55 protein-coding genes and 1 tRNA gene (2 of these 56 cut by a window edge) are annotated in these 55,442 nt (G+C 67.2%); 24 read left to right on the top strand and 32 right to left on the bottom strand.

Annotated features, from left to right (window positions below; all coding sequences use genetic code 11):
- From GO606_RS08445 to GO606_RS08430, 4 genes are all read left to right on the top strand, one after another.
- On the top strand, positions 1 to 961 hold the 3' portion of the coding sequence (locus GO606_RS08445; RefSeq protein WP_169119893.1) for a DUF3422 family protein. It extends 317 nt beyond the left edge of the window; 961 of the gene's 1,278 nt are visible here — the last part of the coding sequence; its start codon lies beyond the left edge, outside the window; it ends in the stop codon at positions 959 to 961.
- 78 nt (positions 962 to 1,039) lie between these two features.
- A complete protein-coding gene (locus GO606_RS08440) occupies positions 1,040 to 1,975 on the top strand; it encodes a phosphoribosylaminoimidazolesuccinocarboxamide synthase (RefSeq protein ID WP_169119894.1) in 936 nt (311 codons plus the stop codon).
- Between the two features lie 209 nt (positions 1,976 to 2,184).
- A complete protein-coding gene (locus GO606_RS08435; RefSeq protein ID WP_169119895.1) occupies positions 2,185 to 2,955 on the top strand; it encodes a DUF2189 domain-containing protein in 771 nt (256 codons plus the stop codon).
- Between the two features lie 130 nt (positions 2,956 to 3,085).
- Positions 3,086 to 5,143 carry a M3 family metallopeptidase gene (locus GO606_RS08430; protein WP_169119896.1) on the top strand — a complete coding sequence of 686 codons (2,058 nt, stop codon included), beginning with the start codon at positions 3,086 to 3,088 and terminating at the stop codon, positions 5,141 to 5,143.
- Between the two features lie 57 nt (positions 5,144 to 5,200).
- Here GO606_RS08430 and GO606_RS08425 read toward each other — a convergent pair whose 3' ends face one another.
- The gene (locus tag GO606_RS08425) at positions 5,201 to 5,359 is read right to left on the bottom strand and encodes a hypothetical protein (protein WP_211166781.1); all 159 of its coding nucleotides are present in this window, start codon (positions 5,357 to 5,359) and stop codon (positions 5,201 to 5,203) included.
- A 243-nt stretch (positions 5,360 to 5,602) separates the two neighbouring features.
- Between GO606_RS08425 and xth the strand changes: the two genes are divergently transcribed.
- From xth to GO606_RS08410, 3 genes are all read left to right on the top strand, one after another.
- The gene (gene xth, locus GO606_RS08420) at positions 5,603 to 6,364 is read left to right on the top strand and encodes an exodeoxyribonuclease III (protein WP_169119898.1); all 762 of its coding nucleotides are present in this window, start codon (positions 5,603 to 5,605) and stop codon (positions 6,362 to 6,364) included.
- Between the two features lie 31 nt (positions 6,365 to 6,395).
- Positions 6,396 to 7,076 (top strand): Crp/Fnr family transcriptional regulator, encoded by a 681-nt coding sequence (locus GO606_RS08415; protein WP_169119899.1) that lies wholly within the window; start codon positions 6,396 to 6,398, stop codon positions 7,074 to 7,076.
- Between the two features lie 101 nt (positions 7,077 to 7,177).
- Complete coding sequence (locus GO606_RS08410; RefSeq protein ID WP_169119900.1) at positions 7,178 to 7,372, top strand: YgaP family membrane protein; 195 nt, start codon at positions 7,178 to 7,180, stop codon at positions 7,370 to 7,372.
- Between the two features lie 76 nt (positions 7,373 to 7,448).
- Here GO606_RS08410 and rsmA read toward each other — a convergent pair whose 3' ends face one another.
- Genes rsmA through GO606_RS08390 form a run of 4 tightly spaced genes read right to left on the bottom strand, consistent with a single transcriptional unit; the run spans position 7,449 to position 12,836 of the window.
- Complete coding sequence (gene rsmA, locus GO606_RS08405; RefSeq protein ID WP_169119901.1) at positions 7,449 to 8,246, bottom strand: 16S rRNA (adenine(1518)-N(6)/adenine(1519)-N(6))-dimethyltransferase RsmA; 798 nt, start codon at positions 8,244 to 8,246, stop codon at positions 7,449 to 7,451.
- Complete coding sequence (pdxA, locus tag GO606_RS08400; RefSeq protein ID WP_169119902.1) at positions 8,243 to 9,223, bottom strand: 4-hydroxythreonine-4-phosphate dehydrogenase PdxA; 981 nt, start codon at positions 9,221 to 9,223, stop codon at positions 8,243 to 8,245. Before pdxA ends, rsmA begins: the two co-directional genes overlap by 4 nt.
- 15 nt (positions 9,224 to 9,238) lie before the next feature.
- Positions 9,239 to 10,588 carry a peptidylprolyl isomerase gene (locus GO606_RS08395; RefSeq protein WP_169119903.1) on the bottom strand — a complete coding sequence of 450 codons (1,350 nt, stop codon included), beginning with the start codon at positions 10,586 to 10,588 and terminating at the stop codon, positions 9,239 to 9,241.
- A gap of 55 nt (positions 10,589 to 10,643) precedes the next feature.
- Positions 10,644 to 12,836 carry an LPS-assembly protein LptD gene (locus tag GO606_RS08390; RefSeq protein ID WP_246979450.1) on the bottom strand — a complete coding sequence of 731 codons (2,193 nt, stop codon included), beginning with the start codon at positions 12,834 to 12,836 and terminating at the stop codon, positions 10,644 to 10,646.
- Positions 12,837 to 12,858: 22 nt separating this feature from the next.
- Here GO606_RS08390 and GO606_RS08385 point away from each other — a divergent pair, with 22 nt between their 5' ends.
- The 4 genes from GO606_RS08385 to GO606_RS08370 all read left to right on the top strand — a co-directional run bounded on the left by GO606_RS08385 (position 12,859) and on the right by GO606_RS08370 (position 16,248).
- Complete coding sequence (locus GO606_RS08385; RefSeq protein ID WP_246979449.1) at positions 12,859 to 13,137, top strand: hypothetical protein; 279 nt, start codon at positions 12,859 to 12,861, stop codon at positions 13,135 to 13,137.
- 40 nt (positions 13,138 to 13,177) lie between these two features.
- On the top strand, positions 13,178 to 14,182 hold the full coding sequence (locus GO606_RS08380; protein ID WP_169119904.1) for an aminoglycoside phosphotransferase family protein: 1,005 nt from the start codon (positions 13,178 to 13,180) through the stop codon (positions 14,180 to 14,182).
- A gap of 8 nt (positions 14,183 to 14,190) precedes the next feature.
- Complete coding sequence (gene murU / locus GO606_RS08375; RefSeq protein WP_169119907.1) at positions 14,191 to 14,871, top strand: N-acetylmuramate alpha-1-phosphate uridylyltransferase MurU; 681 nt, start codon at positions 14,191 to 14,193, stop codon at positions 14,869 to 14,871.
- Between the two features lie 78 nt (positions 14,872 to 14,949).
- Positions 14,950 to 16,248, top strand: a complete 1,299-nt coding sequence (locus GO606_RS08370; RefSeq protein ID WP_169120923.1) for an IS1182 family transposase — start codon at positions 14,950 to 14,952, stop codon at positions 16,246 to 16,248.
- A gap of 207 nt (positions 16,249 to 16,455) precedes the next feature.
- Here GO606_RS08370 and GO606_RS08365 read toward each other — a convergent pair whose 3' ends face one another.
- From GO606_RS08365 to GO606_RS08355, 3 genes are read right to left on the bottom strand one after another with little or no spacing between them, the layout of a single operon-like run.
- Positions 16,456 to 16,833: a type II toxin-antitoxin system RelE/ParE family toxin gene (locus tag GO606_RS08365; RefSeq protein WP_169120612.1), complete on the bottom strand. Its 378-nt coding sequence runs from the start codon at positions 16,831 to 16,833 to the stop codon at positions 16,456 to 16,458.
- A gap of 6 nt (positions 16,834 to 16,839) precedes the next feature.
- Positions 16,840 to 17,115: a type II toxin-antitoxin system Phd/YefM family antitoxin gene (locus tag GO606_RS08360; protein WP_211166835.1), complete on the bottom strand. Its 276-nt coding sequence runs from the start codon at positions 17,113 to 17,115 to the stop codon at positions 16,840 to 16,842.
- A gap of 22 nt (positions 17,116 to 17,137) precedes the next feature.
- Positions 17,138 to 17,449: a hypothetical protein gene (locus GO606_RS08355; protein WP_211166836.1), complete on the bottom strand. Its 312-nt coding sequence runs from the start codon at positions 17,447 to 17,449 to the stop codon at positions 17,138 to 17,140.
- Between the two features lie 104 nt (positions 17,450 to 17,553).
- Here GO606_RS08355 and GO606_RS08350 point away from each other — a divergent pair, with 104 nt between their 5' ends.
- From GO606_RS08350 to hemF, 9 genes are all read left to right on the top strand, one after another.
- On the top strand, positions 17,554 to 17,781 hold the full coding sequence (locus tag GO606_RS08350; protein WP_169120614.1) for a type II toxin-antitoxin system Phd/YefM family antitoxin: 228 nt from the start codon (positions 17,554 to 17,556) through the stop codon (positions 17,779 to 17,781).
- The gene (locus GO606_RS08345) at positions 17,778 to 18,203 is read left to right on the top strand and encodes a type II toxin-antitoxin system VapC family toxin (RefSeq protein ID WP_169120616.1); all 426 of its coding nucleotides are present in this window, start codon (positions 17,778 to 17,780) and stop codon (positions 18,201 to 18,203) included. Before GO606_RS08350 ends, GO606_RS08345 begins: the two co-directional genes overlap by 4 nt.
- A gap of 396 nt (positions 18,204 to 18,599) precedes the next feature.
- Complete coding sequence (locus tag GO606_RS08340) at positions 18,600 to 19,952, top strand: aminopeptidase P N-terminal domain-containing protein (protein WP_169120618.1); 1,353 nt, start codon at positions 18,600 to 18,602, stop codon at positions 19,950 to 19,952.
- Positions 19,939 to 21,096: an FAD-dependent monooxygenase gene (locus GO606_RS08335; protein ID WP_169120620.1), complete on the top strand. Its 1,158-nt coding sequence runs from the start codon at positions 19,939 to 19,941 to the stop codon at positions 21,094 to 21,096. The genes GO606_RS08340 and GO606_RS08335 overlap by 14 nt, the downstream gene beginning before the upstream one ends.
- 140 nt (positions 21,097 to 21,236) lie before the next feature.
- Complete coding sequence (gene dusB, locus GO606_RS08330) at positions 21,237 to 22,259, top strand: tRNA dihydrouridine synthase DusB (RefSeq protein WP_169120622.1); 1,023 nt, start codon at positions 21,237 to 21,239, stop codon at positions 22,257 to 22,259.
- A complete protein-coding gene (locus GO606_RS08325) occupies positions 22,256 to 22,492 on the top strand; it encodes a helix-turn-helix domain-containing protein (RefSeq protein ID WP_041645644.1) in 237 nt (78 codons plus the stop codon). Before dusB ends, GO606_RS08325 begins: the two co-directional genes overlap by 4 nt.
- Positions 22,493 to 22,565: 73 nt before the next feature.
- Positions 22,566 to 24,161, top strand: coding sequence for a bifunctional phosphoribosylaminoimidazolecarboxamide formyltransferase/IMP cyclohydrolase (gene purH / locus GO606_RS08320; RefSeq protein ID WP_169118201.1), 1,596 nt, complete (start codon positions 22,566 to 22,568; stop codon positions 24,159 to 24,161).
- A gap of 19 nt (positions 24,162 to 24,180) precedes the next feature.
- Positions 24,181 to 25,470 (top strand): phosphoribosylamine--glycine ligase, encoded by a 1,290-nt coding sequence (gene purD / locus GO606_RS08315; RefSeq protein WP_169118200.1) that lies wholly within the window; start codon positions 24,181 to 24,183, stop codon positions 25,468 to 25,470.
- A 3-nt stretch (positions 25,471 to 25,473) separates the two neighbouring features.
- A complete protein-coding gene (gene hemF, locus GO606_RS08310; protein WP_169118199.1) occupies positions 25,474 to 26,412 on the top strand; it encodes an oxygen-dependent coproporphyrinogen oxidase in 939 nt (312 codons plus the stop codon).
- A gap of 49 nt (positions 26,413 to 26,461) precedes the next feature.
- Here the strand turns inward: hemF and GO606_RS08305 are convergent, their stop codons facing one another.
- The 4 genes from GO606_RS08305 to hemC are packed head-to-tail and all read right to left on the bottom strand — an operon-like array spanning position 26,462 to position 30,692.
- Positions 26,462 to 27,637 (bottom strand): heme biosynthesis HemY N-terminal domain-containing protein, encoded by a 1,176-nt coding sequence (locus GO606_RS08305; protein WP_169118198.1) that lies wholly within the window; start codon positions 27,635 to 27,637, stop codon positions 26,462 to 26,464.
- An 11-nt stretch (positions 27,638 to 27,648) separates the two neighbouring features.
- Positions 27,649 to 28,920 carry a uroporphyrinogen-III C-methyltransferase gene (locus GO606_RS08300; protein WP_169118197.1) on the bottom strand — a complete coding sequence of 424 codons (1,272 nt, stop codon included), beginning with the start codon at positions 28,918 to 28,920 and terminating at the stop codon, positions 27,649 to 27,651.
- Positions 28,921 to 28,942: 22 nt separating this feature from the next.
- Positions 28,943 to 29,710 carry a uroporphyrinogen-III synthase gene (locus GO606_RS08295; RefSeq protein WP_169118207.1) on the bottom strand — a complete coding sequence of 256 codons (768 nt, stop codon included), beginning with the start codon at positions 29,708 to 29,710 and terminating at the stop codon, positions 28,943 to 28,945.
- A 37-nt stretch (positions 29,711 to 29,747) separates the two neighbouring features.
- A complete protein-coding gene (hemC, locus tag GO606_RS08290; RefSeq protein WP_169118196.1) occupies positions 29,748 to 30,692 on the bottom strand; it encodes a hydroxymethylbilane synthase in 945 nt (314 codons plus the stop codon).
- Positions 30,693 to 30,921: 229 nt separating this feature from the next.
- Between hemC and ppc the strand changes: the two genes are divergently transcribed.
- On the top strand, positions 30,922 to 33,678 hold the full coding sequence (gene ppc, locus GO606_RS08285) for a phosphoenolpyruvate carboxylase (RefSeq protein WP_169118195.1): 2,757 nt from the start codon (positions 30,922 to 30,924) through the stop codon (positions 33,676 to 33,678).
- Between the two features lie 25 nt (positions 33,679 to 33,703).
- On the opposite strand, the gene GO606_RS08280 is transcribed toward ppc, so the two are convergent.
- On the bottom strand, positions 33,704 to 34,465 hold the full coding sequence (locus GO606_RS08280) for a LytR/AlgR family response regulator transcription factor (protein WP_169118194.1): 762 nt from the start codon (positions 34,463 to 34,465) through the stop codon (positions 33,704 to 33,706).
- A 170-nt stretch (positions 34,466 to 34,635) separates the two neighbouring features.
- Between GO606_RS08280 and argH the strand changes: the two genes are divergently transcribed.
- Positions 34,636 to 36,033, top strand: a complete 1,398-nt coding sequence (gene argH, locus GO606_RS08275) for an argininosuccinate lyase (RefSeq protein WP_169118193.1) — start codon at positions 34,636 to 34,638, stop codon at positions 36,031 to 36,033.
- Positions 36,026 to 36,223, top strand: a complete 198-nt coding sequence (locus tag GO606_RS08270; protein WP_169118152.1) for a hypothetical protein — start codon at positions 36,026 to 36,028, stop codon at positions 36,221 to 36,223. Before argH ends, GO606_RS08270 begins: the two co-directional genes overlap by 8 nt.
- 61 nt (positions 36,224 to 36,284) lie before the next feature.
- On the opposite strand, the gene grxD is transcribed toward GO606_RS08270, so the two are convergent.
- From grxD to GO606_RS08215, 11 genes are all read right to left on the bottom strand, one after another.
- The gene (gene grxD, locus GO606_RS08265; protein WP_169118192.1) at positions 36,285 to 36,614 is read right to left on the bottom strand and encodes a Grx4 family monothiol glutaredoxin; all 330 of its coding nucleotides are present in this window, start codon (positions 36,612 to 36,614) and stop codon (positions 36,285 to 36,287) included.
- A 105-nt stretch (positions 36,615 to 36,719) separates the two neighbouring features.
- A complete protein-coding gene (prmC, locus tag GO606_RS08260) occupies positions 36,720 to 37,556 on the bottom strand; it encodes a peptide chain release factor N(5)-glutamine methyltransferase (RefSeq protein WP_169118206.1) in 837 nt (278 codons plus the stop codon).
- A 7-nt stretch (positions 37,557 to 37,563) separates the two neighbouring features.
- Positions 37,564 to 38,643, bottom strand: a complete 1,080-nt coding sequence (gene prfA, locus GO606_RS08255; RefSeq protein WP_169118191.1) for a peptide chain release factor 1 — start codon at positions 38,641 to 38,643, stop codon at positions 37,564 to 37,566.
- Positions 38,644 to 38,690: 47 nt separating this feature from the next.
- A complete protein-coding gene (gene hemA, locus GO606_RS08250; RefSeq protein ID WP_169118190.1) occupies positions 38,691 to 39,944 on the bottom strand; it encodes a glutamyl-tRNA reductase in 1,254 nt (417 codons plus the stop codon).
- 142 nt (positions 39,945 to 40,086) lie between these two features.
- Positions 40,087 to 40,162, bottom strand: a tRNA-Phe gene (locus tag GO606_RS08245).
- Positions 40,163 to 40,246: 84 nt separating this feature from the next.
- The gene (locus GO606_RS08240) at positions 40,247 to 41,734 is read right to left on the bottom strand and encodes a sensor histidine kinase (RefSeq protein WP_169118189.1); all 1,488 of its coding nucleotides are present in this window, start codon (positions 41,732 to 41,734) and stop codon (positions 40,247 to 40,249) included.
- Complete coding sequence (locus GO606_RS08235; RefSeq protein ID WP_169118188.1) at positions 41,709 to 42,395, bottom strand: response regulator transcription factor; 687 nt, start codon at positions 42,393 to 42,395, stop codon at positions 41,709 to 41,711. Before GO606_RS08235 ends, GO606_RS08240 begins: the two co-directional genes overlap by 26 nt.
- A 308-nt stretch (positions 42,396 to 42,703) precedes the next feature.
- Positions 42,704 to 44,356 carry a chaperonin GroEL gene (gene groL, locus GO606_RS08230; RefSeq protein ID WP_169118187.1) on the bottom strand — a complete coding sequence of 551 codons (1,653 nt, stop codon included), beginning with the start codon at positions 44,354 to 44,356 and terminating at the stop codon, positions 42,704 to 42,706.
- 45 nt (positions 44,357 to 44,401) lie between these two features.
- Positions 44,402 to 44,692 carry a co-chaperone GroES gene (gene groES, locus GO606_RS08225; protein ID WP_004311482.1) on the bottom strand — a complete coding sequence of 97 codons (291 nt, stop codon included), beginning with the start codon at positions 44,690 to 44,692 and terminating at the stop codon, positions 44,402 to 44,404.
- A gap of 324 nt (positions 44,693 to 45,016) precedes the next feature.
- Entirely contained in the window at positions 45,017 to 46,774 is a 1,758-nt protein-coding gene (locus GO606_RS08220; RefSeq protein ID WP_169118186.1) for an autotransporter assembly complex protein TamA, read from the bottom strand.
- Positions 46,775 to 46,897: 123 nt separating this feature from the next.
- A complete protein-coding gene (locus GO606_RS08215; protein WP_169118185.1) occupies positions 46,898 to 47,899 on the bottom strand; it encodes a class 1 fructose-bisphosphatase in 1,002 nt (333 codons plus the stop codon).
- A 228-nt stretch (positions 47,900 to 48,127) separates the two neighbouring features.
- Between GO606_RS08215 and GO606_RS08210 the strand changes: the two genes are divergently transcribed.
- The gene (locus GO606_RS08210; RefSeq protein ID WP_169118184.1) at positions 48,128 to 49,393 is read left to right on the top strand and encodes a D-amino acid dehydrogenase; all 1,266 of its coding nucleotides are present in this window, start codon (positions 48,128 to 48,130) and stop codon (positions 49,391 to 49,393) included.
- 57 nt (positions 49,394 to 49,450) lie between these two features.
- Here GO606_RS08210 and GO606_RS08205 read toward each other — a convergent pair whose 3' ends face one another.
- The 8 genes from GO606_RS08205 to dnaX form a co-directional block, all read right to left on the bottom strand.
- Positions 49,451 to 49,891 carry a ClpXP protease specificity-enhancing factor gene (locus GO606_RS08205; protein ID WP_169118183.1) on the bottom strand — a complete coding sequence of 147 codons (441 nt, stop codon included), beginning with the start codon at positions 49,889 to 49,891 and terminating at the stop codon, positions 49,451 to 49,453.
- 34 nt (positions 49,892 to 49,925) lie between these two features.
- On the bottom strand, positions 49,926 to 50,522 hold the full coding sequence (locus tag GO606_RS08200; RefSeq protein WP_169118182.1) for a glutathione S-transferase N-terminal domain-containing protein: 597 nt from the start codon (positions 50,520 to 50,522) through the stop codon (positions 49,926 to 49,928).
- 96 nt (positions 50,523 to 50,618) lie between these two features.
- Positions 50,619 to 51,374: a cytochrome c1 gene (locus GO606_RS08195; RefSeq protein ID WP_169118181.1), complete on the bottom strand. Its 756-nt coding sequence runs from the start codon at positions 51,372 to 51,374 to the stop codon at positions 50,619 to 50,621.
- Positions 51,371 to 52,639, bottom strand: coding sequence for a cytochrome b (locus tag GO606_RS08190; RefSeq protein WP_169118180.1), 1,269 nt, complete (start codon positions 52,637 to 52,639; stop codon positions 51,371 to 51,373). The genes GO606_RS08195 and GO606_RS08190 overlap by 4 nt, the downstream gene beginning before the upstream one ends.
- Before the next feature lie 3 nt (positions 52,640 to 52,642).
- Positions 52,643 to 53,236, bottom strand: a complete 594-nt coding sequence (gene petA, locus GO606_RS08185) for a ubiquinol-cytochrome c reductase iron-sulfur subunit (protein WP_169118179.1) — start codon at positions 53,234 to 53,236, stop codon at positions 52,643 to 52,645.
- A 188-nt stretch (positions 53,237 to 53,424) separates the two neighbouring features.
- A complete protein-coding gene (recR, locus tag GO606_RS08180) occupies positions 53,425 to 54,018 on the bottom strand; it encodes a recombination mediator RecR (RefSeq protein ID WP_169118178.1) in 594 nt (197 codons plus the stop codon).
- Entirely contained in the window at positions 54,019 to 54,342 is a 324-nt protein-coding gene (locus GO606_RS08175; RefSeq protein WP_011236490.1) for a YbaB/EbfC family nucleoid-associated protein, read from the bottom strand.
- Between the two features lie 24 nt (positions 54,343 to 54,366).
- Positions 54,367 to 55,442, bottom strand: the 3' portion of a protein-coding gene (gene dnaX / locus GO606_RS08170) for a DNA polymerase III subunit gamma/tau (RefSeq protein ID WP_169118177.1). The gene runs 922 nt beyond the window's last position; only the last 1,076 of its 1,998 coding nucleotides appear in the window; its start codon lies off the right edge, out of view; the stop codon is at positions 54,367 to 54,369.

Raw genomic sequence — 55,442 nt, 5'->3', positions numbered from 1 at the left:
GTGGCGCAAGGGCATCCCGGGTCAGCTGATCGTCGCCACTCAGGTCGAAGTGCGCGATGCGGACGATATTCCAGCGGAGACGGTCATTGCCCAGGATGGTCATGGCTTCACCCCGACCGTCGCGTCGCAGATCGCCGGCGGCGCAGGCTGGGTGCTGACCGACTTCCGCATCGTCGAGGGATTTTCGCGCTTCGTCGTCTTCAACCGCTCGCTGACTCCGCGGCAGGCCGGCCGCAGCGTCCAGCGGCTCGTCGAGATCGAAACCTACCGCGTCATGGCGCTGCTCGCGTTCCCCGTCGCGAAGGACGTCGGCCGGCTGCTCGCACGCGCCGAGGGAGAGCTCGCCGACCTGATGGACAACATGGGCAATTCGACTTCGACCGACGACGAACGCCGCGTCCTGAACCGGCTGACCCGGCTCGCCGCCGAAGTCGAACGCTCCGTCGCGCGCACGACGTTCCGTTTCGGCGCCGCCGCCGCGTACTACCAGCTGGTGCGCCAGCGCATCGAGGACCTGCGCGAAGTCCGCCTCGATGGCTACCCGCCGATCCGCGAGTTCATGGACCGCCGGCTCGCTCCGGCAATCGCGACATGCGCGACGATGGCCCGCCGGCAGGAAGACCTGTCGGGCCGCATCGCGCGCAATTCGCAGCTGCTGCGCACGCGCGTCGACATCGAGCTCGAGCGGCAGAACCAGGAACTGCTCGCGCAGATGAACCGGCGCGCGAAGCTGCAGCTGCGGCTGCAGGAAACCGTCGAAGGCCTGTCGGTCGTCGCGATCACGTATTACGCGTCGCAGCTCGTGCAATACCTCGCGAAAGGCGGCAAGGACTACCTCGCCCCGGCGACGCCGGAAGTCATCACCGCGGTGTCGATCCCGATCATCGCCGGCCTGGTCGCACTCGGCCTGCGCCGCATGCGCCGCCAGCTTGCCGCCGAGGAGGCGGTGCCGGGCCACTGACATTGAGCGGGCGCCGCGCGGCGAGCGGCGGTCCGACAAGCTGGCCTATAATCGCGTTTTGCCTGAATGAGTCCGATCGTGGCCCAACCCCTGTTCGAATCCACCCTCAAGAGCCTGCCGTTGCTCGGCCGCGGCAAGGTCCGCGACATCTACGCCGTCGATGCCGACCGCCTGCTGATCGTCACCAGCGACCGGCTGTCCGCGTTCGACGTGATCCTGCCGGACCCGATTCCCGACAAGGGGCGCGTGCTGACCGCGATGGCCGCGTTCTGGTTCGCGCGCCTCGGCCACATCGTGCCGAACCAGCTCACCGGCATCGACCCCGAATCGGTCGTCACCGCCGACGAGCGCGACCAGGTGCGCGGCCGCGCGCTCGTCGTCAAGCGGCTCAAGCCGCTGCCGATCGAGGCGGTGGTGCGCGGCTACGTGATCGGCTCGGGCTGGAAGGACTACCAGGACAGCGGCGCGATCTGCGGCATCAGGCTGCCCGCCGGCCTCGCGCAGGCGGCGAAGCTGCCGTCGCCGATCTTCACCCCGGCCTCCAAAGCCGACGTCGGCGATCACGATGAGAACATCTCGTTCGCCGAAGCCCAGACGCGCTGCGCCGCCGAGTTGACCGGTCTCCTGGCCGGCACCGGCACGAACGGCGCCCGCCTCGCCGCGCAGGCGCGCGACGCGGCAATCGCGCTGTATGCCGAAGCGGCAAACTATGCGGCCGGGCGCGGCATCATCATCGCGGACACGAAGTTCGAGTTCGGCGTCGATGCCGCCGGCACGCTGCACCTCATCGACGAGGCGCTGACGCCGGACTCGTCGCGCTTCTGGCCGGCCGACAGCTACCGCGAAGGCATCAGCCCGCCGAGCTATGACAAGCAGTACGTGCGCGACTACCTCGAGACGCTGACGTGGGGCAAGAAGGCACCGGGCCCGCACCTGCCGGCCGACGTCATCGCGAAGACCGCGGCGAAGTACCGCGAAGCGTTCGAGCGCCTGACCGGACAGTCGCTGGCCTGAGCAGCGCGGCTCGCGACGACACGCTGCCGCAACGTGTCGAAATCCTCCTGACCGGATCCGCATCGCGTCTGACCCGAAGGTGAGCCGGCCCGAGGACTGCCGCGAACTTGCCGTCGGCGCCTCTCTCTAATTTGCGTCGCGGGACCCGCACCGACGGCGAAAGGGCGCGGGCATAAACCCCCGCGCGTCCTGTTCCGGAGGAGGCCGTCATGGACAAACCGCATGGTGCGCGGGATCGACATTTCCCGCTGCCTCAGGTGCGCCGGGTCGACAGCGCGCGACCTTTCGCGTGGCTGCGCAGGGGCTGGGCCGACATGCGCGACAACCTGCCGGCAAGCCTGAGCTATGGTCTGCTGCTTGCGGCCGCCGGTTCGTTCATCCTCGGCTATGCAACCGGCCTGCCGCATCTGTTCACAGCGGCGATTTCCGGCTTCTTCCTCGTCGGCCCGGTCGCCGCGGCCGGCTTGTACGAGATCTCGCGGCGTCACGACCGCGGCGAACCGGCGAGCTTCATCGATTCGCTGCGCGGGTTGAGCACGCATACCGATCACCTGCTGTATTTCGGCGCCTTCCTCGCTTTCGTGCTGCTCGGCTGGGAACGGCTGTCGGCGATCCTGTTCGCGTCGTTCTACCCCGAGGACGCGAGCGGTCCGGGCAGCTTTTTCCTGGAAGTATTCCTGACGGGCGCTTCCGCCTCGTTCGTCGTGTGGTACCTGGTCATCGGCGGCGCAATCGCGGCCGTGGTCTTCGCGCTGTCAGCGGTGTCGGTACCGATGCTGATGGACCGCGACACCGACGTCGTCACGGCGATGGTCGCGAGCGCGCGCGCGGTCGGCATGAATATCGGGGCGATGGCGGTGTGGGCGCTGCTCATCGTCGTGCTGATCGCGGTCGGTTTCGCGACGATGGCGGGCATGATCGTGCTGCTGCCGCTGCTCGGCCACGCCAGCTGGCATGCCTACAAGGATCTCGTCGAGTAATGCCCGTTGTGCCCCCGCCGTGGCGAAGAGCCGCGCTCGGGAAACCCCGCGGCGGCGATGCGGTTAGAATGCGACACATGCTCCAGCGCCGTTTCCTCCCGTCTTCCTTCCAGCCTGCCGGAGAATCTTCATGTCCAATCCCCTCCTCGATTTTTCGGCGCTGCCGCGCTTCGACGACATCCGCCCGGAACACGTCGCGCCGGCAATCCGCCAGCTCATCGACGAGAACCGCGCGCTGATCGCGGAGCTCGTCGCCGATCCCGCTCCGCCGACGTGGGCGAACTTCGTCACGCCGATGACCGAGGAAGGCGAACGGCTCGGCCGCGCGTGGGGCATCGTCGGCCACCTGCACAGCGTCATGGACGTGCCGGAATGGCGCGAAGCCTACAACGCGATGCTGCCCGAAGTGTCGAGCTTCTATGCCGAGGTCGGGCAGAACCTCGAACTGTTCGAGAAATACCGGCTGCTGCACGACAGCGCCGAATACGACATGCTGTCCCCGGCGCGCCAGCGCATCATCGACCACGAGTTGCGCGACTTCCGCCTGTCGGGCGCCGAGCTGCCGGACGCCGACAAGCCGCGCTTCAAGGAAATCCAGGAAGAGCAATCGGCGCTCGCGGCGAAATTCTCCGAGAACCTGCTCGACGCCACCAACGCCCACGCCGAATGGATCGAGGACGAAGCGGAGCTCGCCGGCCTGCCGGACGACGCGATCGCCGCGGCGCGTGCAGCCGCCGAACGCGACGGCAAGCCGGGCTGGAAATTCACGCTGCAGATGCCCGCCTACCTGCCGGTGATGCAGTACGCCGACAACCGCGAACTGCGCGCACGGATGTATCGCGCATATGCGACGCGCGCGTCGGAACAGGGCAGGCCGGAGCTCGACAACGGGCCGCTGATCGGCCGCATCCTCGCGCTGCGCGCCGAAGAGGCGAAGATGCTCGGGTACCGCAACTTCGCCGAAGTGTCGCTCGTGCCGAAGATGGCCGAAACGCCCGAGGAGGTGCTCGCCTTCCTGCGCGAGCTGGCGACGAAAGCCAAGCCGTTCGCCGAGCGCGATCTCGCCGAACTGCAAGCCTTCGCGCGCACCGAACTGGACCTCGATCCGCTCGAGCCGTGGGACATCGGTTATGCGTCGGAAAAGCTGCGCCAGGCGCGTTACGCCTTCTCGGACCAGGAAGTGAAGCAGTATTTTCCCGAGCCGAAAGTGCTCGAAGGCCTGTTCGGCGTGATCCGCACGCTGTATGGCGTGGATATCGTCGCCGACACCGCGCCGCTCTGGGATCCGGGCGCGCATTTCTTCCGCATCGACCGCGATGGCGCGACGCTGGGGCATTTCTACCTCGACCTGCACGCGCGCGAGACCAAGCGCGGCGGCGCGTGGATGGACTCGGCGCGGAGCCGCTACGTCGGCCCGCGCGGCACGCAAACGCCCGTTGCGTACCTGGTTTGCAACTTCCCCGGCCCGGTGGGAGGCAAGCCTCCGACCTTCACGCACGACGACGTGCTGACGCTGTTCCACGAATGCGGCCACGGCCTGCACCACCTGCTGACACAGGTCGACGACCTCGCGGTATCGGGCATCCACGGCGTCGAATGGGACGCCGTCGAACTGCCGAGCCAGTTCATGGAGAACTTCTGCTGGGAATGGGACGTGCTCTGCGGCATGACTTCGCACGTCGACACCGGGGCACCGCTGCCCCGCGAACTCTTCGACAAGATGATCGCGGCGAAGAACTTCCAGAGCGGCATGCAGACGGTGCGACAGCTCGAGTTCTCGATGTTCGACCTGCGTCTGCACAGCGAGGTCGACGCCTCGGCCGGACCGGTTCCGATCGAGCGCGTCATGGAACTGCTCGACGAGGTGCGGCGCGAAGTCGCGGTGATGATCCCGCCGCCCTGGCACCGCTTCCCGCACAGCTTCTCGCACATCTTCGCCGGCGGCTACGGAGCCGGGTATTACAGCTACAAATGGGCCGAAGTGCTGTCGGCCGATGCGTTCTCGGCGTTCGAGGAAGCGGGTGCCGGGAAAGGGACGTTGCTGGATCGTGAAACGGGGGAACGCTTCTGGCGCGAAATCCTCGCCGTCGGAGGCAGCCGCCCGGCGCTCGAATCATTCAGGGCTTTCCGCGGCCGCGAGCCGCGCGTCGATGCGCTGCTGCGGCACAACGGCATGGTGAGCGCCTGACCCGCCGCGGCCCCGCCGCGGCCCCGCTGCCGCCCGGGCAGCGGGGCCGCGCGAGACTCAGAGATGCGAGGCAGTTCCCTCCAGCACACGCCGCTGGACGTGCAGCGGGACGCCGCGCTCGGTCATGTTCATCTGCGCGTTCGCGTGGTCGCCACCTCGGGCAAGATAATCCATGATTGTCCCGACGAACTGCCGCATGGCCCAATCGACACGCATTTCCGATCCGCTGAATGCCACCGTTGTCCCCCTTCATGGCGAAATGCGTGAGCTGCGCATGACGCCATGTCATAGCCTCCCGAGAGCCAAAGCCAGTTTTATGCCACACGCAGGACACGACGTGGATACAATGAATTGCAGCGGGCACCGCGAGGGTTGCGCGCACCATCGCCGCACGATGTAAGAATTTTCGACACCGCCGATCCGGCTGAACTGTTCAATCCCCACGCCACCCTGCACACGATGAAAATCGCCACCTGGAACGTAAACTCCCTCAAGGTCCGCCTGCCCCACGTGCTCGACTGGCTCGCGGCCAACCGGCCCGACGTGCTGTGCCTGCAGGAACTCAAGCTCGAGGACAAGTCGTTTCCGGTGGCCGAACTCGAAGCGGCCGGCTACCACGCGGCGTTCAGCGGCCAGAAGACCTACAACGGTGTGGCGATCCTGAGCCGGTCCGCGCTCGACGACATCGGCTACGGCATCCCGGGTTTCGATGACGAACAGAAACGCGTACTCGCGGCGACGGTGAACGGCGTACGTGTGATCTGCGGGTATTTCCCGAACGGACAGGCGGTCGGCTCGGAGAAATTCGCGTACAAGCTGCGCTGGCTCGCGGCCCTGACGGAGTGGCTGCGCGAAGAACTCAAGGCACATCAGCGGCTGGTGCTGACGGGCGACTTCAACATCGCCCCCGAGGACCGCGACGCGCATCCCGACTGGAAGGACGAGATCCACGTCTCGCCTGCCGAACGCGCCGCTTTCGCCGCGCTGACCGGGCTCGGCCTGGCCGACGCTTACCGTCTTTTTCCGCAGGATGACCGGAGTTTTTCGTGGTGGGACTACCGCATGGGCGCTTTCCGGCGCAACTTCGGCCTGCGCATCGACCACATCCTGCTGTCGCCGGCGCTGCGCGATGTCTGCTGCGCGTGTACGATCGACAAGGCACCGCGCAAGCTCGAACGCCCGTCCGACCACGCTCCGGTGATCGCCGAATTCGAGCTGTAGCCCCAGCAGCGCAGCGCGACGGAAGACGACGATGACGACTCCGCACACGCCAGAGCTGGCCCGCCTCGCCCACCGCTATCCGGTGATCGCCACGCTGCCCGAATCGGCCCGGCACCGCCTGTTCGAGACTGCGCGCTGGGCGCGCGTGCCGGCCGGCGCCCTGCTGTTCGACGACCACCAGGCGTGCGAAGGTTTTCCGTTCGTCGTCGAAGGATCGGTGCGCGTCGTGAAGTGCGCCGCCAACGGCCGCGAGCTGCCGCTGTACCGGGTCGCGGCGGGCGAAACCTGCATCATCTCGTCGTCCTGCCTGCTCGGCCACGAGGACTACAACGCGCGCGGCATCGCCGAATCCGACACCGTGCTGATGCTGCTGCCGAAAGCCGAGTTCGACGCGCTGCTCGCCGAGCCGGCGTTCCGCAATTTCGTCTTCCACCTGTTCGCCGAGCGTATCGCCGACCTGATGCAGCTGATCGAAGAAGTCGCGTTCCACCGGCTCGACCAGCGCCTCGCCGGCCAGCTGCTCGGCAAGGGGCGCGTGCTGCACGTCACGCACCAGCAGCTCGCCGACGAGCTCGGCAGCGTGCGCGAATTCATCAGCCGCCTGCTCAAGGGCTTTGCGGCGCAGGGGCTGGTGAAGCTGTCGCGCGAGCAGATCGAGATCCTCGATCCCGCAGGGCTGCGGCGGATGGCGAGCGAAGGGCGCCACGAGTAAGGCTGGGGCCAAGGCGCCGCTGTGTAACCGAGGTTACAGACCGGGCGACGGTGGAGTGGTCCAATACGCTCGTCATCCACCCCATCGCAACGGAGAAAACCATGAATGCAAACGTCGGCGGCATCGACCGGATCCTGCGCATCGTCGCCGGGCTGGTCCTGGTCATCCTCGCCATCCTCGGCATCGGCAGTCCCTGGACGTGGATCGGTGTCGTCCCGCTCGCGACCGGGCTGCTCGGCTGGTGCCCGGCCTATACCCTCTTCGGCCTGCGCACCTGCCCGCTCCGGAAAGCCTGAGCGCTACGGCGATCTGCCTCGACGCCCGCCCGTGACGGCGCCGAGGCGCGCGCCGGATCGGCGCACTGCGCCGAGATCACGCGTTTGCGGGCGCGCGCGGCGACTTCGCGGCGATGTAGTTCGTGATCGCGACGTAGTCGGCGACGGTCAGGCGTTCGCCGCGCAGGCCCGGGTCGATCCCGAGCGCGGGAAAATCCGCTTCGTCGAGCCATTCGCGCAGCGTGTTGCGCAGCGTCTTGCGGCGCTGGCCGAACGCGGCGGCAACGACGCGCTCGAGCAGCGCCTCGTCCTGCGCGGTGCGCTGCTCGGCCGGCAGAGGCACCATGCGGACAATGCTCGACGTGACTTTCGGCGCCGGGCGGAACGCCCCGGGAGGCACGTCGAACAGCCGCCCCATGCGGAAGCGATATTGCAGCATCACCGACAGGCGGCCGTAGTCCTCGGTGCCGGGCTCGGCGACCATGCGCATCACGACTTCCTTCTGCAGCATGAAAGTCATGTCGCGCACGGCGGCCGCGAACTCCGCGAGGTGGAACAGCAGCGGCGTCGAAATGTTGTACGGCAGGTTGCCGACGACCCGCAGCGGCGCGCCGAGCGTGGCGAAATCGAACTTCAGCGCGTCGCCCTCGTGGATCGTCAGCCGCTCGGGTGAATAACGTTCGTGCAGCCGGGCGATCAGGTCGCGGTCGATCTCGACGACGTGCAGATGACTGAGCCGTTCGACGAGCGGATCGGTCATCGCGCCCAGCCCCGGGCCGATCTCGACGACGGTCTCGCCCGGCACCGGGCGGATTGCGTCGATGATCTTGCGGATGATGTTGGGGTCGGACAGGAAGTTCTGGCCGAAGCGTTTGCGCGCGCGGTGTTCGTTCATCGGGCGGCATCCCGGCTGCGCACCATCGCGATCGCGAGTTCGAGCGCGGCGAACAGGCTGCCCGGATCGGCCCGGCCCGTGCCCGCGAGATCGAGCGCAGTGCCGTGATCGACCGACGTGCGAATGATCGGCAGGCCCAGCGTGACGTTCACGCCGCCGCCGAAGCTCGCGTGCTTGAGCACCGGCAGCCCCTGGTCGTGATACATCGCGAGCACCGCGTCGCCCTGCGCGAGCGTGTGCGGCACGAACAGCGTGTCGGCCGGCAGCGGTCCGACGAGGCGCATGCCTTCGCCGCGCAGCCGCTCGAGCACCGGCGCGATGACGTCGATTTCCTCGCGCCCCATGTGCCCGCCCTCGCCGGCGTGGGGGTTGAGGCCGGCGACGAGAATGCGCGGTGCGACGAGCCCGAAGCGCCCGACCAGATCGGCGTGCAGGATGCGCAGCGTCTCGTCGAGCAGCGCCGGCGTGATCGCTCCGGGCACGGCCGCGAGCGGCAAGTGGGTGGTCGCGAGCGCGACGCGCAGCCCGCCGCCGACCAGCATCATCACGACGCGCGGCGTGCCGGTGCGCTCGGCCAGGTATTCGGTGTGACCGCTGAACGCGACGCCGGCGTCGTTGATGACGCCCTTGTGCACCGGAGCGGTGACGATGGCGCCGAACTCGCCGCTGCGGCAACCGTGCAGCGCGCGGTCGAGCAGCGCCAGCACGTAGCCGGCATTGGCGGGATCGAGCCGGCCCGGTCGCGCGGCGACGTTCAACGGCAGGTGCAGCACGTCGAGCACGCCCGCTGCGGCAGGCACGTCCGGCGCGTAGGCGCGCACGGCCACCGCCGCGCCTGCGCGCGCCCGGATCAGCTCGATGTCGCCGAGCACGACGGGGCGCATCGGCCACTCCCGGCGGGAGAGTTGCGCGCACAGCTCGGGGCCGATGCCGGCCGGCTCGCCGCTGGTGACTGCAAGGATCGGAGGGAAAGCCACTGCGCGGACCCTGACCTATTCCTTCCCGGCCCGGTACTCGACATAGGTACGGTCGCGCAGCTGGCGCAGCCAATCCTCGAACGCCTCGTCGGCCTTGCGCTCGCGCAGCGCATTGCGGGCCGCGTTGCGCTTGCGCTCGTCGGACACGTCCTGAAGCCGGCGCGCCTCGACCTGGATCAGATGCCAGCCGAACGGCGAGCGCACCGGCGCGCTCACTTCGCCCGGCTTGAGCGCGTTCATCGCGCGCTCGAATTCGGGGACCGTGTCGCCAGGGCTGAGCCAGCCGAGATCGCCGCCCTTCGCCGACGACAGGTCCGCCGAATGGGCTTTCGCGAGGTCGGCGAAACTGGCGCCGTTGACGATCCGCTCGCGCAGCCCGAGCAGGCGGCTTTCCGCGTCGCTGTCGTTGAGGATTTCCGAGGTGCGGATCAGGATGTGACGCGCCCGCGTCTGTTCGAGCTGCTGCGGACCGGCCGCCGCGCCGCCGCGCCTGTCGAGCAGCTTGACGATGTGCAGACCCGCCGAGCTGCGCAGCACTGGCGACACGCCGCCGGGGCTCAGGTCGCGCACCGTGTCGGCAAACAGCGGCGGCAGGCGGTCGCGGCTGCGCCAGCCGAGCGCGCCGCCGTTCATCGCATCGGGCGCATCGGAATAGCTGGCCGCAACGCGCGCGAAATCGTCACCCGAATTGAGCCGCTGTTTCGCGGTCTCGGCGCGCGCGACGAGGCCCGCCATCTGCTGCTGCGTCGCCGCTTCGGGCACGCGGATCAGGATGTGGGCGAGCTCGAATTCCTCGCCGGACAGCGCGTCGGCGTTGTTCGCGAGAAAGTTGTCGACTTCCGCATCCGTCACGACGATGCGGCTATCGACTTCGCGCTCGCGCAGGCGCGTCAACAGGATTTCGGTGCGGATATTGTCGCGGAAGCGACTCCAACTGACGCCGTCCTTTTCCAGCGCGGCCCGCAGCTGGGGAAGGGTCAGGCGGTTGCTCTCCGCGATCCGCGCGATCGCCCGTTCGAGCGTCGCCTCGTCAACCTGCAGCGACGTCTCGCGCGCCAGCTGCAGCTGTGCCCGCTCGAGCACCAGCCGCTCCAGCAACTGTCGCTCGAGCACGTCGGCCGGCGGCTGCGGCGTGCCCTGGCGGTTCAGCTGGTGTATCGCCTGTTCGACCCGCTCGCGCAATTCCCTGGCCGTGATGACTTCGTTGTTCACGACTGCGGCGATATGGTCGACCTCGACGGAGCGGGGATTGGCCGCATGAACGGGAAACAGGGCTGCGGCGCAGGACAGGGCGGCGAACAGGACGAGACTGAGGCGCGAGGGAATTCGACGCAAAGAAATGCGACGCAAGGGAATTCGTATCATGGTTTCTCGAAAAATGAATCGACTCGTGTAACGCTGAAATAGGGCCGCGCCGGAATCAGTAGGCACCGAAGACGCGGTCGGACACGGGTTCGTTGATCTTGCCATATCCCGCAACGCTGCGTTTGAGCAGATTGACCGGACTGGAACCGACACTGGCCAGGCCGTTGAGTTCAAGCTGCAGGAACAGCGCCTCGGTGACGTCGTCGGGGTTGGTCGCGAAACGGTGCACGGCGCTGCGCACCACCCAGCAGCCGCCATCGTATTCGACGCCCGCGATCGTCTCGGTGATGCGGTTTTCCTTCAGCGAGCGCGTCACGCGCGCGACGCCGTACCAGCCGCCGCCAAGCGGCCACTGCCCGGAAAGGTCGAGATCCTGCAGCACCTCGCGCGAATAACGGTAGCCGAGATTGAGCGCCTTCGCGAATTCAGGCTGATAGCGCACGGTGAAATTGAAGCGCTCGGTCAATTGGTCGCGCGGGTTGTACTGCCACGCCGAATCGATCGACGAGCTCGTCGTGACGCGGCCGCTGAACGCCGCCAGCATGTCGGCGCGGCGCCCGCTGCGGCGCGGTTCGCCCGGCAGCGTGACACGCTGGTCGTCGAAGTAGTAGCGCTGACCGAGGGTCGCGCGCATGCGCTCAGCCCCGCTTCCCGGATCGATCAGCCGCGACGTCACGGCCGCGGTGACCTGGTCCGCGTCGGCGATACGGTCGCCGCCGGCATACAGGTTTTCGGAGAAGATCTGCGCGAAGCCGAAGTCGAAGCGCGCCGTGTCGAAAACCGGGATGTCGTCCTGGTTGCGGTACGGCGTGCGCACGTAATAGATCCGCGGCTCCAGCGTCTGGAGGTAGTCACGGGCGAACAGCGTCGTGTCGCGCTCGAAGTTGAGGCCGCTGTCGAGCGTGAAGATCGGCAGCGAACGCGTGATCGAGCGGCTCTCGCCAGTCAAGTCGCGGTCGAGCGCGTATTGCGTGTGGTGCACGCCGATTTTCGGCGTCACGTAGTAGCCCGGCCGCTCGAACGGCAAGGACAGCTGCGGATACAGCGTGAAGCGGCTGCCTTCGGGCTTGCGGCTGTCGGCGTGCTCGAACTGCACGTATTCGCCGCGGAAGCCGAACACCGTGCCCGCGGGCAGGTCCTGCCGGTTCGCGTTCAGCAGCAACTGCGGCAGGCGCCGGTAGGGGTCTTCGCCAGACAGCGTCTGGTAGCTTTGCACCAGCGCCGAGGCGCTCCACCAGTCGCTCGCGACATAGCTGAGCCGGCCTTCGCGCAACAGATTGACCTGCGACGCGACCGACAGGCGCGAGCTGAGATCTTCGAAATACTGGTCGTCGGAGACGGCGTTCAGGTCGAGCGAGCCGTACAGGTTCGGCGTGATCCGCTGCTGGTGCTGCACCGATCCGAGCGCGCGCTCCTCGCCGGTGACGGCGTCGCGCGGCAGCCACTCGACGCGTGACTCGCCGCGGTAGCCCGGCGTCAGGTAACGGAACTCGCCGCCGAGCTGCACGCCGCGTCGCCCCATGAAGCGTGGCGCGAACGTTGCGTCATAGTTCGGCGCGAGGTTCCAGTAATAGGGCGCCGAGATGTCGACGCCCGCTTTGTTCGACACGCCGACCGTCGGCGAGAGGAAACCGGACTGGCGCTGACCGACGAGCGGAAATTCCGCCCACGGCCACCAGAAGATCGGCACGTCCTGGAAGATCACCGATCCGCCGCGCACGACGCCGACTTCACGGTCGTAGTCGAGCTCGAGGTCGCGCGCCTTGATATACCAGTCCGGGTCGTCGGCTTGGCAGGTCGACCACGTGGCGTTCTCCAGGCGGTAGTGGTTCTCGCCTTCGAAGCGCATCACGTCGGCCTGCCCGCTGCCGGAAATCTCGCGCACGGGCTCGCCTGGCACAGGGTCGGAGCGGCGGCTGAAACGGTATTGCGGCGCCTCGAATTCGCCGACCTGCTCGGCGATCTTCAGATTCGCGCGCGGCCCCTCGACCCGGTCCGTCCCCTGCGCCAGCAGCACATTGCCTTCGGCCCGCGCCTCGTCGGTCAGCTCGCTGTACGTCAGCCGGTCGGCGGACAGCAGTATCCCGTCGCGCCGCAGCTCGGCGTTGCCTTCGGCGACCAGTTCGACGGCTCGCGTTCCGCGGATCTGCTGTGCACGGATGTCGGTCGCTCCCGCAGCGATCGGCGCGCTTTCCGCCGCCGCAGCGCCGGCAGCCGGTTCGGCGGGAATCCCGGCCGGGGGCGGCACGGCAGTCGGCAACGATCCCGGAGTGGTCGATGGCTTCGTCGGTGCAGGCGACGGCGCCGGCAGCGGGAGCGTGTCCGGGCTTCGGGCCGGCGCCTGTCCGGCCGGACGTTCCGGCCGGCTCTTCACCAAGTCAGGTGAAACCACCAGCGGCGGCAATCCTGCCGCCGCCGCGCCTCCCGAGAAGCAGCACATCAGCAGCGGGATAAGCCTCAGCCGCGTTCTCAATCGCGTTTCGCGCAAGCGTCTTCCCCAATCAATCAAGAGTCAGCCCGACGGCGAGCGGCACGGTCGAAGCCTTTGATAAACTCATCGATTTTACACGAAGCCTCGCGGAGAACCCGGTGCAACGACTCACCCAACTGAACGCCTGGCTCGCGGCGCAGCTACCCGGACAGGATTTCGAACTGAGCCCGGCATCAGCCGACGCCAGCTTCCGGCGCTATTTCCGCGTGCGTTTTGCCGACGGCAGCCCGAGCCGCATCGTCATGGACGCCCCCCCCGAACACGAGGACACGCGCCCGTGGCTCAAAGTCGCCGAACTCTTCGGCGCCGCCGGCGCCCACGTCCCCGAAGTGCTGGCGCGCGACCCCGAGCAGGGCTTCCTGCTGCTGTCGGATCTCGGCAACACGACCTACCTCGCTGCGCTGATCCCGGCGAACGCCGCGAACCTCTATGCCGACGCCCTCGGCACATTGATCGCGATCCAGCAAGCGAGCCGCCCCGGCGTGCTGCCGGACTATTCGCGCGAGCTGCTGCGGCGCGAACTGATGCTGTTCCCGGAGTGGTACCTCGCGCGCCACAAGGGCGTCACTCTCGACGAGCGCCAGCGCGCGACGCTGGACACTGTTTTCGACCGCATCCTCGCCGTCAACCTCGCCGAGCCGCAGGTGTTCGTGCATCGCGACTACCACTCGCGCAACCTGATGTACCTCGCCGATGGCGCCAATCCGGGCGTCATCGATTTCCAGGACGCGGTGTACGGCCCGCTGACTTACGACCTCGCGTCGCTGTTCAAGGACGCCTACCTCCACTGGGAAGAGGACTTCACGCTGGACATGCTCGCGCGTTACTGGGAAGCCGCGCGCGCGCTCGGCCTGCCGGTGCGCGAGGATTTCTCCGACTTCCACCGCGACTACGAATGGATGGGCGTGCAGCGCCACGTCAAGGTGCTCGGCATCTTCGCCCGCCTCTGTCACCGCGACGGCAAGGACGGCTACCTCGCCGACATGCCGCGGGTGATGGACTACCTGCGCCGCGCGTGCAAGCGCTACCGCGACCTCACGCCGCTGCTGCGGCTGCTCGACCAGGTCGATCCCGAGCCGGTCGAAGTCGGCTACACTTTCTGATGCGCGCGATGATCCTCGCCGCCGGACGCGGCGAGCGGATGCGTCCGCTGACCGACGCCTGCCCGAAACCGCTGCTCGAGGCCGGCGGGCGGCCGCTGATCGCGTGGCACCTCGAGCGGCTGCGCGCGGCGGGCTTCACCGACGTCGTCATCAACCACGCCCATCTCGGAGCGATGATCGAAGCGGCGCTCGGCGACGGCCGGCAGTTCGGCCTGCATATCGCGTACTCGGCCGAAACCGAGGCGCTGGAGACCGCCGGCGGCATCCGTCAGGCACTGCCGCTGCTCGGCGACGCGCCTTTCCTCGTCATCAACGGCGACGTCTTCTGCGACGCAGACCTCGCCGCGCTGCGCCCCGTCGGCGCCGAACTTGCCGCGACGGGCGACCTCGCCCACCTCGTGCTGGTGCCCAACCCCGACCATCACCCCGGCGGCGACTTTCGCCTCGACGGCGAGCGCCTGCACCGCGACGGCGAGCCGCGGCTGACGTTTTCCGGCATCGGCGTCTATCGGCCGGCGCTGTTCGCTGCCCTCGCAGCGGGAACGAAAGCGCCGCTGGGCCCGCTGCTGCGGGAGGCGATGGACGCCGGCCGGGTGCGCGGCGCGCTCTATCGCGGCTACTGGCTCGACGTCGGGACGCCGCAGCGCCTTGCCATGCTCGACCGGCATCTGCGACAGGTCATCGACTGAGAGGCTGTGAAAATTTCCGGCATGATATATGCATTTAGTATAATTGCTGCTTGAGATTGGAACTGGACTGCACAGCTGATGAAGACGCGAGCACGGGTGTTGTTGCCCAACCGGGGGCAGATGGAGTTTCGGGCGAGCGACCTGGAGTCGCTGCTGCCGGCAGGACATCGGGCGCGGCTGGTGTGGGCCTATGTCGAACGGCAGGATCTGACGCGGTTCTACGCGGGCATTCGTGCGGTCGACGGTGGCGTGGGACGGGCGGCGATCGCGCCCGAGATCTTGCTGGCGCTGTGGCTGTACGCCACCCTCGACGGGGTGGGCAGCGCGCGGGCAGTGTCGCGACTGATCGAATCGCACGATGCCTACCGCTGGTTGTGCGGGGGCGTTCAGGTCAATCACCACACCTTGTCGGACTTTCGCAAGGACCACGGCGAGGCGCTCGACGAGTTGCTCTCGGTGAGCATCGCCAGTCTGATGGCCGCTGGCGTGGTCAAGCTGCGTCAGGTGGCGCAGGATGGCATGCGGGTGCGGGCGAGCGCCGGGGCGGGCTCGTTCCGCCGGCACGAGAAGCTCGAAGCTTACCTGGAGGCGGCGCGTGGGCAGGTGAGCCGGCTCAAGGCCGAGCTCGAAGCCGACCCGGCGCAGGCCGAACGGGCACGGCAAGCGGCGCGGCTGCGGGCGGCCAAGGAACGTGAAGCGCGGCTGGAGCAGGCGCTCTCAAGGCTGCCCGAGATCGAAGCGATCAAGCAGCGGCAAGGCAAGAAGGCGGCTGAGGCGCGCGCATCGATGACCGATGCTGAGGCGACGGTGATGAAGATGGGCGACGGCGGCTTTCGGCCCGCCTACAACCCGCAACTGGCCTCGGATGCCGACAGTCTGGTGATCGTCGGCGTCGAAGTGGCCACCGTCGGCAGCGACCAGGGGCAGCTGGTGCCGATGCTCGAGCAGGTCACCGCGCGCTGTGGCCAGGCGCCCGACGCCTGGCTGGTCGATGGTGGCTTCGTCGGCCACGAACAGATCGAGCGCGCCGCCGAGCACACGGTCGTGTATGGCCCGGTGCCCGCGCCCAAGGACAAAACGGTCGATCCCCACCAGCCCAAGCTCGGCGACAGCGCTGCGGTGGCGGACTGGCGGCAGCGCATGGGCACCGACGAGGCCAAGGCCATCTACAAGCGGCGCGCGGCCACCGCCGAATGCGTCAATGCGCAGGCGCGCAACCGCGGCTTGCTGCAGTTTCGGGTGCGCGGGCTGGCCAAGGTCAAGTGCGTGATGCTGATGTTTGCCCTGGCGCACAACCTGATGCGCATGGCCGCCCTCGCGCCGGAGTTGCTCGGGATAGGGACAGGTGCGTCCACAATCCCCGGAATCGGGGCTTGAGGGCGAAAAATCGGCGGAAATTGGTCAGATGAGCAGGCTATAGCGGCACAAACGATGCAAAACACATATCCCGCCCGGCGCCACGGCGTCAGAACCGCTTGCGTGACCAGCGGGTCGCGTGAACGAAAGATTCACAAGCTCTGAGTCCGGCCGGTGCCGGTAAGGTCGACAAGACGAAAGGCTGAAAACCGAGCCGTTACGGGAGCGTCAAATCACGTAGCTCAACTGTCTCTGGTGCCGTATCGCCAAGAGCACTACCCGGTCGCTCGAATTTGCATACAGCACGACGTGATTCTTGAGCACATACTCACGCAAGTGCGGCAATCCCGCCTCATCGGCCAGGGCTTGAACCTTGCGGGCACGAATCCGCGCCTGAACGGACCGCCCGGCGAAAAACCGCGCAGGACGACCACCGGCTGGCGCCCACCCGAGCGTCTCGGTCATCTCACGCAACTCGGCACGAAGCACCCGAAAGCGCTCGTCGGCAGTCGTCTCGTCCTGCTCGACGAAGAACGCCTTCGCCTCCTCCAGACAGGCGGCGAAATGCGGCGTCGCGGCGACAGAGGCTCGCTGGGTTGGCGTCACCGGCATTCAGTCCGCAAGCAAGTGATTGAGTTCGTCTTCGGTGACGACCTGCCCCTCCAGCACCTGGCGTAGCCCGACCTCGGCGTCGTCCAGCATCACCAGGCAGGCGTGCTCCTCCTCGAGCGCGTGGTAGTAGTCGAGCTTCCTGGCGTCCACGATGGCCACGTAGCTCGCGCCGTTCTTGGTCAGGATCTTTTCAGCCCCGGCCCCCACGACTTCTTCGGCGAGCTCGGTCAGTCGCGCTCGCGCCTCGCTGATCGGAACCACATCGCTGGCACGCATCGTCACCTCCTTAATGAATTCGTTAACGATCACTGTAGCGAACGAACCGGGCGGTGGAAAGTTCGATCGGCCCTGCCGCGGAGTGCGGTGCGAAGCGTCGCCCGTGCCGCTCCGCGCTCGGGCTGCCAGCGGGAATTTCGATCGCGGCATAGGGCAGCGTCCAGGTGGCGCGCGTGGCGTCATCCTGCACGGTAATCTGCGTATCCTTCATCGCCACGACCGTAGCACTGCGCAACTGAAGCGCAACACCCGGCGCCTTCCAGTCCACGAAGCGAACGCGTTGCCCCAGATTGAGGTGCAGGCAGATCTGCACGATGCACGCCGGATCCGACATCAGCCGCTCGATCACGGTGGAGAGGTGGAAGAGTTCCAGGGCTTTACGATCTGACCATTTGAGCCGACAATCTCGTCAGAGATGACCATAAAAGGAGCCGCAGGATGAAAACCACCACCGTCGCCGATGCCAAGTCGCATCTCTCCGCCCTGTTGGCCGAAATCGAAACCGGCGAGGAAGTCGTCATCACCCGGCGCGGCAAACCGGTTGCCCGGCTCGTGCCGGAACCTCCCGCCCATGGTTTCGAATGGTCCGACCTGCGCGACTGGGTTTCTGCCGCCCCGGCCCCGGGACTGACGGTCGCCGATATGCGCGAGCAAGATCTCCTGTGATCTATCTCGACACGTCAGTGCTCGGTGCGGTGTTCTTTCGCGAGACCAGAGCCGCCGACCTCGTGTCACGGCTCGAAAGCATGCGCAAGGAACGGCTGATGATCTCGGCATGGACGCTCACCGAAATGGCCAGCGTGGGCGGAATCAAGCAACGGACGGGTGCCGTCGACGGCGCCATGCGCCAAGCGGCGCTCGCCAATTTCCAACGATTTGCGTCGACCCATCTGGGCACCGTCGAAATCGAACCCGCCGATTTCCGCACCGCGGCGGTGCTCATCGAAACGCCGGCCGCGCTACGCGCCGGCGATGCCTTGCACCTGGCAGTCGCCCGTCGTCTCCAAGCCAGAATTGCGACGCTGGACCAGAGACTACGCCAAGCAGCCGACACGCTCGGCTTGCTGTGCATTCCGCTGGAGGACTGATTGGGGCGCGACAATCATCTTGGCCGGCATGTTGCCTCGCGAAAGAATATTACCCGTGGGAGCGTTATCGCTCTCGATGAGCTTCGAGCGGCGACGACCATCCTGTCGATCAGCGCCGACGTGCCGTCCTTGAGTTTGTAGCGGGCGCAGCTGTACAGCAGTCGCGTCGCCATCGGTCAGCGACCACCAGCGGAGCACTCGGTGTAGGCTGCGGATGCGGTCGGACCGTGGCAGTTGGTCGCCATCATCGCGTTCATCAAATCGCGCCGTCATCGAGCGGAACGCCGCAGTAGATGCCGTCCGAACCGGCAACGATCGGCAGGTGTTCATGCGATTGCCGTGGGGCAAGCTCCGCCGCGTCGAAACCGGGAACCGCCCCCGTGCCATAATGAATTTATGAACAGCCTTCCAGAGCGCCCCGTGCCTGACATCGCCCCGTTTCACGCCCGCCGCGAGCGGCTTCTCGCGCGCATGAACGCGCTCGGCGGCGGCATCGCGGTGCTGCCGACCGCGCCCGAATACCCGCGCAACCGGGACACGCACTATCCGTTCCGCTTCGACAGCTACTTCCATTACCTCACCGGCTTCGGCGAGCCCGAGGCGGTGGTCGTGCTGGTGGCCGGCGAATCTCCGCGCTCGATCCTGTTTTGCCGCGAGAAGAACGAGGAACGGGAGATCTGGGACGGCTACCGTTTCGGCCCCGATGCGGCCCGCGAGCGCTTCGGCTTCGACGAAGCGTGGACGATCGGCGACCTCGACCAGCGCCTGCCCGACCTCCTCGCAAACCAGCCGAAGATGTGGTGTGCGCTGGGCTACGAAGCGGACTGGGACGCCCGCGTGATGCGCGCGCTGAACGCGGTGCGGGCGAACGCGCGCGCCGGCGCAGTGCCGCCCCATGCGATCCACGACGTGCGCACCGAGCTCGACGAAATGCGCCTCGTGAAGGACGAATCTGAACTCGCGATCATGCGCCGCGCCGCCGCGATCTCGGGCGACGCGCACCGGCGGGCGATGGCCGCGACCCGCCCCGGCCGCCACGAATACGAGATCGAGGCGGAACTCCTGCACAGCTTTCGCCGCGCCGGCAGCCAGGCGCCCGCCTACCCGTCGATCGTCGCCAGCGGCCCGAACGCGTGCGTGCTGCACTACGTCGAGAACGACCGCGTGATGGCCGATGGCGAGCTGCTGCTGATCGACGCCGGCTGCGAGCTCGACGGCTACGCGTCCGACATCACGCGGACGTTTCCCGTCAATGGCCGCTTCACGGGCGCGCAGCGGGACGTCTATGAACTCGTGCTCGCCGCGCAGCGCGCCGCGAAAGACACGATCCGTCCCGGCGTACTGTGGAACGACCCACACGACGCCGCGGTGCGGGTCATCGCGCAAGGCCTGCTCGATCTCGGCCTGCTCTCCGGCACGCTCGACGCGGTCATCGAGCAGGACCTCTACCGGCGCTTCTACATGCACCGCACCGGCCACTGGCTCGGCCGCGATGTCCATGACGCCGGCGAATACAAGCGCGCCGGCGAGTGGCGCCCGCTCGAACCCGGCATGGTGCTGACCGTCGAGCCGGGGTGTTACATCCGCGCCGCCGCCGACGTGCCGGAAGCGTTCTGGAACATCGGCGTGCGCATCGAGGACGATGCCGTCGTCACCGCCACCGGCTGCGAATTCATCACCGATGCGGCGCCGCGGTCGATCGCCGACATCGAGGCGGTGATGCGCGAGGGCGCCGGTGCGACAGCCTGACCTCTTGGTCGTCGGCGCCGGGCCGGTCGGGCTCGCCCTGGCCCTCGCGCTGAAGGACAGCGGCCTCAAGGTCGTGCTCGCCGACGCCCGCCCGCGCGCGGCCGTGCTCGCCGACCCCCGCGTGCTGGCGCTGGCGCACGGCACGCGCCTGACGCTGGAGCGCCTCGGCGTGTGGGACGGGCTGGCGGCGACGCCGATCCGCAGCATCCACGTGTCGCAGCAAGGCGGCTTCGGCCGCACCGAACTGCGGGCCGAGGACTACCGCCAGCCGGCGCTCGGCTACGTCGTTTCGGCAGGGGCCCTCGCGGGCGCCTTGCGCGCGGCGGTAGACCGGGGCGGCATCCCCGTCCTCGACGAAACGGTAGTGACGGCCATCACGCCGCAGGCCGACGCCGTCGTTGCGACCCTCGCCACCGCCGCGAATGCACCGGACGACGCGCCGTGCAGCGCGCGCCTCGTCGCCTGCGCCGAAGGCCGGCTCGAGGCTGGCGGACAGGACGTCGTCGAGCGTGACTACCGTCAGCACGCCCTCATCGCGCGGATCGACGTCGACGGCGGCCATCGCAGCCGGGCTTTCGAGCGCTTCACGCCGCAGGGCCCGATCGCGCTGCTGCCCTGCGACAGCAACTTCGCGCTGGTCCAGGTCGTTTCGCCCGAACGCGCCGACCAGCTGCTCGCCCTCGACGACGCCGGCTATGTCGCGCAGTTGCAGGACCGCTTCGGCACCCGTTTGCGGTTCGGGCCGGTTTCCCGCCGCCACCGCTATCCCCTCGGCCTGCGCTACCGGCGCGATCCGGCGGGCGCGCGCACGGTGTGGCTCGGCAACGCCGCCCAGACTCTCCATCCGGTCGCCGGACAGGGCTTCAACCTCGCGCTGCGCGACGTCTGGGCGCTCGCGGACACGCTGCTGCGCCACCCCGGCGATCCGGGCGACGCGGCAGTCCTCGACGCCTACGCCGATGCCCGCCGCCTCGACCGCTTCGGCGCGATCCACTTCACCGATGCGCTCGTGCGCGTGTTCAGCAATGACTTCGCCCCGCTGCGCCAGCTGCGCGGCGCCGGCCTGCTGACCCTCGACATCATCCCGCCGCTGCGCGATTTCGTCGCGCGGCGGATGATGTTCGGCGCCCGCGCCTGGCCTTGAGCGGCGCCTTCCCGCCCGGACGGAGCGCGGGCGCAAATGCGACAGGATGTGATGCAATCGGCCCCGGCGCTGCGTTCCGCTGCTCGCCCGGCGGCGCATGGGGTAAAATGCGCCCTTTTCCCCAAACACCCTCTCCATCCATGCAGTACGCCGGTTTTACCCTGCGCAACAATCTTTTCGTCGCCCCGATGGCGGGTGTGACCGATCGGCCGTTCCGCCAGCTGTGCAAGAAGCTCGGCGCAGGCGTCGCGGTCAGCGAAATGGTCACGTCGAACTCGCTGCTCTATGGCAGCGCGAAAACCCGTCGCCGCGCCGAGCATGCCGGCGAGGTCGAACCGATCTCGGTGCAGATCGCCGGCGCCGATCCGGCGATGATGGCCGACGCCGCCCGCTACAACGCGGACAACGGCGCACAGATCATCGACATCAACATGGGCTGCCCGGCAAAGAAAGTGTGCAACGTCATGGCAGGCTCGGCGCTGATGCAGAACGAGCCGCTCGTCGCGCGCATCCTCGAGGCGGTCGTCGCCGCGGTGCCCGGCACTCCGGTGACGCTCAAGTTCCGCACCGGCTGGAATCGCGACAACCGCAACGCGCCGGCGATCGCCCGCATCGCCGAGGCATCGGGCATCCGCGCGGTCGCGATCCATGGCCGCACGCGCGCCGACCAGTACACCGGCAACGCCGAGTACGACACGATCGCCGAAGTGAAATCCCTCGTGAAGATCCCGGTGATCGCCAACGGCGACATCACGACGCCCGAGAAAGCCCGCTACGTGCTCGACTACACCGGCGCCGACGGCGTGATGATCGGCCGCGCGGCGCAGGGCCGGCCGTGGATCTTCCGCGAGATCGAGCATTACCTCGCGACCGGCACGCTGCTGCCACTGCCGCTCGTCGCCGAGATCCTCCAGGTGTGCCGCGAACACCTGGGCGACCTGTACGCGTTCTATGGCGAGGAAACCGGGGTCAGGATCGCACGCAAGCACATCTCCTGGTACACGAAGGGCCTCGTCGGCTCGGCAGCTTTCCGCCGCACGATGAACCAGCTGTCGGATGTGCGCGAACAACTCGAGGCTGTCGAGGACTTCTTCGGCCGCCTCGCCGAGCAGGACGCCCGCCTGCGCTACGAAGAAGAACTCCCGCAGGAACTCGCAGCATGACCCGCTCGAACGAGATCGCCGAATCGATCCACCGCACCCTCGACCAGTACTTCCGCGATCTGGACGGCGAGAAGCCGGCCGCGATCTATGACATGGTGATTCGCAACGTCGAGCGCCCGATGCTCGAATTCGTGCTTCGCCAGGCCAATGGCAACCAGACCGTCGCCGCCGAGATGCTCGGCATCAACCGCAATACGCTGCGCCGCAAGCTGACCGAATACGAACTGCTGTAGCGCATCCCGACCCTCCCTCCCCGCGCGGCGAAGCCGCCGCGTCGCCCACCTGATTTTTCTTGCGATCCTCACGATGAAAGTCTCCCAAGCCCTGATCAGCGTCTCCGACAAGCGCGGCGTCCTCGAATTTGCCCGCTCGCTCGATGCGCTCGGCGTCAAGCTGCTGTCGACCGGCGGCACCGCCGCGATGCTGCGCCAGGCCGGCCTGCCGGTCACCGACGTGTCCGAGCACACCGGCTTTCCGGAAATGCTCGACGGCCGCGTCAAGACGCTGCACCCGAAGGTGCACGGCGGCATCCTTGCGCGCCGCGACCTGTCCGAGCACATGGAGACGATCGCCGCGCACGACATCTCGCGCATCGACCTCGTCGTCGTGAACCTCTACCCGTTCGCCGCAACCATCGCCAAGCCCGACTGCACGCTCGACGACGCGATCGAGAACATCGACATCGGCGGTCCGACGATGGTGCGTGCCGCGGCGAAGAACCACGGCAACGAAGCGGGCGGCGTCGGCATCGTCACCGACCCGGAAGACTACGCGCCGATCATTGCCGAGCTGACGTCGGGCGACGGCGCGCTGAGCTACAGAACGCGCTTCGCGCTCGCGGTAAAGGCCTTCACGCATACCGCGCGCTACGACGCGGCGATTTCCAACTACCTGACGGCGCTGAGTTTCGACGACGCCGGAGCGGCCACGCGGCAGGCCTACCCCGAACGCTTCCAGTTCGCCTTCGACAAGGTCCAGGACCTGCGCTACGGCGAGAACCCGCACCAGTCCGCAGCCTTCTACCGCGAGCCGTCCGCGCCGGAAGGCGTGATCGCGGCCTATCGGCAGCTGCAGGGCAAGGAACTGTCGTACAACAACATCGCCGACGCCGATGCGGCGTGGGAGTGCGTCAAGGCGTTCGACGTCGAGGCCGGGCGCGTCGCATGCGTCATCGTCAAGCACGCGAACCCGTGCGGCGTCGCGCTGGCCGAAACCCCGGCGGCTGCTTACCGCAAGGCCTTCTCGACCGATCCGACGTCGGCCTTCGGCGGCATCATCGCGTTCAACTGCGAAGTCGACCAGGCCGCTGCCGAGGCCGTCGCAGCGCAGTTCCTCGAAGTGCTGATCGCACCGTCGTACAGCGCCGACGCGCTCGCGGTGCTCGCCACGAAGCAGAACGTGCGGGTGCTGACGTGCGCGCTCGGCAAGCCGTCCGGCGCCCTCGACCTGAAGCGGGTCGGCGGCGGGCTGCTGGTGCAGAGCGCCGACGAGGCGCGCATCGCGGTCGCCAATCTCAGGATCGTCACCCGGCGCGCGCCGACCGAACAGGAACTCGGCGATCTGCTGTTCGCGTGGCGGGTCGCGAAATACGTCAAGTCGAACGCAATCGTGTATTGCCGTGACGGCATGACGGTCGGCGTCGGCGCAGGCCAGATGAGCCGCGTCGACTCCGCCCGCATCGCTGCAATCAAGGCCGAGAACGCCGGGCTGACGGTGCACGGTTCGGTCGTCGCCTCCGACGCGTTCTTCCCGTTCCGCGACGGGCTCGACGTGCTCGCCCGGGCCGGCGCCACCGCGGTGATCCAGCCCGGCGGCTCGATGCGCGACAGCGAGGTGATCGCCGCGGCCGACGAACAGGGCGTGGCGATGGTGTTCACCGGTTTCCGTCATTTCCGGCATTGAGAGCCGCACAGGAAAACTCATGAAAGTTCTCGTCATCGGCTCCGGCGGCCGCGAACACGCGCTGGCCTGGAGACTCGCCCAGTCGCCCAAAGTCACACGCGTGCTGGTTGCCCCGGGCAATCCGGGCACCGCGCGCGAACCGCTGCTCGAGAACGTCGCGGTCACTGCGATCCCCGACCTCGTCGAGCTCGCACGCACCGAGCAGGTGCAATTCACCGTCGTCGGCCCCGAAGCATCGCTGGCGGCCGGCGTCGTCGATGCCTTTCGCGCCGCCGGCCTACCGATCTTCGGCCCGACGAAAGGCGCGGCGCAGCTCGAAAGCTCGAAGGATTTCGCCAAGCGCTTCATGGCCCGGCACAACATCCCGACGGCGAAACACGCGACCTTCTCCGACCCGTCCGCGGCGCACGACTATGTCGAGGCCGAAGGGGCGCCGATCGTCATCAAGGCCGACGGCCTGGCCGCCGGCAAGGGCGTCGTGGTCGCGATGACGCTTGCCGAAGCCCATGCCGCGATCGACCTGATGCTGAGCGGTAATCAGACCGGCGTGCAGTACGACGAAGCCGGCGCGCGGGTCGTCATCGAGGAGTTCATGGCGGGCGAGGAAGCGAGCTTCATCGTCATGGCCGACGGCAAGCATGCGCTGGCGCTGGCGACGAGCCAGGACCACAAGCGCCTGCGGGACAAGGACGAGGGACCCAACACCGGGGGCATGGGCGCCTATTCGCCGGCACCGGTGGTGACGCCCGAAATCCACGCCCGCGTGATGCGCGAGATCATCCTGCCGACTCTTGCCGGCATGAGCGCCGATGGCCTGTCCTATACCGGCTTCCTGTATGCGGGCCTGATGATCGACGAAGCGGGCCAGCCGCGCGTCGTCGAGTTCAACTGCCGCCTGGGCGACCCGGAAACCCAGCCGATCATGATGCGCCTGAAGACCGACCTGTCCGACCTCGTCGAAGCGGCGATCGGCGGGCGCCTCGACCAGGTCGAGGCCGAATGGGACCGCCGCGTCGCGCTCGGCGTCGTGCTCGCCGCCGAAGGCTATCCCGAGGCGCCGCGCAAGGGTGACGCGATCTCCGGTTTCCCGACGACCGAGAGCGAGGACGTGCACGTCTTCCACGCGGGCACTGCGGAACTGGACGGGCGGGTCGTGACCGCCGGGGGCCGCGTGCTGTGCGTCACCGCGCTCGGCGACAACATCCGCAGCGCGCAGAAGCGCGCCTACGAGATCGCCGACGGGATCCTCTTCGAAGGCCGCCAGTACCGCCGCGACATCGGCCACCGCGCCATTGCCCGCAAAGGCTGAACGATGGACGCGCCCGATTCGCGCGTCGTCAGGCAGCACCTGCTCGACCTGCAAAGCCGCATCGTCGCCGCGCTCGAGCGATTCGACGGCGGCAGCTTCCGCGAGGACGCCTGGCAGCGCCCGGCGGGCGGCGGAGGCATCACGCGCGTCATCGAGGAAGGCCGTTTCTTCGAACGGGGCGGGGTCAATTTCTCGCATGTGATCGGCGGCGCGATGCCCGCGTCGGCGACCGCGCACCGCCCCGATCTGGCCGGCCGCGCGTTCGAGGCGATGGGCGTGTCGCTGGTGCTGCATCCGCGCAACCCCTACTGTCCGACGGTGCACATGAACGTGCGCTTCTTCATCGCGTCGCACCCGGACGCTGCCGTTGCGCCGCCTGCCGCGGCGCCGGTGTGGTGGTTCGGCGGAGGCATGGACCTGACGCCCTATTACCCGTACGAGGAAGACGTGCGCGATTTCCACCGCGCCTGCCGGGCCGCGGTGCTGCCGTGGGGCGGGGAGCCGGAATACCGTCGCCTCAAGGAATGGTGCGACCGGTACTTTTTCCTGAAACACCGCAACGAACCGCGCGGTGTCGGGGGCCTGTTCTTCGACGATCTGGGCGCCGACGGCAAGACGGACTTCGACGCCGCATTCGGGCTCACACGCAGCGTCGGCGACGCGTTCCTCGACGCCTATATGCCGATCGTCGCGCGGCGACGCGACGTCGCATATGGCGAACGCGAGCGCGACTTCCAGGCCTACCGCCGCGGCCGCTACGTCGAATTCAACCTGGTGTTCGACCGCGGCACGCTGTTCGGCCTGCAGTCGGGCGGACGCACCGAGTCGATCCTGATGTCGCTGCCGCCGCTCGTCAAATGGCGCTACGACTGGCAGCCGGAGCCGGGCAGCACCGAGGCGCGTCTATATGACGAGTTTCTCGTCCCGCGCGACTGGTGCTGACTGCCGCGCGGGGGAGCGAGGCCGCTCAGGAGGCCACTCAGGCAGACGCTCAGGCAGCCAAGTGTTCGGCTGCCGCGCGATAGTGGGCGTGCGCCTCCTCGGCCCGTTCGAGACGCTCGAACAGATGCGCGAGCGCGAGGTGGGTTTCGATTGTCGGCGCAAGGTTCAGCGACGCCTCGAGGTAACTCTGCGCCTTGCCCCACAGCTGCGCCGCCACGCATAGCCGGCCGAGCGCATACAGCAGGTCCGCATCCTTCGGATGCTTGCGCAGCCACCCTTCGGCACGCGCGAGGCAGCCGGTCGCATCGCCGTTCGCGCACTGGGCGTACAGTCGCGCCAATCCCCCATCCCATTCGGTGTCGAGCATGCGTTCCACGGTCTTGCGCACCAGCGCTCCCTGTCCCGCTGCGGCAAGATAGGGAACGGCTTCCTCGACCATGCGCCGGTCACCCAATTCGGCAGCGGGAATGCTGCGCCAATACGCCGCGAGCGCCTCGCCGTCGCGGGCCAGTTCGCGTATCCGTTCGACGTGCGCGCGGCGCACCACCGGTTGCGCCTGCTCGTCCGTCAGCGCCTTGTGCTTGCGCAACTGCCGCGCGAGGCGCAGCACCTCTTCCCAGTGCCCCAGCGCCGAAGCGACCTTCAGCGACAGGCGCAGCGCGGCGATGTGGCGATGCCCGGACAGGCGCAGATTTTCGAGCCGTTCGGCGGCTTCCTCGAAACGCCGCCCTTCGATCGCGAGTTCGGCTTCCGTCATGAGGCGCGCAACACGGGCTTCTTCTTCCTGCTCGGCGGCCCGCCCGATCCAGATCCGGTAACGGGTGTCATCGTGCATGCCGTGCGCCGCACGTGCCGCGACGAGCGCCGCCATCGAGCGGCTTTCCCCGGCGTCGAAAGCGTTGCCGGAGAGCTTCAGCGCCTGCGCGAAGCGGCCTTCGAACAGCGCACGCAAGCCGTCGCGCAGCGCTCGGCCGGCCTTGTCCTTGCGCCGGCGCTCGCGAAACACGCCGACCCGGCCCGGCAGCGCGATCGTTTTCCCGACCAGCCGGAGCGCCACGTAGCCGGTGAAAAACGCCGCCAGCAGCGCGACGATGAGAAGATTCAGTGACAGCTGGGCGCGCCATGGCGGCAGCACGACGAGCACGTAGCCGGTGTTGATGCTCGCAAGCATCGCCACCCCGGCAGCGAGAGCGAACAGGGCGATGAGCCAGAGCAGGGCACGCATCCCGGGTCTCCTCAACGCTCGCCGGCGGCCGGCGCCTGCTCGCGCGGCTGCGCGGGCGGGACAGGCGCCGGCTGGGTCGCGGGAGCGGAAGCCGCACCGCCGGGCGAACGGCCCGTAGCCGAGGCCGCGGCACCGCCGGGCGCCGGCGTGCCGTTGAGCGGCCGCCGGCCTTCGGCCGAGCGTGCCTGCAGCATCCGCAGGGCGGCAATGCTTTCGGTCGGCGTCGGCTGCTCGACCTTGACCGGCAAGGCCTGCAACGCCGCGAGTTCGGCGAGCGTTTCCTGGACGGCCGGGTCGCGCTGGTCGAAAAAGCGTTCGATCCAGCCGCGCGCCTGCGCGAGGTCGGCGGCGAAAGTCCGGCCGTCGCGCGCGAGCAGCGCGAGCCGCGCGGTCAGCAGGCGGATCTTGAGATTCTCGCGCAGATAGGTGCTCTGCGCCGGTGCCAGCAGCACGGGCTGCGACTGGTCGAGACGCTCGATTCGCACCAGCGTCAGCATTTCGCGCCAGATGTCGCGCGCCAGTCCGGTGATGAAATCGATCACCGAAGGGTCGGTCGAAGCGCGCTCCGGCGCGCTCGCCCCGTTTCGGGCGGTAGCAGGATCGTCGAGTTGGCCGGCGAAAGCCAGCGGCAGGGTGTCCACACGTTCGAGCAGCGCCTCCAGGCGCAGCGCGATGCCCGGCACGTCGACCTGCGGCGCGGTCTGGAGCCGCTCGATGTCACGCACCAGCGCGCGGCGCAAGGCCTGGAACTGGCCGCGGTCCTGCGCCGCGAGCCGCGCCTCGGCCCCCTGCAACGCGATCAGCGCGGCTTCGTGGTTGCCGGCCAGCTGCAGTTGCTGCGCGGCGATGCCGATCGCCTGCTCCGCTTCGGCGACGATCCGATCGTCCCGCGTGCGCGAAAACTCCTGGTAGAGATTTTCGAGCGCGGCGGCCTGCCCTTCGGTGGCCGCGACGTGCGCCTCGAGCGCGCCGATCTTGCCCTGCAGCGACGCGATCGACTCCTGCTGCTGACGCGCCGATCCCCGCGCTTCGGCGAGCGCGGAATCGCTCGCCGCCAGGCGCTGGGCGACTTCCTCGCGAATCTCGATGACGCCCGAGCGCAACGCGTACACCTGCCAGCCGGCGAGCCCGGCGGCGGCGAGCGCGACCAGCGCCACGGCCGTGGCGACGCCGCCCCGCTTCGTGGAGGAAGCCGGGGGCGTGGAGGACGAGGTGGACGGCGTCGATCCCGACGGCGGATCGGAACGCGGAGGCTGGGAAAGCGCTGGAATTTCTTCTTTCATGCCGAGAGTTTAACCGAGGTCGCTAGAAATGAGATTCGAGTGCGCGAATCAGCCCTTCGTCGCCGGGGCCGGTTTCGACGACGCACACGAAGCCCGCCGCGCGGGCGTGCGCCGCAATCCTCGGGTGCGGCGCGAAGATCGGGACCGGGCGCAGCAGGCGCAGGCCCTCGGCGCCGACGATCGCGACGAGCTTCGCGACGCCTTCGCTGCTCGTCAGCGTGATCGCATCGAGTACGCCGCGCCGCGCGAGGTCGAGCAGCGGAGCCGGGTCCTGGTCGGGCTGGAAGCGGCGATAGCAGCTCACGTATTCGACGTCGGCACCGTGTTCGCGCAAGGTTTCACCGAGCAGATCGCGGCCGCCGTCGCCGCGGAAGATCACGATCCGCCGGCCGCGCACCGCCTCGGGCCGGAATTCCGGCAGGGCAAGCACGGACTCGCTGTCGAAACCGCTGCGGGGCGCGACAACGGAGCGAAAACCGAATGCCGCGAGCGCCCGCTCGCTCCCCTTGCCGACGGTCGCGACGACCACTCGCGGCGGCCATGCGCGCCGCGCGAGGATCGGCGTGAGCGCGTGCTGCACGGCGTTCGGGCTGACGAAAAACGCGAGGTCGAACTGATCGAGCCGCGTGGCGATGTCGTCGAGTTGCGCACCGTCGACGGCGCCGATCGCGAGCACCGGAAAGCGCACCGGAATGCCGCCGCGCACCGCGATCGCCTCGCACAGGCTGTCAGCCTGCCCGGCGGGGCGGGTGACTGCGACGTGACGTCCGCAGAGCGTGTTGCGCGTCATCGGCGCCATCGACAATGCCGTGCCGTCCGTACGGGGCTCACCCCAGCCGCGCGAGGATGTCTTCGGCTCCTTGCGCGCGCAAGTCGTCGGCCAGTGCCAGCCCGAGCCCTTCGGCATCGGCCGCATCGCCTTCGCGTTCGGCGCGGACCATGCGACTGCCATCGGGCAACGCAACGAACCCGCGCAGCCACAGCCGGCCGGCGCGCATCTCGGCGTAGGCGCCGAGCGGCACTTCGCAGCTGCCCGCGAGCGCGCGCGAGACGGCACGCTCGGCGCGCACGCAGGCGGAAGTGTCGGCATCGTTCAGCGGCGCGAGCCAGGCCGCGATGTCGGTGCGCTTGGCCAGGCATTCGATGCCGAGCGCGCCCTGCCCGGCCGCCGGCAGCGACACCTCGGACGGCAGTTCGGCGCGGATGCGGTCCGCCAACCCGAGGCGCCGCAGTCCGGCGGCGGCGAGGATGATCGCGTCGTACTGCCCCTCGTCGAGCTTGCGCAGCCGCGTGTCGAGGTTGCCACGCAGGCTCGTGACCGCCAGGAACGGGAACTGCGCATGCAGCTGCGATTCGCGGCGCAGCGACGAGGTGCCGACGACCGTGCCCGGCGGCATGTCGGCGAGGCTCGCGTAGCGCGGCGACACGAACGCGTCGAGCGGCACTTCGCGCGCCGAGATGCACGGCAGCGCGAACGGTTCGGCCAGCTGCATCGGCACGTCTTTCATCGAATGCACCGCGATGTCGGCGCGCTCCTCGAGCAGCGCGGCTTCGAGTTCCTTGACGAACAGCCCTTTGCCGCCGACCTTCGCGAGCGGACGGTCGAGGATCTGGTCGCCGCGTGTGGTCATGCCGAGCAGCTCGACGCGACAGCCCGGATAGAGCGCCTCGAGCCGGGCCTTGACGTGTTCGGCCTGCCACAGCGCGAGACGGCTTTCGCGGGTGGCGATTACGATGCGTTCGGGGGCGGGAAAGTCGGAGGTAGCGCTCACGGTGGGCAGACTCGTCACGGAGAAATCGGAATGGATCGGTGTCGCTCGCAGCAAAGGGTTGCCGCAATGCAACATCAGGGTTGGCGCCAATGGCGCACGGGCTGGCCGGCATTCTAGCATGGGTGCAAATCGCGTTTTTCCCTGCCCCGGCGGCGTGAATCCGCATCGTGTGCACCGCCGAGCTGGCGGCAGCTCCCACAACATACCCACCTCAAACCCGGAACAGACCATGACTGAAGCTGAAGACAAGGACGCCCCGCTGCGCGAAGACATCCGGCTGCTCGGGCGCGTGCTCGGCGATACCGTGCGCGACCAGCAGGGCGAAGCGGCGTTCAGCCTGATCGAGCGCATCCGCCAGACTTCGGTGCGCTTCCGCCGCGACGACGACAACGCGGCGCGGCTCGAACTCGAAGGCATCCTCGACGCGCTGTCGCGCGAACAGACGATCGAGGTCGTGCGCGCGTTCAGCTATTTCTCGCACCTGTCGAACATCGCCGAGGACCAGCATCACATCCGCCGCAGCCGCGCCCACCTGATCGCGGGCTCGGCGCCGCGCGAAGGCAGCGTCGCGCACGCACTGGGGCGCGCGCTGGCGAGCGAGCTCCCGCCGGCGCGGCTCGCGGCGTTCTTCGACACCGCGCTGATCTCGCCGGTGCTGACCGCGCATCCGACCGAAGTGCAGCGCAAGAGCATCCTCAACTGCCAGACCGACATCGCCCGCCTGCTCGACGCGCGCGACCGCATGACGCTGACCCCCGAGGAGCGCGAGGAAAGCGACGAGGCGCTGCGCCGCGCGGTGCTGACGCTGTGGCAGACGCGCATGCTGCGCCCGGCCAAGCTGTCGGTCGTCGATGAAGTCGCGAACGGCCTGTCGTATTTCGACGCGACTTTCCTGCGCGAGCTGCCGCGCCTCTATGCGAACCTCGAAGACCAGCTCGCGAGCCGCGATCCGGCGCTCGCCGGACTCGAACTGCCGGCGTTCCTGCAGATCGGCAGCTGGATCGGCGGCGATCGCGACGGCAACCCCTTTGTCACCGCCGACGTGCTCGAACGCGCGCTCGCGATGCAGGCGGGCGCCGCGCTCGGCTTCTATCTCGACGAACTGCACGCGCTCGGTGGCCGCCTGTCGCTCGCGCTCGGGCTGGTCACCGCCTCCGACGCGCTGCTCGCGCTCGCCGGCCGCTCGCCTGATCATTCACCCCACCGCAACGACGAGCCCTACCGGCGTGCGATCTCCGGCATCTACGCCCGGCTCGCCGCGACCCACCGCGCGTTGCTCGGCACCGAACCGCCGCGCCACCCGGTAGCAGTGGCTGAGCCCTATGCCAAGGTCGCCGAACTCGCCGATGATCTCGACGTCATTCACCGCTCGCTCGTCGCGAACGGCTCGGCGGCGCTCGCACGCGGGCAACTGCGCCGCCTGCGGCGGGCGGTGCGGGTGTTCGGCTTTCACCTCGCGCCGATCGACCTGCGCCAGAATTCCGACGTGCATGAGCGCGTCGTCGCCGAACTCCTCGCGACGGCCGAAGCCGGCACCGACTACGCCGCACTCGACGAGCCGGCCCGCGTCGCGCTGCTGCTCGAGGAACTCGCGACGCCGCGCCCGCTCGCGTCGCCGCACGTGCGCTATTCCGACGAGACCGAAGGCGAGCTCGCGATCTTCCGCGCCGCGCGCGCCGCCCACCGGCGCTACGGCACTGCGGCGATCCCGAACTGCATCATCTCGAAGACCGACGACGTCTCCGATCTGCTCGAACTCGCGCTGCTGCTGAAGGAAGCGGGCCTGCTGCGACCGCACGAACGGGCACTGGACGTGAATATCGTCCCGCTGTTCGAGACGATCGACGATCTCGCGAACGCGCCGGCGGTGATGGACCGCCTGTTCGCGCTGCCCGGATACATGAACCTGCTCGCCGCCTCCCGCGACCGCACGCACGAAGTCATGCTCGGCTATTCCGACAGCAACAAGGACGGCGGCTTCCTGACGTCGGGCTGGGCGCTGTACAAGGCCGAGATCGGCCTGATCGAGGTGTTCGCGCGGCACGGCATCCGCCTGCGCCTGTTCCACGGCCGCGGCGGTTCGGTCGGACGGGGCGGCGGCCCGAGCTACCAGGCGATCCTGGCGCAGCCCGGCGGCGCTGTGCAGGGGCAGATCCGGCTCACCGAGCAGGGCGAAGTGATCGCGGCGAAATACGGCAACCCGGAAGTCGGCCGGCGCAACCTCGAAGTCATCGTCGCCGCGACGCTCGAAGCGAGCCTGCTCGCCGATCGCGCTCCGGCGCCGCGCACCGAGTTCCTCGACACGATGCAGGCGCTGTCGGACGCCGCGCTCAAAGCGTACCGCGGGCTGGTCTACGACACCGAAGGGTTCGAGCGCTATTTCTGGGAATCCACCGTGATCTCGGAGATCGCCGAGCTGAACATCGGCTCGCGGCCCGCGTCGCGCAAGAAAGGCACGCGCATCGAGGACCTGCGCGCGATCCCGTGGGTGTTCAGCTGGTCGCAATGCCGCCTGATGCTGCCGGGCTGGTTCGGCTTCGGCAGCGCGGTGAAAACCTGGCTCGCGGCACACCCCGACGACGGCATCGCCCGCCTGCAGGCGATGCACCAGGAATGGTCGTTCTTCGCCGCGCTGCTGTCGAACATGGACATGGTGCTGGCGAAAACCGATCTGGCGATCGCGTCGCGCTACGCCGGGCTCGTCAAGGACGTCAGCTTGCGCGACGCAATCTTCGGCCGCATCCGCAGCGAATGGCAGGATACCGTCGACGTGCTGCTCGCGATCACCGGCCAGCGCGAGCTCCTCGACGGCAACCCGCTGCTGAAGCGCTCGATCCGCAACCGCTTTCCCTACCTCGATCCGCTCAACCACGTGCAGGTCGAGCTGCTGCGCCGCCACCGCGAGACGCACGACGACGCGCGCATCCGGCTCGGGATCCACATCTCGATCAACGGCATCGCGGCCGGCTTGCGCAACAGCGGCTGAGGAAGTCCGCGCGTCGGAGCGAGAGTCAGAGCCCGAGCGCGTGCCGGACCACCGGCCACTGCCGCCGGCTGATCGGCAGGCGTTCGGCCAGGCCGGCGAGCACGACGTCCCAGTGCGGCTCGCCGTCGTCTTCGCCCGCGCGCTCGACGCCCGTCACGACGCCGCGCGCGACGAGGCAGTTGCGATGGATGCGGACAAAGCGATCGCGGAACTCCTGTTCGAGCTGGACCAGCGACTCGTCGAGCAGGAACTCGCGCGCTGCGGTGCGCGCGGTGACGTACTTGAGTTCCGCGCGCAGGAACAGCACGTCGGCAACCGGCACCAGCACGATGCGCCCGCGCTCGGTCACACTGAAATGGCGCCTTGCGCCGCGCGAAAGGCCGGCCAGCAGCGCGTCGGCAGCGGGCGAGCGCCGGCGCGCGCGGGCAAGCGCTTCGGCAAGCCGCGCTGCGCGGACCGGTTTCAGCAGGTAGTCGGTCGCCGCCAGGTCGAACGCCTGCACCGCGTATTCGTCGTATGCCGTCGTGAAGATCACCGCAGGCGGACACTCGAGGCGGCTGAGATGGCGCGCGAGTTCCACCCCGTCCATCACCGGCATGCGGATGTCGGCGAGCACGACATCGGTCGCCAGGTCTTCGATCAGGCGCAACGCTTCGAGCCCGTTCGCAGCCATGCCGACGACGCGCGTCGGTTGCGTGTCCGCGATGTCGTCGAGCAGGTCCTTGAGGCGTGCGCGGGCGGGCCCCTCGTCGTCAACGATGACGACTCGCAGAGCAGCTTCGGTCATGCAGGAATTCTCCGTTGTGGCGACGGCGGGCAAACCCGCGTCACAAGCTCCTGCCGAAAGCCGGCGGAGCTTTTGCTTTATACTTTTCACCCCTTATGCGCGGCGGACAAAACCTGCGTCGCCGCGGCATCGAATGATCTTCCCGGTCGGTTTTCCCTTCCACGGACATTATGACAGACACCTCCTCCTCGCAGCCGGCCAAGGCGTGGTCCGGCCGTTTTTCCGAACCGGTCTCGGACCTCGTCAAGCGCTATACGGCCTCGGTGTTCTTCGACCAGCGCATGGCGCGGCAGGACATCCGCGGCTCGCTCGCGCACGCGAAGATGCTCGCCCGGCAGGGCATCATCGGCGCGCAGGATCTCGCCGACATCGAGCGCGGCATGGTACAGATCCGCGGCGAAATCGAGCGCGGAGAGTTTGATTGGAACCTCGACGACGAGGACGTGCATCTGAACATCGAGAAGCGCCTCACCGCGCTCGTCGGCGACGCCGGCAAGCGACTGCACACCGGGCGCAGCCGCAACGACCAGGTCGCGACCGACATCCGCCTGTGGCTGCGCGACGCGATCGACCAGATTCTCGCGCTGATCGGGGAGTTCCAGAAGAACCTGCTCGACGTCGCCGAAGCCAACGCCGCAACGCCGATGCCCGGCTTCACGCATCTGCAGATCGCCCAGCCGGTGACTTTTGGCCACCACCTGATGGCCTATTTTGAAATGAGCCGGCGCGATGCCGAGCGCTTCACCGACTGCCGCAAGCGCGTGAACCGCCTGCCGCTCGGAGCCGCCGCGCTCGCCGGCACGAGCTACCCGATCGACCGGGAGTTCGTCGCGCGCGAACTGGGCTTCGACGAAGTCTGCTACAACTCGCTCGACGCCGTCAGCGACCGCGATTTCGCGATCGAATTCTGCGCCGCCAGCGCGCTCTTGATGACCCACCTGTCGCGCCTGTCCGAAGAGCTGATCCTGTGGATGAGCCCGCGCGTCGGCTTCATCGACCTCGCCGACCGCTTCTGCACCGGCAGCTCGATCATGCCGCAGAAGAAGAACCCGGACGTACCCGAACTCGTGCGCGGCAAGACCGGGCGCGTCAATGGCAGCCTGATCGCGCTTTTGACGCTGATGAAGGGCCAGCCGCTCGCCTACAACAAGGACAACCAGGAAGACAAGGAACCGCTGTTCGACACCGCCGACACGGTCATCGACACGCTGCGCATCTACGCCGACATGATCACCGGCATCCGCGTCAAGGCCGACGCGATGCGCGACGCGCTCAAGCAAGGTTACGCGACCGCGACCGACCTCGCCGACTACCTCGTCAAGAAAGGCCTGCCGTTCCGCGACGCGCACGAAGCGGTCGCGCTCGCCGTGCGCGCGGCCGAGGCGAAAGGCTGCGACCTGCCGGACTTCAGCCTCGACGAGCTGCGCGCATTCTCGCCGCTCGTTGGCGACGACGTGTTCGCGGTGCTGACCGTCGAAGGCTCGCTCGCGTCACGCGCGCATGTCGGCGGCACCGCGCCGGATCAGGTCCGCGCCGCCATTGCCCGAGCCCGCAGCACGCTTGGATGACGAGCCGGAGCCGGTGGAACGGATCGGCAAGTACGACATCCGCAGGCTGATCGGCGAAGGCGCGACCAGCGTGGCCGCGCTCGAGGACGCATCCGGCACCTGCAGGATGCACTTCTACAAGGCCTTCCTCGACGTGCTGTCGACGCGTTTGCCGATGGCCAATTCGAGGATTGCGAACGCCGGGCCCTGACTTCACAATCTGCAAGGCCGGTTTGCCCGCGCCCGGAATCCGGCGCGGGGCGAAGCACGGATCAGGAAGCCGACGTCACGCCTGCTTCGGCGAGCATGGTCTGCAGTTCGCCGTTTTCATACATCTCGCGCATGATGTCGCAGCCCCCGACGAATTCACCGTTCACGTACAGCTGCGGGATCGTTGGCCAGTTCGCAAACTGCTTGATGCCATTGCGGATTTCGTCGTTCTCGAGAACGTTCACCGAAAAGAACTTCGGCACGCCGCTGTGCTTGAGGATCTGCACGGCTGTCGACGAGAAGCCGCACTGCGGAAACTGGGGCGTGCCCTTCATGTACAGGACGACGGGGTTCGTGGTGACCTGTTCGCGGATGACTTCCTGGATGTCCATGATTTATATTCCAAAAGTTGAGTGTTTCACTCGGGTAATTCTATGGATGGATGCCGCACGCGTCAATAGCCTCCGGACGCCGTGCGAGCGCGGGCCTCGCCACGATCAACGGCCGCGCCACTGCCCCCCCGATACCCGTTCGATGCCCGCCAGATCCTTCCACGACGCGATCGCCGAAAAACCGGCATCAGTCAGCAGCCCGCGCACGGCGGCCGCCTGGTCGAAGCCGTGCTCCATGAACAGCCAGCCGCCGGGTTCGAGGTGGTGCGGAGCCTGCGCGGCGATGGCCGCGAGGTCGTCGAGCCCGTCGGGGCCGGACGCAAGCGCGGTGCTCGGTTCGAAGCGCACGTCACCCTCTTCGAGATGCGGGTCGGCCGCCGCAACATAGGGCGGGTTCGCGACGATGAGTTGATAGTGGTCGTCGCCGAGCGAAGAAAACCAGTCGCCGAGCACGAAGGAAACGCTCGCCCGCAGGCGTGCCGCGTTCGCCATCGCGACCCACAGCGCTTCGCGCGAACGATCGACCGCGACGACGTCGGCCTGCGGCAGCTCGAGCGCGAGGCTGACCGCGAGCGCGCCGCTCCCGGTACCGAGATCGAGCACCCGCGTATGCGGCTTGTCGCCGAAATGCGCCAACGCCAGTTCCACCAGCAGTTCGGTGTCGGGGCGCGGAATCAGCACCGCCGGCGTCACGATGAACGGGTGGCCGAAGAACTCGCGCTCGCCAGTCAGGTAAGCCACCGGCTCGCCGGCCTCGCGCCGCTCGACGAGCGAGCGGAACTCCGCCCACTCCGGGGCTTCGAGCCTGGCCTCCGGATACGCCGCGAGGCGCACCGCCGAACACTGCAGCACATGGCGCAGCAGAATGCGCGCATCGACGACCGCGATCCGCGCCCGCGCCCAGTTCAGCGCGCCGCCGATATCGGGCGCAGCTTCGGTCATTTTCACGTCAGTCACCTCCCAGCGCCGCAAGCTGGTCGGCCTGGTGCTCGCGCGTCAGCGCATCGATGAGCTCGTCCAGATCGCCCTGCATCACCGCGTCGAGCTTGTAGAGCGTGAGGTTGATGCGATGATCCGTGACGCGCCCCTGCGGATAGTTGTACGTGCGGATGCGTTCGGACCGGTCGCCACTGCCGACCAGGCTCTTGCGCGTGGCGGCCTCGCGCGCCTGCTGCTCGCGCAATTGCCTGTCGTGGATGCGTGCGGCGAGCACCGACATCGCCTGCGCGCGGTTGCGATGCTGGGAACGATCGTCCTGGCACTCGACGACGATGCCGCTCGGAAGGTGCGTGATGCGCACCGCCGAATCGGTCTTGTTGATGTGCTGGCCGCCCGCGCCGCTGGCGCGGAACGTGTCGACGCGCAGGTCCGCGGGATTGATGTTCACCGCTTCGACTTCATCGGCCTCGGGCATCACGGCCACCGTGCAGGCGGAGGTATGGATGCGTCCTTGCGTTTCCGTCACGGGGATGCGCTGCACACGATGCCCGCCGGACTCGAACTTGAGCTTTGAATACGCCCCGGCGCCGGCGACGCGAAGGATCACTTCCTTGTAGCCGCCGAGATCCGACGGACTCGACGACACGATCTCGACCTTCCAGCGCTGGCGCTCGGCATAGCGCGTGTACATGCGCAGCAGGTCGCCGGCGAACAGCGAGGCTTCGTCGCCGCCGGTGCCGGCACGCACTTCGAGAAACAGGTTGCGCTCGTCGCTCGGGTCGCGCGGCAATAGCGCACGCTGCAATTCGGCCTCCAGCGCCTGCAGGCGCACCGCCCCCGTTTCGAGCTCGCTCTCGGCGAGCTCGCGCATCTCCGCGTCGGCCAACATGGCGCGCGCGCTCTCGCAGTCGGCTTCGGCTTGGCGGTAAGCGCCGTACAAGGCGACAACCGGTTCGATCTCGGCCCGCTCGCGCCCGAGCGAACGGAACGCATCCATGTCACGCACGGCGTCCTCGGACGACAACTCGCGATCGAGTTCCGCCAGGCGGTGGGTCAGGAGTTCGAGCTTGTCGCGGATGCTCTGCTTCATGAAAGGCGTGATCGAGTGGGAAACGAAACGGGTTGGGCGGCCGACGGCTAATCGGGGGAGTTGAGGTTGAACAACTGCTGGACGAGCCGGCTCGCATCGGCCTGCTGCTCGCCTTCGGACTGATTGAGGTAGCGGGTCGGACCATGCATCAGCTTGTTGATCAGCCCATGACTGAGCGCATCGAGCACTTTCTGCGGGTCTTCGCCTTTTGCCAGTAGACGCGTCGCCCGCTCCAGTTCGACCGCGCGCATCGTCTCTGCGTGCTGGCGCAGCGCGCGAATCGTCGGCACCGCATCGCGCGCCTGCATCCAGTGCAGGAAATCATTGACGCGCGAATCGATGATCTCCTCGGCTTCCAGCACGGCCTGCTGCCGCGACTCGAGACCCGCGTCGACGATCTGCGCGAGATCGTCGACGGTGTACAGGAAAACGTCGTCGAGCTGGCCGACTTCGGCCTCGATGTCGCGTGGCACCGCGAGATCGACCATCACGATCGGCCGGTGGCGACGCGCCTTGATGGCGCGTTCAACCATGCCCAGACCGACGATCGGCAGCGGGCTGGCCGTACAGGACACCACGACGTCGAAGTGCGGCAGCATCTCGCCGACCACGTCGAGCCGCATGACTTCCGCGCCGAAGCGATGCGCGAGCAACTGCGCGCGCGCTTCGGTGCGGTTCGCGACCGCGATCCGCTTCGGGCAGGCCCCGGCGAAATACGCGGCACACAGTTCGATCATCTCGCCGGCGCCGATGAAGAGCACGCGCTGGTCCGACATCCGCTCGAAAATGCGCTCGGAAAGATGCATCGCCGCCGCCGCCATCGACACGATGTTCGCCCCGATCGCCGTCGTCGAGCGCACTTCCTTCGCGACGGCGAAAGTGTTCTGGAACAGTTTGTGCAGCAGCGTGCCCATCGTCCCGGCTTCTTCGGCACGGCGGGCGGCGTCCTTCACCTGGCCGAGGATCTGCGGCTCGCCGAGGACCATCGAGTCGAGCCCGCTCGCGACGCGGAAGACATGCCGCACCGCATCGCGTTGCGGATAGGTATAGAGATACGGCGAGACTTCGCTCAGCGGCAGGTGATGAAAACGCGCCAGCCAGTCGGCAGCATGCTGCGGTTGCTCCGTGGCGAAGTACAGTTCGGTGCGATTGCAGGTCGACAGGATCGCCGCCTCGCGCACCGTCCGCTCGTGCGTCAGATCATGCAGCGCGTCGTCCAACCGCTCGGGCTGAAACGCCACCTGCTCGCGAATCGTGAGCGGCGCCGTATGATGATTCAGGCCAAGAGCATAAAGTTGCATGCGCGATCGCAGGGGAGCGTAATGCCGCGAATTATAGCACTCCGCGAAACTGCGAAAGATTGAGCAAAATCAGGCAGTTCTGGCAGATCTTTGGCAGTGTCAACGAAAACGGGCCGGCATTCGCCGGCCCGTTTTCGTATTCTGGTGGCCAGGGACGGAATCGAACCGCCGACACGCGGATTTTCAATCCGCTGCTCTACCAACTGAGCTACCTGGCCGGGAAAGCGCGCATTATAGCCGAATCGGGACCGCCGTCAATCACCGATGCAAAAATCGTTTCTACCCCCCAGTAGGCAGGCTCCTCAGGTTACCGAAAATGACGGGAGGAAAGGCTGGGCCGGCGGGGTGACCAGTGGTCCGCGCGGGAACAGGACTTGCGCCGTCGTACCCGGACCTGTCGGGTTCGGATTCAGCGTCACCGTGGCGCGGTGCAGCTCGGCGATCTCCCGCACGATCGGCAAACCCAGGCCCGAGCCGTCAACACCGCTTCCGAGCACACGATAGAAGCGTTCGAAGACGCGCTCGCGGTCCGCTTCCGGAATGCCGGTGCCCGTATCTTCGATCTCCAGCACGATCGCGCCCGCAACGCGGGTTCGCGCGGTGACACGTCCGCCATGCGGCGTGTATTTGATCGCGTTGTCGAGCAGGTTCTTGATCAGTTCGCGCAGCAGCACCGGGTTACCCTCGATCGGCAATGCCCGGCCCGCATCCTCGACCCCCAGGTCGATTCCTTTCACTTGCGCACGCGGATACAGCTCGAGCGCCACATCGCGCACCATCGCATCGAGGTCCACCTGCTCCACCGCGTACAGTTTTTCGAAACTCGCTTCCGCGCGGGCAAGCGACAGCAACTGGGTGATCAGATGGCTGGCCCGGTCGGTGCTGTCCGCGATGCGCTGCAACGATTCGCGCAGTTGCTCGGGGTCCGTTTCGAGCAGCGCGAGGTCGGTCTGCATCTTCAGGCCGGTCAGCGGCGTGCGCATCTGGTGCGCCGCGTCGGCGATGAAGCGTTGCTGCGCCTGCAGATTCTCTTCGAGACGCGCCATCATGTCGTTGAACGCGACGATCACCGGCCGCACTTCCTCGGGAACGCTCGCCGCCGCGATCGGCGACAGGTCGGTCGGACGCCGGCGGCGGATCAGGCTCTGCAACCGGTTCAGCGGCGCGATGCCGCGCGTCAGGCCGACCCACACGAGCACGACCGCGATCGGGATGATCGCGAACTGGGGCAGCAGCACGCCGGTCACGACGCGCGACGCGAGGTCGCTGCGCTTGTTGCGCGTTTCGGCCACCTGCACCAGCACCAGCGGGCTTGCGGGTTCGGGCCAGGCACGCAGGTACTGGTACGCGACGCGCACCTCCTCGCCGTGAATCACGTCGTCGCGATACAGCACCTCCTCCGCGACCACGGTCGCGGGCGGCGCGACCCAAGAAATTTCGCGGTCTCCGGTGACGACTTCGCCGCTGCCGTTGGCAACCTGGTAATAGACGGTGTCGTCCTGGTCGGCGCGAAACAGCGCCCGCGGCGGCGCAGGAAAATGCACCGCGATATTCCCGCCTTCGACCGACACGAGGCGTCCGAGCGCCCGCACGCTGTCTGCCATCGCCCGGTCATACGGCTGGTTCGCCAGATTGTCGGCGACGTTGTGCGTGACGATGATAGAGATCGGCCACAGGAACAGCAGTGGCGCGAGCATCCAGTCGAGGATCTCGCCGAACAGCGAGTTCGGCTGCGACGGCGGTCGGTTCGCTGCCGCCGTCTTGTCAGGCTTTCGCCGTCTGGACCGCATCCGGGTTTTCCAGGCAGTAGCCGAGTCCGCGCACGGTGACGATGCGCACGCCACTGTCTTCGAGCTTCTTGCGCAGCCGGTGGACGTAGACCTCGATCGCATTGCTCGAGACCTCCTCCCCCCAGCCGCACAGGTGATCCACGATCTGGTCCTTGCTCACCAGTCGCCCGACCCGCAGGACGAAAATTTCGAGCAGGCCGACTTCCCGCGCCGACAATTCGACGACCTGGCAGTTGATCTTCGCCACCCGGTCAGCCTGGTCATACGAAAGGCTGCCGATCTCGATGCAGCGCGGCTGCCCGGTGCCGCGTCGCGTCAGCGCGCGCACGCGCGCCTCCAGTTCCGGCAGCGCGAAAGGCTTCGTCAGGTAGTCGTCGGCACCGGCATCGAGTCCTCGCACACGCTCTTCGACCCCGTCCTGGGCGGTAAGGATCAGCACCGGCAGCACCGACTTGCGCGCGCGCAGGCGTTTCAGGACGTCAATCCCGGGGAGCTTCGGCAGGCCGAGGTCGAGAATCAGCAGATCATATGTCTGGGTGGCCAGCGCGGCATCCGCCTCGCTGCCGGAAGCAACGTGATCGACGGCATAACCGCCGCGCTTGAGGGCCCGCCCGAGGCCGTCTGCAATCACCGAGTCATCTTCAGCAAGAAGGATCCGCATGGAAATATGGATGTAAGTTGTCCGTAAGCGGGCACGCCTATTGTTACACCCGCTGTTCTCCTATTACCGGCCCGGGGAATGTCGGCGCCTTTTCGGCCCGCACATTCCGGGGAGCGCCCGTTTGCACAACCGGTGCTCCCTGCCCCTTTTTCCTCACGATCAATTCATTATCCCACCTTTCCGCAGCGGGGCGCGTCGACACGTCCGTCACCGCGCCAAAGCAAACGGCCCCGCCGCAGCGGAGCCGTTTGCTTTGGCGCCACCGGGCCCGAAAGCCCGGAAGCACGAGGCGAACCTCAGACCGGCATTTACATGCCCATGTCCATGCCGCCCATACCGCCCATACCGCCCATACCGCCCATGCCGCCCATCGAGGGCTTTTCTTCAGCCAGCTCGCCGACCATGCAGTCGGTGGTCAGCATCAGGCCGGCGACCGAGGCGGCGTTCTGCAGCGCGATGCGCTCGACCTTGGTCGGGTCCAGCACGCCCATGTCGACCAGGTCGCCGTACTCGCCGGTGGCGGCGTTGTAGCCGAAATTACCGGTGCCTTCGACGACGCGATTGACGACGACGGACGGCTCGTCACCTGCATTGGCGACGATCTCGCGCAGCGGCTGCTCGAGCGCACGCAGCACGATCTTGATGCCGGCATCCTGGTCGTGGTTGTCGCCCTTGAGCGTACCGAGGCTCGCACGGGCACGCAGCAGCGCGACGCCGCCGCCGGGGACGATGCCCTCTTCGACCGCGGCACGGGTCGCGTGCAGCGCGTCTTCGACGCGGGCCTTCTTCTCCTTCATTTCGACTTCGGTCGCGGCACCGACCTTGATCACCGCCACACCGCCCGCCAGCTTGGCGACACGTTCCTGGAGCTTCTCGCGGTCGTAATCGGAGGTGGCTTCCTCGATCTGCGCGCGGATCTGCTTGACGCGGCCTTCGATGCGCGCGGGTTCGCCGGCGCCGTCGATGATGATCGTGTTTTCCTTGCCGACCTCGATGCGCGCCGCCTGGCCCAGTTCGGCCAGCGTCGCCTTCTCCAGCGTCAGGCCGACTTCCTCGGCGATCACCTGGCCACCGGTCAGCACGGCGATGTCTTCGAGCATCGCCTTGCGACGGTCGCCGAAGCCCGGCGCCTTGACGGCGCAGGTCTTGAGGATGCCGCGGATGTTGTTGACGACGAGGGTCGCCAGCGCTTCGCCTTCGACGTCTTCGGCCACGATCAGCAGCGGGCGGCTGGCCTTGGCGACCTGCTCGAGCACCGGCAGCAGATCACGGATGTTGGAGACCTTCTTGTCGAACAGCAGGATGAACGGGTTTTCGAGGATCGCCACCTGGCGGTCCGGGTTGTTGATGAAGTACGGGCTGAGGTAGCCGCGGTCGAACTGCATGCCCTCGACGACATCGAGTTCGTTCTGCAGCGACTTGCCGTCCTCGACGGTGATCACGCCTTCCTTGCCGACCTTGTCCATCGACTTGGCGATGATTTCGCCGATGTCGGCGTCGGAGTTCGCCGAGATCGAGCCGACTTGGGCGATTTCCTTGCTCGTCGAGCACGGCTTCGACAGCTTCTTCAGTTCTTCGGTGACCGCGATGACGGCTTTGTCGATGCCGCGCTTGAGGTCCATCGGGTTCATACCGGCGGCAACGAACTTCATGCCTTCGCGCACGATCGACTGGGCCAGCACGGTCGCGGTCGTGGTGCCGTCACCAGCGATGTCGGAGGTCTTGGAAGCGACTTCCTTGACCATCTGCGCGCCCATGTTCTCGAACTTGTCCTTCAGTTCGATTTCCTTTGCCACGGACACGCCGTCCTTGGTCACCGTCGGGGCGCCGAACGAGCGCTCGAGCACGACGTTACGGCCTTTCGGGCCGAGGGTGACCTTGACCGCGTTGGCCAGGATATTGACGCCGGCGACCATGCGGTCACGGGCGGAATCACCAAACTTGACTTCTTTTGCAGCCATCGTTCATTGCTCCTTGAATTCGTTGGACGGGGTCGACAGGGGCGCTCAGGCCTCGACGACGCCCATGATGTCTTCTTCGCGCATGACGAGCAGTTCGTCACCCTCGACTTTCACGGTCTGGCCGGCGTACTTGCCGAACAGCACCTTGTCGCCGACCTTGACGGCCATCGGGCGAACCTTGCCGTCGTCGAGGATCTTGCCGTTGCCCACGGCGAGCACTTCGCCCTGATCGGGCTTCTCGCCGGCCGAGTCGGGGATGACGATGCCGCTGGCGGTCTTGCGCTCGGCTTCCAGGCGCTTGACGATCACGCGATCATGCAAGGGACGAATTTTCATCGAGATGACTCCTTCAGTTCGAATTCAACATATCTGCGGGCAGACCCGCAGCATAAACATATCAAGGGCGCGGACTGGCCCGGGACGGTTAGCACTCACTGCCAACGAGTGCTAATAATAGGGACGGCCCCGGCCGATTTCAAGAGCGGAGAATTCAAATTCCCGTCGAGCGGCGACAGGAACGCGGGATGCTGCACCTTTTGCTCCATTCGACAGGAGGCCCGATATGGCCAAGCGCCGCATGCTCGGTGGCGACGACGCGCCGTACGTCTGCGACGCCGCAGGACGGGTCCCCCGGCATGCGACGGGGTCCCGCGGCGCCGTTCAAAATGCGATGGCGATGCCGAAATGCAGGCGCAGCCGCCGTTCCTCGTGGCCGTAAGCGAGATCGATGGCGAGCGGGCCGGCCGGACTTTTCCAGCGTGCGCCGACCCCGTAGCCAGTCTTGAGAGTGAATCCGTCGCGGCTGTCGGCGGCGTCGCCCGCATCGACGAAGGCCGCCGCTCCCCACTGCGGCAAGAACCAGTGGACATACTCGGCGCTCAGCGTCGCGAGGTAACGTCCGCCGACGGTGGCATCGCCCTCTCTCACGCCGAGGCTCTCGAACGCGTAGCCGCGCACCGTTTGCGTGCCACCGGTACGGAACAGGAAATCGTGCGGCACGCCGTCGCGACTCGGTGCCAGCGTCGCCCCGCCTTCGGCGCGCAGGATCAGCACGTCACGCTCGGCAAAAGGCAGGTAGCGCACGTAGCGGCCGTAAAGCCGGAGGAAATCCTGGTCGGACAGTACCGCCTTCGCGCCGCCGCCGATGTCGAACTGCAGCACATCGCCTCGTCGTGGATCGAGGAGGTTGTCGACCCGCAGCCGGATCCACGTCCAGTTCGCCGTCAGCGCGTTGCGGCTCGTCGACGGTGCGCCGTCGGGGTCGCGTTGCTCGTGCTGCAGGCGCAGCGCGAGGCGCGTGTCGATGTTGCCGCGTGTCTTGGTGCGCGCCACGCCCACCGCCTGGGTCGTCAGCGTCAACCCCTCGACGGTGCTGCGCTCGATCGCGGCACCCAAGCTGTCCCGATGGCCGGCGCGCGCGGGCGGAAGGAAAACATCCGCGTACGCGGCGTGACGGCGCTGCTCGAGTCGTAGTCCGGCGGCGAGTTCCCAGCCGCGGTCGAGAAGGTTTACGTCGCGCCAGCTCATCTCGGTACGAAAACCGGTGTTGGTCGAATAGCCGACGCCGAAACCGAGGTGTCGGGACTGCGCTTCGGTGATCTGGACCCGGATCGGCACGGCGGCGGCAAGCGCCGGGTCGCGCTCGATATCGACGATCACGGAGGCGAACTGCGGGGAGTTCTGCAGCGCAGTCTGCAGCGCGAGGAGGCGCTCCTGGTCGAACGGCTCGCCGGGCTCCAGCAGGTTGAAACGTTCGACGAAATCGGGAGGAAGATCCTGCAGGCCCGACACCTCGAGCGGGCCGAGGAAAAAGCGCGGGCCGGAGTCGACCGTCACCGAAAGCTGCACGGTTGCGTTGTCCGGATCGACTTCGGCACGGCTGTCGACAATGCGCGCCGCAGCGTAGTCGCGCACCGCGACCCCGTCGAGGAGCCGCGCCTTCGCGTCGTCCCAGGCGCTCTGGCGAAAAGGTTCTCCCGGCGCGAGAGGCCAGGCGCGGCGCAGCGCAGCGCGACGTTCCGCGCGCGCCTTGCCGTCGCCGGCCAGATCGCCGTCGAACAGCAACTCGACACCGGCGATGCTCGCCTGCGTGCCGGGCTCGACCGACAGCTGCCAGCGGCCATCCGGCTCGCGCTGCAAACGGATCTCGGGTGTGAAATACCCTTCGGTCGCCAGCAGTTCCGCCGCTTCGCGCCGCGTGCGCCGGGCCAGCGCGATGCGGTCGGCCTGTGCTTCGGGCAAGGCCTGGTCGTCGCGATCGAGAATGCGCAGATGACGCTCGAGCAGCGGTCGCACGCTGTCAGGCGCGTCGAGTTCGACCTGCAGCGGGGCTTGGGCGAACACGGTGCCGGACGAAAGGCCAAGGCACAGCGCGACGAGCCACAGCCGGAGCAGCGCACGAATCCGGAAAGCTGTCATGACCGGATTCTACGGCAGAGGCGCGGCCTCGGCGGAATCCGGATCGTGCTGCGCCTTCAGGCTGCGGCTGGAGCTCCCGCCGTCTTTCCCGGCATGGACGCCCTACAGCCCGGCATCGTCGGCTCAGCCTTCGAGATGGTAGGCGGTCACGCGCTCCACTTCGTGGGTCGAACCGAGGATCACCGGCACGCGCTGGTGCAGCCTTTCCGGCTGCACATCGAGGATCCGCTGGCGCCCGGTCGTTGCCGAGCCCCCGGCCTGCTCGACGAGCATCGCCATCGGATTCGCCTCGTACATCAGGCGCAGCTTGCCGCCCTGGTCACGGCATTTCTCGTCCAGCGGATACATGAAGATGCCGCCGCGCGTGAGGACGCGATGCACGTCGGCGACCATCGACGCGACCCAGCGCATGTTGAAATCCTTGCCGCGCGGCCCCGTCTTGCCCTGCTGCAACTCGGCCACATAGCGCTGCACCGGCGGCTCCCAGTGGCGCGCGTTCGATGCGTTGATCGCATATTCCTGTGTATCCACCGGCACCGTCATGAACGGGTGGGTGTAGACGAAGCTGCCCATCTCGCGGTCCAGCGTGAAGCCATGCACGCCGTTGCCGACGGTGAGGATCAGCAGGGTCGACGGACCGTACAGCGCGTATCCCGCGGCGACCTGCTCGCGACCGGGCTGCAGGAAGCATTGCTCGTTCGGCTCCTTGACACCTTCGGGAAAGCGCAGCACCGAGAAGATCGTGCCGACCGAGATATTGACGTCGATGTTCGACGAACCATCAAGCGGATCGAACAGCAGCAGGTAGCCGCCCTTCGGGTAGTCAAACGGAATCTGGTGCACCTCCTCGACCTCTTCCGATGCCATCGCCGCGAGGTGCCCGCCCCATTCGTTAGCCTGCAGCAGGATCTCGTTTGCGATCACGTCGAGCTTCTTTTGCGCTTCGCCCTGGATGTTGTCGGTGCCCGCCTCGCCGAGCAGGTCGGCCAGCGCCCCTTTCGAGACATTGACGCCGATCGCCTTCACCGCCCGGGCGACGACTTCGATCAGCAGTCGCAGGTCCGGGCTGGTGCGGCCAGCGCGCTGCTGCTCGATCAGGAATTGGGTTAGCGTGACGCGTCGCATGAATTGACTCCTTGTTGGTCCAGCCGGGCCAGACTTCAGTTTGTTTCGCAAGCTTGCGGCGCGGATTATCCCGCGGAAGGCGGTCGAGCGCACCACTGTGCGCGAACGCGGTTATGATCCTTGGGCGATCGCTGCCCCTGCACCGCTGCACCGCCTCGTACTGCGCCATCGCAGACGTCCGGTCCGGCGCGGCTCAAAAATTCTTTCCGTTCAACCCACTCGCTCACTATGCATGTTCTGGTTCTCGGCGCCGGCGTGACCGGCGTCACCACCGCCTGGTATCTGGCCAGGGCGGGCTTCGAGGTAAGCGTGGTGGATCGCCAGCCCGAGGCCGCGCTCGAAACCAGCTACGCCAACGGCGGCCAGATCTCGATCAGCCACCCCGAACCCTGGGCGAACCCCGCGGCCCCGCTCAACGCCCTGCGCTGGTTCGGCCGCGAGGACGCCCCGCTGCTGTTCCGCCCCCACGCCGACCCCGCCCAATGGGCCTGGACGCTCGCCTTCCTGCGTGAATGCCTGCCGCACCGGGCGCGACGCAACACCGCCGCCATTGCCAGTCTCGCCGTGCACAGCGGCGAACGTCTGCGCGCGCTGCGCGCGGAAACCGGCATCGCCTACGACCATCTCGAGCGCGGCATCCTGCATTTGTTCTTTACGCCGCAGGAGTTCGCGCGCGTCGGCGCCAAGGTTGCGGAACTCGCGACCTATGGCATCCAGGCCCGCTCGTGCAGCCGCGACGAATGCCTCGCGATCGAACCTGCGCTCGCCGGCACGGCCGGGGAACTTGCGGGCGGCCTGTATGCACCGAACGACGAGTCGGGGGACGCTTTCCGTTTCACCCAGGCACTCGCCGAGCGGGCGGCGCAGGCGGGCGTGCGCTTCCATTACAACACCACGATCACCCGCATCGACCACAGCGGCGGGCGCATGAACGGCATCGAGGTCCACGACGCCGAAGGGCGCAACGGCGGGCTTACCGCCGCGGCCTACGTGCTGTGTCTCGGCAGCTACAGCCGCCCGCTGGTCGCCCCGCTTGGCGAGCAGCTGCCGATCTACCCGGTGAAAGGGTATTCGGTGACCGTCCCGCTACGCGACCCGCAGCGCGCGCCCAGCGTCAGCCTCACCGATGAATCGCGCCGCATCGTGTGCTCGCGCCTTGGCGACCGGTTGCGCGTCGCCGGGACGGCCGAGTTGAACGGCTACAACACCGAGATTAACCTGGCCCGCTGCCAAGCCATCCTGGACTGGCTGGAGGCGCGTTTTCCCGACGTCACCGACACCGCCGGCGCGCACCTGTGGGCCGGCCTGCGCCCCGCCACGCCCGGCAATGTCCCGCTGATCGGGCGGAGCCGTCTGCCCAACCTTTGGTACAACACCGGACACGGGACACTCGGATGGACGCTCGCCTGCGGGTCTGCCAGCTGCCTCGCCGACCTGATGTCGGGCCGGCGAGCGCCGGTACCCCACTTCCCGTTCCTGGGAAACGAAGCCTGACCCTCGGCCGCGCTCGTCCCGTTAACCGAGCGGCGTCCGGGCCTGTGCTGCACCCGGTTACTTGACGATCTTCAGGTGGTTGCGTCCCGCCGGCGGACGCCTTTCCGCAGGCGGCGTGGCGGCGGCAGTGCCCTCGTCCTGCTGTCCGCCGACCTGCTCGGCCGGGACACCAGGTGCCTCGACCACCGCTTCAGGCTCGAACGCCATGCCGTGCCCGTTCTCCCGCGCGTAGATTGCAAGGACGTTGGACACCGGGACCGACAGCGCGTGGGCGACGCCGCCGAAACGCGCCTGGAAAGTGATCAGGTCGTTGCCCATGACCAGTTGCTGCGTCGCTTCGGAACCCAGGTTGAGCACGATCTGTCCGTCTTGCGCATAGCCCGCCGGGACCACGGTACGCTCGTCGACGAGCACCGCGATATGGGGCGTGAAGCCCTGGTCGACGCACCATTCGAAAATGGCGCGGAGCAGGTAGGGTTTGGTAGATATGTTTGTCATGGTCGGTAGCGCCCCTCACACGGGGCCTCGGCGTTCAGCGCCGCATCACCTTTTCGGACGGGGTCAAGGCGTCGATGAAACCCTGCCGGCTGAAAATGCGTTCGGCGTATTTCATGAGATTCGCAGCGGCCTTCGGCAGTTCGATGCCGTAATGCTCGAGACGCCAAAGCAAGGGGGCGATCGCGACGTCGAGCATCGAGAACTCGTCGCCTAGCATGAACTTCTGCTTGACGAAGATCGGTGCGAGTTGAACGAGTTGGTCACGCACGTGGGCGCGGCTCTTTTCGACGCCCTTCTGGTTCTTCTCGAGCACGTCGATGTGCGAGAACAGTTCCTGCTCGAACGTGTGCAGCAACTGGCGGGCACGCGCGCGCAAGATCGGGTCGGGCGGCATCAGCTGCGGATGCGGGAAGCGCTCGTCGATGTACTCGTTGATGATGTTCGCCTCGTACAGGACGAGGTCGCGATCGACCAGCACCGGCACCCGGTTGTACGGGTTGATGATGGCGATGTCTTCGGGCTTGTTGTAGAGGTCGACATCGATGACCTCGAAGTCCATTCCCTTTTCGAAGAGCACGATCCGGCAGCGGTGACTGAACGGATCGGTTGTGCCGGAATACAGGTTCATCATGTTGTTGCAGCTCCTGGTACAAAAGCAAAGCGCACCACGCGATGACCGCGTGGTGCGTCAAATTCAATGAGTGCGCGGATCAGGTCCGGCGGGTTCTCAGTGAATATCCTTCCAGTAATTTTTCTTCAAAGCATAGGAGAGCACGAACAGCCCCGCCAGGAAGATCAATACGTACATCCCGATCGTCTTGCGTTTGTCGGCCATCGGCTCCCCCATCCAGACGAGGAAGGAGACCAGGTCGGCAACCGTCTTGTCATATTCCTCGACGCTCATCCTGCCCGGCGTCGCGAGTTCAAGGGCGACCGATTTCGTGCCGTCCTCGTGCTCGGTGACCTTCGCGACCTGTTGGCCCTGCAGTTCCCACAGCGCGTGCGGCATGCCGACGTTGCCGAATACCACGTTGTTCCAGCCTGTCGGGCGCGCCGGATCGCGGTAGAACTGACGCAGATAAGTGTACAGCCAGTCGGCGCCGCTGCCGAACTCGGATGCGCGCTGGCGCGCGATCAGCGTCAGGTCGGGCGGGGTCACCCCGAACCACACCTTCGATTCGGCCGGGCGCATCGCGATCTTCATCAGGTCGCCGACGCGTTCGCCGGTGAACATCAGGTTGTCGCGGATCTGCTGCTCGTCGAGACCGATCTGCTGCAGCGTGTTGTAACGCGCGAAGCTCGCGCTGTGGCAGTTCAGGCAGTAGTTGACGAACACCTTGGCGCCATTCTGCAGTGCGGCCGGGTCGGAGCTGACCGGCGCCTTGTCCAGATGCAGTTCCGCCCCGGCGGACAGCGCGAGAGCCGGCGCGAACAGCACGATGGCGGCCAGGCGCTTGAGAGTCTTGATCACACGAATGCTCATTTGAACGTCACCCTTTCCGGTTCGGGTTTGCACTTGTCGAGTTTGCTGTACCACGGCATCAACAGGAAGAACGCGAAGTACAGCACCGAGCAGATCTGGGCGACCAGGGTACGGCCCGGGGTCGGGGGCAGCACGCCGAGGTAGCCGAGGATGAAGAACGCGACCAGGAACACCGCCAGGATGGCCTTGAACAGCCCGCCCTTGTAGCGGATCGACTTCACCGGGCTGCGGTCCAGCCACGGCAGGAAGGCGATGATCACGACCGACGCGCCCATCGCGACGACGCCCCAGAACTTCGCATCGACGCCGAACAGCGGGTACGTCACCGCGCGCAGGATCGAGTAGAACGGCGTGAAGTACCACACCGGCGCGATATGCGGCGGCGTCTTAAGCGGGTCGGCGGGGATGAAGTTGTTGTACTCGAGGAAGTAGCCGCCGCCCTCGGGCGCAAAGAACAGGATTGCCGAGAACACGATCAGGAAACCGACTACGCCCATGATGTCCTTCACGGTGTAGTACGGGTGGAACGGGATGCCGTCGAGCGGGATGCCGCTGGCGTCCTTCTTCTTCTTGATCTCGACCCCGTCCGGGTTGTTCGAGCCCACTTCGTGCAGCGCGACGATGTGCGCCAGCACCAGGCCGATCAGCACCAGCGGCACGGCGATCACGTGGAACGAGAAGAAGCGGTTCAGCGTCGCGTCGGACACCACGTAATCACCGCGGATGACCAGCGACAGGTCCGGCCCGATCACAGGGATCGCGGAAAACAGGTTCACGATCACCTGCGCACCCCAGAACGACATCTGCCCCCACGGCAACAGGTAGCCCATGAACGCTTCGGCCATCAGCGCAAGGAAGATCAGCGTGCCGAAGACCCAGATCAGCTCGCGGGGCTTGCGGTACGAGCCGTACAGCAGCCCGCGGAACATGTGCAGGTAGACGACGACGAAGAACGCCGACGCGCCGGTCGAGTGCAGGTAGCGGATCAGCCAGCCGCCCGGCACTTCGCGCATGATGTATTCGACGCTGGCGAATGCGACGGGGATGCCGGACGCGTTCACCGAAGCATCGGGCTTGTAGTGCATGACCAGGAAGATGCCGGTCACGATCTGGATCACCAGCACCAGCAGCGCGAGCGACCCGAAGAAGTACCAGAAATTGAAGTTCTTCGGCGCGTAATATTCCGACAGGTGCGCCTTCCAGGTCGACGTGAGCGGGAAGCGCGCGTCGATCCAGTGCATCAGTTCTTGTGATTTTGTAGTCATCGCTTAGGCCTTTGCGTCGTCACCGATGAGAATCCGCGTATCCGCGAGGAACTTGTAGGGCGGAATCTCGAGATTGTCCGGCGCCGGCATGCTGCGATAAACGCGCCCGGCAAGGTCGAACAGGGAGCCGTGGCAGGGGCACAGGAAGCCGCCCGGCCAGTCGGGCCCGACGCCGCTCTCGGCACCGACCTTGAACTTGTCGCTCGGCGAACAGCCCAGGTGGGTGCAGATGCCGACCGCGACGAGGTATTCGGGGTTGATCGAACGGTGCTTGTTTTGCGCGTATTCCGGCTGCATCGGCTTTTCCGAAGCCGGATCGCTCACCAGCGGCTCGGTCTTTTCCAGCGACGCGAGCATTTCGGGCGTACGCCGCAGGATCCACACCGGCTTGCCGCGCCACTCCACAGTCATCATCTCGCCTGGCGCGAGCTTGCCGATATCCGCTTCGACCGGGGCGCCTGCCGCCTTGGCACGTTCCGACGGCGTCAAGCTGGCAACGAACGGCACCGCCGTCGCGACCACTGCAACGCCGCCGACCGCCGACGTTGCGACAAGCAGTTGCCGCCGGCCACTGTCCATCTTCTGATCCACGCTCATGACATCATCCCTGAAAAAAAGCCATTTCCGGATACAAAAAAACTGCCGGATTCTATCAAACTGGCCGCAACATAAAAAGCATAAAGCTCAAAGGTGTATTCGGATCATGGATTTAGCATTCCGCGCGGGCGCCCGGAACGCAGCTGCAACGAGGTGTTTTGTGCGGCGCAGCAACATGCTGCCGGCGGTCAGAGCGGGCGCCTCTCGACGAGCGCCTGCGCGATCGTGCCGGTGTCGGTGTGTTCGAGTTCGCCGCCCACCGGCACGCCCCGCGAGAGACGGCTGACCTTGACGCCGCGCGCGGCGAGCAGTTCCGCGACGATGTGGGCCGTCGCCTCGCCTTCATTCGTGAAGTTCGTCGCGAGGATCACTTCCTGCACGGTGTTGTCGGCGACCCGGGCGAGCAGCTTGTCGAGCTTGAGTTCGCGCGGACCGATGCCATCGAGCGGCGACAGACGGCCCATGAGCACGTAATACAGCCCGTTGTACGCATGGGTCTGCTCGATCACCGCGAGGTCGGCCGGCATTTCGACGACGCACAGCAGCGACGCGTCGCGCTGGGGGCTCGCGCAGCGCTGGCAGATCTCGGTTTCTGTGAAGGTGTTGCAGCGTTCGCAATGACACAGCACCGCGAGCGCATTGCCGAGCGCCCGGGCAAGACGTTCGGCGCCGCGCTGGTCGCGCTGCAAAAGATGGTAGGCCATGCGCTGCGCAGACTTCGGCCCGACCCCAGGCAGGCCGCGCAACGCGTCGATCAGTTCGTCAAGACTGGAAGGGGACATTCAGAACGGCAGCTTCATCCCGGGCGGCAGGTTGAGGCCGGACGTGAAGCCCGCCATTTTCTCCTGCGTCGTCGTTTCCACGCGGCGCACCGCGTCATTGACAGCGGCCGCGAGGAGATCCTCGAGCATTTCCTTGTCGTCCATCACCGAGTCGTCGATCGTCACGCGGCGCACGTCGTACTTGCAGGTCATCAGCACCTTGACCATCCCGGCGCCCGACTGCCCCTCGACTTCGACCGAGGCCAACTGGTCCTGCATCTTCTTCATGTTTTCCTGCATCTGCTGGGCCTGTTTCATCAGCCCGGCAATTCCGCCTTTCATCATCGCCAGATTCTCCGCAAGAGAAATTCAAAGTGGTCTTACCGACGCTTCCACGAGGGACGCGTCGAATCGTTCGATCAGTTCACGCACGAAAGGGTCGCTCTCCAACGCCGCCACAGCCTCGACGTGCCGCGCCCGTTTTTCCGCCTGGTCGCGTTGCGCCGGGGTTTCGCCGGCGATCGCGCCGGTCTCGATCCTGAGCCGCAGCGGACCGCCATACTGCGTCGCGAGCGCGTCCTGCAGGCGGTCGAGGAGTCCCGGATTCATGCCCAGCAAATGGCGATGGGTTTCGGATAGCCGGAGGTTCAGCACGCCGTCGGCAAATCCGGTCCATTCGCAGTGCTGCGCGAGTTCCCGCATCATCCCGCCGAGGCCGAGCGCGCGGAGGATCGCATGCCATTCGCCGGCGGCAAAGGCCGACGCGATCTCGGGCGCTGTTGTGCCCGGCGATGCGGGCGTGACTTCCGGCCGCTCGGCGCGCCGCGGAACAGCACTTCCGGCCGCCGCCGTCGCGCTTCGTGCCGGCGTGGGCAGGGGGGACGGCTCGACCACCACGTTCCCGGAGTGCAGGCGCGCCGGCGCGGACGAGCGGGCGGGTTGCGGCACGGATGTTTCCCCGGCGAACGCCTCCGGCGGCAGGTCCTCCCACGGCGGAACGGAGTTCGACGGTTCGGCCGGACCTTCGGCGACCGCCACTGCTCTGCCGGGCGGCGACGAACGCGTCCCGGCCTCGGCAATCCCGCGTTCGCGTGGCGAATGCTCCACGGGGATCCCCCTTGCCACCGGCGGTCTTGCCACCGGCGCGGCGTCGCGCTGCGGCACCGGTGCCGTGGCCCGTGCTGCGAGACTGGCGGCCGGCTGCGGCGGCGACGGAGGGATGACACGCGCCCGTCCCGCCCCGCCTCCGCCGGCCGCGTCGCCGGGACTGCCGAGCGCCACCGGCTGCTCGGGGCGGAATGCGTGCAGGCGCAACAGGCTCATCGTGAAGCCCGCGTAGTCGTCCGGCGCCAGCGACAGTTCGTCGCGGCCATGGATGGCGATCTGGTAGGCGAGTTGCAGGAACTCGGCGTCGAAGGCCTCGGCATACGGTGCGAGACGTTGGC

Source organism: Aromatoleum anaerobium, assembly GCF_012910705.2.
Lineage (GTDB): Bacteria > Pseudomonadota > Gammaproteobacteria > Burkholderiales > Rhodocyclaceae > Aromatoleum > Aromatoleum anaerobium.
The sequence above is the reverse complement of the archived record's forward strand: the minus strand, read 5'-3'. Positions and strand labels throughout refer to the sequence as shown.

Excerpts from the sequence above, each read along its gene's own strand:
- GO606_RS08355 (WP_211166836.1), bottom strand. The coding sequence starts at position 17,449 with ATGTCGGATCCGGCGTGCATCGTGCAGATCTGCCTGCACCTCAATCTG.
- rsmA (WP_169119901.1), bottom strand. The coding sequence starts at position 8,246 with ATGAACGAACACCGCGCGCGCAAACGCTTCGGCCAGAACTTCCTGTCC.
- GO606_RS08340 (WP_169120618.1), top strand. The coding sequence starts at position 18,600 with ATGAACAGCCTTCCAGAGCGCCCCGTGCCTGACATCGCCCCGTTTCAC.
- GO606_RS08430 (WP_169119896.1), top strand. The coding sequence starts at position 3,086 with ATGTCCAATCCCCTCCTCGATTTTTCGGCGCTGCCGCGCTTCGACGAC.
- GO606_RS08215 (WP_169118185.1), bottom strand. The coding sequence starts at position 47,899 with ATGCGACGCGTCACGCTAACCCAATTCCTGATCGAGCAGCAGCGCGCT.
- GO606_RS08325 (WP_041645644.1), top strand. The coding sequence starts at position 22,256 with ATGACCCGCTCGAACGAGATCGCCGAATCGATCCACCGCACCCTCGAC.
- prfA (WP_169118191.1), bottom strand. The coding sequence starts at position 38,643 with ATGAAGCAGAGCATCCGCGACAAGCTCGAACTCCTGACCCACCGCCTG.
- GO606_RS08205 (WP_169118183.1), bottom strand. The coding sequence starts at position 49,891 with ATGACAAACATATCTACCAAACCCTACCTGCTCCGCGCCATTTTCGAA.
- GO606_RS08200 (WP_169118182.1), bottom strand. The coding sequence starts at position 50,522 with ATGATGAACCTGTATTCCGGCACAACCGATCCGTTCAGTCACCGCTGC.
- petA (WP_169118179.1), bottom strand. The coding sequence starts at position 53,236 with ATGAGCGTGGATCAGAAGATGGACAGTGGCCGGCGGCAACTGCTTGTC.
- hemA (WP_169118190.1), bottom strand. The coding sequence starts at position 39,944 with ATGCAACTTTATGCTCTTGGCCTGAATCATCATACGGCGCCGCTCACG.
- GO606_RS08220 (WP_169118186.1), bottom strand. The coding sequence starts at position 46,774 with ATGACAGCTTTCCGGATTCGTGCGCTGCTCCGGCTGTGGCTCGTCGCG.
- GO606_RS08360 (WP_211166835.1), bottom strand. The coding sequence starts at position 17,115 with ATGCGTGCCAGCGATGTGGTTCCGATCAGCGAGGCGCGAGCGCGACTG.
- GO606_RS08295 (WP_169118207.1), bottom strand. The coding sequence starts at position 29,710 with ATGACGCGCAACACGCTCTGCGGACGTCACGTCGCAGTCACCCGCCCC.
- GO606_RS08280 (WP_169118194.1), bottom strand. The coding sequence starts at position 34,465 with ATGACCGAAGCTGCTCTGCGAGTCGTCATCGTTGACGACGAGGGGCCC.
- GO606_RS08240 (WP_169118189.1), bottom strand. The coding sequence starts at position 41,734 with ATGCGGTCCAGACGGCGAAAGCCTGACAAGACGGCGGCAGCGAACCGA.
- GO606_RS08190 (WP_169118180.1), bottom strand. The coding sequence starts at position 52,639 with ATGACTACAAAATCACAAGAACTGATGCACTGGATCGACGCGCGCTTC.
- argH (WP_169118193.1), top strand. The coding sequence starts at position 34,636 with ATGACAGACACCTCCTCCTCGCAGCCGGCCAAGGCGTGGTCCGGCCGT.
- ppc (WP_169118195.1), top strand. The coding sequence starts at position 30,922 with ATGACTGAAGCTGAAGACAAGGACGCCCCGCTGCGCGAAGACATCCGG.
- GO606_RS08395 (WP_169119903.1), bottom strand. The coding sequence starts at position 10,588 with ATGATACGAATTCCCTTGCGTCGCATTTCTTTGCGTCGAATTCCCTCG.
- grxD (WP_169118192.1), bottom strand. The coding sequence starts at position 36,614 with ATGGACATCCAGGAAGTCATCCGCGAACAGGTCACCACGAACCCCGTC.
- hemF (WP_169118199.1), top strand. The coding sequence starts at position 25,474 with ATGGACGCGCCCGATTCGCGCGTCGTCAGGCAGCACCTGCTCGACCTG.
- GO606_RS08175 (WP_011236490.1), bottom strand. The coding sequence starts at position 54,342 with ATGATGAAAGGCGGAATTGCCGGGCTGATGAAACAGGCCCAGCAGATG.
- dusB (WP_169120622.1), top strand. The coding sequence starts at position 21,237 with ATGCAGTACGCCGGTTTTACCCTGCGCAACAATCTTTTCGTCGCCCCG.
- GO606_RS08235 (WP_169118188.1), bottom strand. The coding sequence starts at position 42,395 with ATGCGGATCCTTCTTGCTGAAGATGACTCGGTGATTGCAGACGGCCTC.
- purH (WP_169118201.1), top strand. The coding sequence starts at position 22,566 with ATGAAAGTCTCCCAAGCCCTGATCAGCGTCTCCGACAAGCGCGGCGTC.
- GO606_RS08210 (WP_169118184.1), top strand. The coding sequence starts at position 48,128 with ATGCATGTTCTGGTTCTCGGCGCCGGCGTGACCGGCGTCACCACCGCC.
- groES (WP_004311482.1), bottom strand. The coding sequence starts at position 44,692 with ATGAAAATTCGTCCCTTGCATGATCGCGTGATCGTCAAGCGCCTGGAA.
- purD (WP_169118200.1), top strand. The coding sequence starts at position 24,181 with ATGAAAGTTCTCGTCATCGGCTCCGGCGGCCGCGAACACGCGCTGGCC.
- GO606_RS08425 (WP_211166781.1), bottom strand. The coding sequence starts at position 5,359 with ATGCGTGTCGATTGGGCCATGCGGCAGTTCGTCGGGACAATCATGGAT.
- GO606_RS08350 (WP_169120614.1), top strand. The coding sequence starts at position 17,554 with ATGAAAACCACCACCGTCGCCGATGCCAAGTCGCATCTCTCCGCCCTG.
- groL (WP_169118187.1), bottom strand. The coding sequence starts at position 44,356 with ATGGCTGCAAAAGAAGTCAAGTTTGGTGATTCCGCCCGTGACCGCATG.
- GO606_RS08195 (WP_169118181.1), bottom strand. The coding sequence starts at position 51,374 with ATGAGCATTCGTGTGATCAAGACTCTCAAGCGCCTGGCCGCCATCGTG.
- murU (WP_169119907.1), top strand. The coding sequence starts at position 14,191 with ATGATCCTCGCCGCCGGACGCGGCGAGCGGATGCGTCCGCTGACCGAC.
- GO606_RS08435 (WP_169119895.1), top strand. The coding sequence starts at position 2,185 with ATGGACAAACCGCATGGTGCGCGGGATCGACATTTCCCGCTGCCTCAG.
- GO606_RS08305 (WP_169118198.1), bottom strand. The coding sequence starts at position 27,637 with ATGCGTGCCCTGCTCTGGCTCATCGCCCTGTTCGCTCTCGCTGCCGGG.
- GO606_RS08410 (WP_169119900.1), top strand. The coding sequence starts at position 7,178 with ATGAATGCAAACGTCGGCGGCATCGACCGGATCCTGCGCATCGTCGCC.
- prmC (WP_169118206.1), bottom strand. The coding sequence starts at position 37,556 with ATGACCGAAGCTGCGCCCGATATCGGCGGCGCGCTGAACTGGGCGCGG.
- GO606_RS08370 (WP_169120923.1), top strand. The coding sequence starts at position 14,950 with ATGAAGACGCGAGCACGGGTGTTGTTGCCCAACCGGGGGCAGATGGAG.
- recR (WP_169118178.1), bottom strand. The coding sequence starts at position 54,018 with ATGTCCCCTTCCAGTCTTGACGAACTGATCGACGCGTTGCGCGGCCTG.
- GO606_RS08300 (WP_169118197.1), bottom strand. The coding sequence starts at position 28,920 with ATGAAAGAAGAAATTCCAGCGCTTTCCCAGCCTCCGCGTTCCGATCCG.
- xth (WP_169119898.1), top strand. The coding sequence starts at position 5,603 with ATGAAAATCGCCACCTGGAACGTAAACTCCCTCAAGGTCCGCCTGCCC.
- GO606_RS08415 (WP_169119899.1), top strand. The coding sequence starts at position 6,396 with ATGACGACTCCGCACACGCCAGAGCTGGCCCGCCTCGCCCACCGCTAT.